Annotated in this window: 51 protein-coding genes (2 of these 51 cut by a window edge); 22 read left to right on the top strand and 29 right to left on the bottom strand. The window is 73.9% G+C overall.

Going from position 1 to position 55,803, the window contains the following annotated elements:
- A protein-coding gene (locus ACRB68_RS40970; protein ID WP_153530887.1) for a RecX family transcriptional regulator crosses the window boundary here: on the bottom strand, positions 1-1,460 show its 5' portion. 613 nt of this gene lie to the left of the window's left edge; 1,460 of the gene's 2,073 nt are visible here — the first part of the coding sequence; the start codon lies at positions 1,458-1,460; its stop codon lies off the left edge, out of view.
- 154 nt (positions 1,461-1,614) lie between these two features.
- The gene (gene recA / locus ACRB68_RS04110) at positions 1,615-2,742 is read right to left on the bottom strand and encodes a recombinase RecA (RefSeq protein WP_153530888.1); all 1,128 of its coding nucleotides are present in this window, start codon (positions 2,740-2,742) and stop codon (positions 1,615-1,617) included.
- Between the two features lie 244 nt (positions 2,743-2,986).
- Between recA and ACRB68_RS04115 the strand changes: the two genes are divergently transcribed.
- The 4 genes from ACRB68_RS04115 (at position 2,987) to ACRB68_RS04130 (ending at position 6,072) form a co-directional block, all read left to right on the top strand.
- Positions 2,987-3,847, top strand: a complete 861-nt coding sequence (locus ACRB68_RS04115; RefSeq protein WP_153530889.1) for an ATP-grasp domain-containing protein — start codon at positions 2,987-2,989, stop codon at positions 3,845-3,847.
- 214 nt (positions 3,848-4,061) lie between these two features.
- Positions 4,062-4,406: a hypothetical protein gene (locus tag ACRB68_RS04120; RefSeq protein WP_328593728.1), complete on the top strand. Its 345-nt coding sequence runs from the start codon at positions 4,062-4,064 to the stop codon at positions 4,404-4,406.
- Between the two features lie 3 nt (positions 4,407-4,409).
- On the top strand, positions 4,410-5,564 hold the full coding sequence (locus ACRB68_RS04125) for a glutathionylspermidine synthase family protein (RefSeq protein WP_153530891.1): 1,155 nt from the start codon (positions 4,410-4,412) through the stop codon (positions 5,562-5,564).
- 43 nt (positions 5,565-5,607) lie between these two features.
- A complete protein-coding gene (locus tag ACRB68_RS04130) occupies positions 5,608-6,072 on the top strand; it encodes a DUF350 domain-containing protein (RefSeq protein ID WP_153530892.1) in 465 nt (154 codons plus the stop codon).
- 34 nt (positions 6,073-6,106) lie between these two features.
- Here ACRB68_RS04130 and ACRB68_RS04135 read toward each other — a convergent pair whose 3' ends face one another.
- Complete coding sequence (locus ACRB68_RS04135; RefSeq protein WP_328593729.1) at positions 6,107-6,301, bottom strand: DUF3046 domain-containing protein; 195 nt, start codon at positions 6,299-6,301, stop codon at positions 6,107-6,109.
- Positions 6,302-6,324: 23 nt separating this feature from the next.
- Entirely contained in the window at positions 6,325-7,578 is a 1,254-nt protein-coding gene (locus tag ACRB68_RS04140; RefSeq protein ID WP_153530893.1) for an alpha/beta hydrolase, read from the bottom strand.
- Positions 7,579-7,668: 90 nt separating this feature from the next.
- Between ACRB68_RS04140 and ACRB68_RS04145 the strand changes: the two genes are divergently transcribed.
- Positions 7,669-12,261, top strand: a complete 4,593-nt coding sequence (locus tag ACRB68_RS04145) for an ATP-dependent helicase (protein WP_153530894.1) — start codon at positions 7,669-7,671, stop codon at positions 12,259-12,261.
- Between the two features lie 4 nt (positions 12,262-12,265).
- Here ACRB68_RS04145 and secA2 read toward each other — a convergent pair whose 3' ends face one another.
- Together secA2 and ACRB68_RS04155 are read right to left on the bottom strand one after the other, a co-directional pair.
- The gene (secA2, locus tag ACRB68_RS04150; RefSeq protein WP_153530895.1) at positions 12,266-14,554 is read right to left on the bottom strand and encodes an accessory Sec system translocase SecA2; all 2,289 of its coding nucleotides are present in this window, start codon (positions 14,552-14,554) and stop codon (positions 12,266-12,268) included.
- Positions 14,555-14,596: 42 nt separating this feature from the next.
- A complete protein-coding gene (locus ACRB68_RS04155; RefSeq protein WP_153530896.1) occupies positions 14,597-15,817 on the bottom strand; it encodes an ROK family transcriptional regulator in 1,221 nt (406 codons plus the stop codon).
- Between the two features lie 256 nt (positions 15,818-16,073).
- On the opposite strand from ACRB68_RS04155, the gene ACRB68_RS04160 reads away from it, so the two are divergent.
- From ACRB68_RS04160 to ACRB68_RS04190, 7 genes are all read left to right on the top strand, one after another.
- On the top strand, positions 16,074-17,345 hold the full coding sequence (locus tag ACRB68_RS04160; RefSeq protein ID WP_153530897.1) for an extracellular solute-binding protein: 1,272 nt from the start codon (positions 16,074-16,076) through the stop codon (positions 17,343-17,345).
- A gap of 106 nt (positions 17,346-17,451) precedes the next feature.
- Positions 17,452-18,423: a carbohydrate ABC transporter permease gene (locus ACRB68_RS04165; RefSeq protein ID WP_153530898.1), complete on the top strand. Its 972-nt coding sequence runs from the start codon at positions 17,452-17,454 to the stop codon at positions 18,421-18,423.
- Positions 18,420-19,262, top strand: a complete 843-nt coding sequence (locus tag ACRB68_RS04170) for a carbohydrate ABC transporter permease (RefSeq protein ID WP_328593730.1) — start codon at positions 18,420-18,422, stop codon at positions 19,260-19,262. The genes ACRB68_RS04165 and ACRB68_RS04170 overlap by 4 nt, the downstream gene beginning before the upstream one ends.
- Positions 19,259-20,704: a glycoside hydrolase family 3 protein gene (locus tag ACRB68_RS04175; protein WP_153530899.1), complete on the top strand. Its 1,446-nt coding sequence runs from the start codon at positions 19,259-19,261 to the stop codon at positions 20,702-20,704. The genes ACRB68_RS04170 and ACRB68_RS04175 overlap by 4 nt, the downstream gene beginning before the upstream one ends.
- A 129-nt stretch (positions 20,705-20,833) precedes the next feature.
- Positions 20,834-21,298, top strand: a complete 465-nt coding sequence (locus ACRB68_RS04180) for an RrF2 family transcriptional regulator (RefSeq protein WP_153530900.1) — start codon at positions 20,834-20,836, stop codon at positions 21,296-21,298.
- A 19-nt stretch (positions 21,299-21,317) separates the two neighbouring features.
- Positions 21,318-22,112 carry a DNA-formamidopyrimidine glycosylase family protein gene (locus tag ACRB68_RS04185; protein ID WP_328593731.1) on the top strand — a complete coding sequence of 265 codons (795 nt, stop codon included), beginning with the start codon at positions 21,318-21,320 and terminating at the stop codon, positions 22,110-22,112.
- Between the two features lie 163 nt (positions 22,113-22,275).
- The gene (locus tag ACRB68_RS04190; RefSeq protein ID WP_153530901.1) at positions 22,276-23,187 is read left to right on the top strand and encodes a LysR family transcriptional regulator; all 912 of its coding nucleotides are present in this window, start codon (positions 22,276-22,278) and stop codon (positions 23,185-23,187) included.
- A 47-nt stretch (positions 23,188-23,234) separates the two neighbouring features.
- On the opposite strand, the gene ACRB68_RS04195 is transcribed toward ACRB68_RS04190, so the two are convergent.
- Positions 23,235-23,861 (bottom strand): hypothetical protein, encoded by a 627-nt coding sequence (locus tag ACRB68_RS04195; protein ID WP_153530902.1) that lies wholly within the window; start codon positions 23,859-23,861, stop codon positions 23,235-23,237.
- An 85-nt stretch (positions 23,862-23,946) separates the two neighbouring features.
- Between ACRB68_RS04195 and ACRB68_RS04200 the strand changes: the two genes are divergently transcribed.
- Positions 23,947-24,309, top strand: a complete 363-nt coding sequence (locus ACRB68_RS04200) for a ClpX C4-type zinc finger protein (RefSeq protein ID WP_194293183.1) — start codon at positions 23,947-23,949, stop codon at positions 24,307-24,309.
- Positions 24,310-24,314: 5 nt separating this feature from the next.
- Here the strand turns inward: ACRB68_RS04200 and ACRB68_RS04205 are convergent, their stop codons facing one another.
- Complete coding sequence (locus ACRB68_RS04205; RefSeq protein WP_328593732.1) at positions 24,315-25,796, bottom strand: amidase; 1,482 nt, start codon at positions 25,794-25,796, stop codon at positions 24,315-24,317.
- Positions 25,797-25,989: 193 nt separating this feature from the next.
- Between ACRB68_RS04205 and ACRB68_RS04210 the strand changes: the two genes are divergently transcribed.
- On the top strand, positions 25,990-26,502 hold the full coding sequence (locus ACRB68_RS04210) for a TetR/AcrR family transcriptional regulator (RefSeq protein WP_153530903.1): 513 nt from the start codon (positions 25,990-25,992) through the stop codon (positions 26,500-26,502).
- Between the two features lie 14 nt (positions 26,503-26,516).
- Here the strand turns inward: ACRB68_RS04210 and ACRB68_RS04215 are convergent, their stop codons facing one another.
- Positions 26,517-27,284 (bottom strand): YqjF family protein, encoded by a 768-nt coding sequence (locus ACRB68_RS04215; protein ID WP_153530904.1) that lies wholly within the window; start codon positions 27,282-27,284, stop codon positions 26,517-26,519.
- 237 nt (positions 27,285-27,521) lie between these two features.
- On the opposite strand from ACRB68_RS04215, the gene ACRB68_RS42360 reads away from it, so the two are divergent.
- Positions 27,522-30,149, top strand: coding sequence for a LuxR C-terminal-related transcriptional regulator (locus tag ACRB68_RS42360; RefSeq protein ID WP_328593733.1), 2,628 nt, complete (start codon positions 27,522-27,524; stop codon positions 30,147-30,149).
- A gap of 2 nt (positions 30,150-30,151) precedes the next feature.
- Here the strand turns inward: ACRB68_RS42360 and ACRB68_RS04225 are convergent, their stop codons facing one another.
- Both ACRB68_RS04225 and ACRB68_RS04230 read right to left on the bottom strand, forming a co-directional pair.
- A complete protein-coding gene (locus ACRB68_RS04225; protein WP_153530905.1) occupies positions 30,152-30,826 on the bottom strand; it encodes an esterase/lipase family protein in 675 nt (224 codons plus the stop codon).
- 86 nt (positions 30,827-30,912) lie between these two features.
- Positions 30,913-31,602, bottom strand: a complete 690-nt coding sequence (locus ACRB68_RS04230; RefSeq protein ID WP_207709567.1) for a maleylpyruvate isomerase N-terminal domain-containing protein — start codon at positions 31,600-31,602, stop codon at positions 30,913-30,915.
- A gap of 39 nt (positions 31,603-31,641) precedes the next feature.
- On the opposite strand from ACRB68_RS04230, the gene ACRB68_RS04235 reads away from it, so the two are divergent.
- Positions 31,642-32,793, top strand: coding sequence for a methyltransferase domain-containing protein (locus ACRB68_RS04235; protein WP_153530907.1), 1,152 nt, complete (start codon positions 31,642-31,644; stop codon positions 32,791-32,793).
- On the opposite strand, the gene ACRB68_RS04240 is transcribed toward ACRB68_RS04235, so the two are convergent.
- The 6 genes from ACRB68_RS04240 to ACRB68_RS04265 all read right to left on the bottom strand — a co-directional run bounded on the left by ACRB68_RS04240 (position 32,780) and on the right by ACRB68_RS04265 (position 37,545).
- On the bottom strand, positions 32,780-33,262 hold the full coding sequence (locus tag ACRB68_RS04240) for a hypothetical protein (RefSeq protein WP_153530908.1): 483 nt from the start codon (positions 33,260-33,262) through the stop codon (positions 32,780-32,782). The genes ACRB68_RS04235 and ACRB68_RS04240 overlap by 14 nt on opposite strands.
- A 79-nt stretch (positions 33,263-33,341) precedes the next feature.
- Positions 33,342-33,809, bottom strand: coding sequence for a Dps family protein (locus tag ACRB68_RS04245; RefSeq protein WP_153530909.1), 468 nt, complete (start codon positions 33,807-33,809; stop codon positions 33,342-33,344).
- Positions 33,810-33,933: 124 nt separating this feature from the next.
- Positions 33,934-34,290 carry a helix-turn-helix domain-containing protein gene (locus ACRB68_RS04250; protein WP_153530910.1) on the bottom strand — a complete coding sequence of 119 codons (357 nt, stop codon included), beginning with the start codon at positions 34,288-34,290 and terminating at the stop codon, positions 33,934-33,936.
- A gap of 117 nt (positions 34,291-34,407) precedes the next feature.
- Positions 34,408-35,676, bottom strand: a complete 1,269-nt coding sequence (locus tag ACRB68_RS04255; protein WP_153532267.1) for a CinA family nicotinamide mononucleotide deamidase-related protein — start codon at positions 35,674-35,676, stop codon at positions 34,408-34,410.
- Positions 35,677-36,238: 562 nt separating this feature from the next.
- Positions 36,239-36,754, bottom strand: coding sequence for a DUF1990 family protein (locus tag ACRB68_RS04260; RefSeq protein ID WP_153530911.1), 516 nt, complete (start codon positions 36,752-36,754; stop codon positions 36,239-36,241).
- Positions 36,751-37,545 carry a YndJ family protein gene (locus ACRB68_RS04265; RefSeq protein WP_153530912.1) on the bottom strand — a complete coding sequence of 265 codons (795 nt, stop codon included), beginning with the start codon at positions 37,543-37,545 and terminating at the stop codon, positions 36,751-36,753. Before ACRB68_RS04265 ends, ACRB68_RS04260 begins: the two co-directional genes overlap by 4 nt.
- Before the next feature lie 151 nt (positions 37,546-37,696).
- On the opposite strand from ACRB68_RS04265, the gene ACRB68_RS04270 reads away from it, so the two are divergent.
- Positions 37,697-38,065, top strand: a complete 369-nt coding sequence (locus ACRB68_RS04270; protein ID WP_153530913.1) for an STAS domain-containing protein — start codon at positions 37,697-37,699, stop codon at positions 38,063-38,065.
- 40 nt (positions 38,066-38,105) lie between these two features.
- Here the strand turns inward: ACRB68_RS04270 and pgsA are convergent, their stop codons facing one another.
- From pgsA to ACRB68_RS04315, 9 genes are all read right to left on the bottom strand, one after another.
- Positions 38,106-38,702 carry a CDP-diacylglycerol--glycerol-3-phosphate 3-phosphatidyltransferase gene (gene pgsA, locus ACRB68_RS04275; protein ID WP_153530914.1) on the bottom strand — a complete coding sequence of 199 codons (597 nt, stop codon included), beginning with the start codon at positions 38,700-38,702 and terminating at the stop codon, positions 38,106-38,108.
- On the bottom strand, positions 38,699-40,111 hold the full coding sequence (gene rimO, locus ACRB68_RS04280; RefSeq protein ID WP_153530915.1) for a 30S ribosomal protein S12 methylthiotransferase RimO: 1,413 nt from the start codon (positions 40,109-40,111) through the stop codon (positions 38,699-38,701). The genes pgsA and rimO overlap by 4 nt, the downstream gene beginning before the upstream one ends.
- Positions 40,112-40,207: 96 nt before the next feature.
- Positions 40,208-40,942 carry a helix-turn-helix domain-containing protein gene (locus ACRB68_RS04285; RefSeq protein WP_328593734.1) on the bottom strand — a complete coding sequence of 245 codons (735 nt, stop codon included), beginning with the start codon at positions 40,940-40,942 and terminating at the stop codon, positions 40,208-40,210.
- Between the two features lie 165 nt (positions 40,943-41,107).
- The gene (locus ACRB68_RS04290) at positions 41,108-43,723 is read right to left on the bottom strand and encodes a DNA translocase FtsK (RefSeq protein WP_153530916.1); all 2,616 of its coding nucleotides are present in this window, start codon (positions 43,721-43,723) and stop codon (positions 41,108-41,110) included.
- A gap of 87 nt (positions 43,724-43,810) precedes the next feature.
- Complete coding sequence (locus ACRB68_RS04295; RefSeq protein WP_328593735.1) at positions 43,811-45,499, bottom strand: ribonuclease J; 1,689 nt, start codon at positions 45,497-45,499, stop codon at positions 43,811-43,813.
- Positions 45,496-46,434, bottom strand: a complete 939-nt coding sequence (gene dapA / locus ACRB68_RS04300) for a 4-hydroxy-tetrahydrodipicolinate synthase (protein WP_153530917.1) — start codon at positions 46,432-46,434, stop codon at positions 45,496-45,498. Before dapA ends, ACRB68_RS04295 begins: the two co-directional genes overlap by 4 nt.
- 249 nt (positions 46,435-46,683) lie before the next feature.
- Positions 46,684-46,893 (bottom strand): hypothetical protein, encoded by a 210-nt coding sequence (locus ACRB68_RS04305; protein WP_153530918.1) that lies wholly within the window; start codon positions 46,891-46,893, stop codon positions 46,684-46,686.
- A 134-nt stretch (positions 46,894-47,027) separates the two neighbouring features.
- Positions 47,028-48,056, bottom strand: a complete 1,029-nt coding sequence (locus tag ACRB68_RS04310) for a glycoside hydrolase family 18 protein (protein WP_235958732.1) — start codon at positions 48,054-48,056, stop codon at positions 47,028-47,030.
- Between the two features lie 67 nt (positions 48,057-48,123).
- A complete protein-coding gene (locus ACRB68_RS04315) occupies positions 48,124-49,083 on the bottom strand; it encodes a DMT family transporter (protein ID WP_153530919.1) in 960 nt (319 codons plus the stop codon).
- On the opposite strand from ACRB68_RS04315, the gene ACRB68_RS04320 reads away from it, so the two are divergent.
- Positions 49,082-50,479, top strand: a complete 1,398-nt coding sequence (locus ACRB68_RS04320; protein WP_153530920.1) for an aminotransferase-like domain-containing protein — start codon at positions 49,082-49,084, stop codon at positions 50,477-50,479. The genes ACRB68_RS04315 and ACRB68_RS04320 overlap by 2 nt on opposite strands.
- A gap of 32 nt (positions 50,480-50,511) precedes the next feature.
- Here the strand turns inward: ACRB68_RS04320 and ACRB68_RS04325 are convergent, their stop codons facing one another.
- On the bottom strand, positions 50,512-50,877 hold the full coding sequence (locus tag ACRB68_RS04325) for a VOC family protein (RefSeq protein ID WP_153530921.1): 366 nt from the start codon (positions 50,875-50,877) through the stop codon (positions 50,512-50,514).
- Positions 50,878-51,001: 124 nt separating this feature from the next.
- Between ACRB68_RS04325 and ACRB68_RS04330 the strand changes: the two genes are divergently transcribed.
- The 4 genes from ACRB68_RS04330 to ACRB68_RS04345 are packed head-to-tail and all read left to right on the top strand — an operon-like array spanning position 51,002 to position 54,732.
- Positions 51,002-51,532, top strand: coding sequence for a CGNR zinc finger domain-containing protein (locus tag ACRB68_RS04330; protein ID WP_153530922.1), 531 nt, complete (start codon positions 51,002-51,004; stop codon positions 51,530-51,532).
- A gap of 37 nt (positions 51,533-51,569) precedes the next feature.
- Positions 51,570-52,136: a GNAT family N-acetyltransferase gene (locus ACRB68_RS04335; RefSeq protein ID WP_153530923.1), complete on the top strand. Its 567-nt coding sequence runs from the start codon at positions 51,570-51,572 to the stop codon at positions 52,134-52,136.
- Between the two features lie 50 nt (positions 52,137-52,186).
- On the top strand, positions 52,187-53,830 hold the full coding sequence (locus ACRB68_RS04340; RefSeq protein WP_328593736.1) for an MFS transporter: 1,644 nt from the start codon (positions 52,187-52,189) through the stop codon (positions 53,828-53,830).
- 35 nt (positions 53,831-53,865) lie between these two features.
- A complete protein-coding gene (locus ACRB68_RS04345) occupies positions 53,866-54,732 on the top strand; it encodes a 1,4-dihydroxy-2-naphthoate polyprenyltransferase (protein ID WP_328593737.1) in 867 nt (288 codons plus the stop codon).
- On the opposite strand, the gene ACRB68_RS04350 is transcribed toward ACRB68_RS04345, so the two are convergent.
- Positions 54,696-55,682: a hypothetical protein gene (locus ACRB68_RS04350; protein ID WP_153530924.1), complete on the bottom strand. Its 987-nt coding sequence runs from the start codon at positions 55,680-55,682 to the stop codon at positions 54,696-54,698. The genes ACRB68_RS04345 and ACRB68_RS04350 overlap by 37 nt on opposite strands.
- 89 nt (positions 55,683-55,771) lie before the next feature.
- On the bottom strand, positions 55,772-55,803 hold the 3' end of the coding sequence (locus tag ACRB68_RS04355) for a uracil-DNA glycosylase (protein WP_153530925.1). The gene runs 655 nt beyond the window's last position; only the last 32 of its 687 coding nucleotides appear in the window; its start codon lies beyond the right edge, outside the window — the gene reads right to left on this strand; its stop codon occupies positions 55,772-55,774.

Raw genomic sequence — 55,803 nt, forward strand, 5'->3', positions numbered from 1 at the left:
CGCTCCGCATCCCCAGACGCGCTTCCGGCCTCGCCGGCATCACGCGCCCCGAACGACTCGTCCTCGGCGGGCGCAGCACGCCGCCGCGCGGGCTTTTCGACACCCTCGGCATCACCGCTCGCCGCCGGCACACTCCAGGCGCCCACCTCGCCCTCATTGCCGCGCGCATCAACGTCCACGACTCCGGACGTCCCCGGCCCGTCGCCCTGCTCGGCCGCCTCGAAGACCGCAGCAGGCCGCTGCAACTCCCCCTCGGCGCCCTCGCTTGCGACAGCGCTGTCGTGCGCCTCCTCGCCGAAGGGTGTGACGGTGCGGCGTTTCTCCTCGTCACCCGCCCCAGCGGTGCGAGCGGCCGCTTCCCTACCCGACTCCGACGCGTCGGCGGCCGTCGCCTCGCGAAGGGACGCATCCGGCTCGCTGCGCTGACCGTCTTCGATGCGCTTCCCAGCGCGGCGGCGCGAGGGCTTTGCGTTGCCCACGGCATCCCCGGCCACTGCGCCCTGCACGTTCTCTACACCTGCTTCGCCTAGGGCAGGGGCGCTGCACGGCGCGGACGGTGCGCCGTCGACGGCCGGGCCGGTGTCGCTGCTTGCGTCGGCTGCGCCAGGGGCGTGCGTCTTCGCAGCGGCCTCTGCGGCTTTGGGGAAGGGTGCGCCCGACTGGGTGGCCTGGCCATCCTTGGTGGGCTTCGCAGTGCGCGTAACGCGGCGGCGCGAGGGCTTTTCGGTGACCTCGGCGTCGTCGGTCGCTGCGGCTTGCGCGGTTTCTGCGCTCGCCTCGCCTGTGGCGGGGGTGCTGTGTGGCTCGGACGGCGTGCCGTCGGCGGTCGGCGCGGTGTTGCTCGCGTCGGCCGCGCCAGTGGCATGCGTCCCCACATCCGCTTCTGCGGCTTTGAGGAGAAGATCCTCCGCTCCGCCGGCCTGACTGTCCTCGGCTGGCTTCGCAGTGCGTGCGGTGCGGCGGCGCGGGGGCTTTTCGGTGACCTCGGCGTCGTCGGTCGCTGCGGTCTGCGTGGTTTCTGTGTCCGACTCGACTGCGGTAGGGGTGCTGCGCGGCTCGGATTGGGCGATGCCGGCGGACGCCTCGGTACCGCTGCTCGCGTCGGCTGCGTCAGGGGCGTATGCCCCTGTATCGGCCGCTGCGGTTTTAGGGGACGGGGCGGTCGGCTGGGTGGTCTGGCCGAGCTTGGGGGGTTTCGCGGTGCGGCGGGGTTTGGGCGGGGGGTGTTCTTCCTGGGGTTCGGCCGGTAGGGCCGGCTGGTCGGTCCAGGGGTTGGTGCCCGCGGTCTCGGGGGTGGGCCAGCGGGGGGTTGGGGACTGCTTGCCCAGGTCGGCGAAGGGGCCGGTGGACGCGGGGGTCCACTCGGCCGGTTCTTCTTCGGCGGGGGCAGGGGGTTTCGGGGCGTCGGTCCACGGGTTGTGGTCCGATGCCCAGGGCGGGGGCTTGGGGTCGTCGCTCATCGGGCCGTCCGCTCCTCCGGGCCCATGCGAGCGGCGGCGCCGACCGGGAAAGAGCCGGCACCGGTCGAACGGTGCCGGGTCGGGCGCCGCCGCCCCACATAAGGGATCATCGCGTACCCGCCGTCAGGATTCACCCGGAACGGCGGAATGCCGGTCAGGAATCGCCGGGCTTGGCCGCCGCCTTGGCGCCGCGGCGGGTGGCCGGGGCCACGGCCGGGACCGGCGGGGTGGCCGGCTTGGCGGCGTCGGGCGCCGCGGCGGCGGGCTCCTCGGCCGGCTTGTCGACCTTGGGGCCGATGCCGAGCTTCTCCTTGATCTTCTTCTCGATGCCGTCGGCCATGTCCGGGTTGGCCTTGAGGAAGTTGCGGGCGTTCTCCTTGCCCTGGCCGAGCTGGTCGCCGTCGTAGGTGTACCAGGCGCCCGACTTGCGGACGAAGCCGTGCTCCACGCCGAGGTCGATCAGGCCGCCCTCGCGGGAGATGCCGTGGCCGTAGAGCAGGTCGAAGTCCGCCACCCGGAAGGGCGGGGCCATCTTGTTCTTGACGACCTTGACGCGGACGCGGTTGCCGACCGCCTCGGTGCCGTCCTTGAGGGTCTCGATGCGCCGCACGTCCAGGCGGACCGAGGCGTAGAACTTCAGCGCGCGGCCACCGGTGGTGGTCTCCGGCGAGCCGAACATGACGCCGACCTTCTCGCGCAGCTGGTTGATGAAGATCGCGGTGGTCTTGGTCTGGTTGATCGCGCCGGTCAGCTTGCGCAGCGCCTGCGACATCAGGCGGGCCTGCAGGCCGACGTGGCTGTCGCCCATCTCGCCCTCGATCTCGGCGCGCGGCACCAGCGCGGCGACGGAGTCGATGACGACGATGTCGATCGCGCCGGAGCGGATCAGCATGTCGGTGATCTCCAGCGCCTGCTCGCCGGTGTCGGGCTGCGACACCAGCAGCGCGTCGATGTCGACGCCGAGCTTGGCGGCGTACTCGGGGTCGAGCGCGTGCTCGGCGTCCACGAACGCCGCGATGCCGCCCTTCTTCTGGACGCTGGCGACCGCGTGCAGCGCGACGGTGGTCTTACCCGAGCCCTCCGGCCCGTAGACCTCCACCACGCGGCCGCGGGGCAGGCCGCCGATGCCGAGCGCGATGTCGAGCGCGATCGCGCCGGTCGGGATCACTTCGACGGGTACGCGGGCCTCTTCGCCCATGCGCATGACCGAGCCCTTGCCGAACTGCCGCTCGATCTGTGCGAGGGCGGTCTCGAGAGCCTTCTCCCGGTCGTTGGCTGCCATTGGGTCCCCTTCAATTCGTTGCCTGGTGGCTCTCGCCCGGCTGTGTGGTGTTGCGAAGGCGACGTTACGAGGAGCCACTGACAGTTTCGAGATCCTGGCGCGTCTGTGGATAACGTCGCGTGCAGGAGCACAGCTTACCGAACATTCGTTCGATCATGGCCGGATGCGCCGATTCGCCGGGCCGTCCCCGTGCGCGCGGCGCCCGCGACACCGTACGCTGGCGCCGTCCACGGAGGGTTCCATCATGACGCTGACCGTCCTCTTCTGCGTCGATCCGCTCCATCCCCGGCGCGTTGACCCCCACTTCTCCCGCGAGGCGGGTGCCGTGCGGGACCACTACGGCGAGATCGCCCTGATCGACCACGACGCGCTGCGCCGCGGTGACGCCGAGTCCGCGGTGCGGGCCGTGCCCCGCGATCTCGGCGCCGCCTGGTACCGCGGCTGGATGGTGACCAGCGGCGAGTACGCGGCGCTCGCCAAGGCCCTGAAACGCCGGGGCACCGTGCTGCTCACCCATCCCGACGACTACCGGCGGGCGCACGAGCTGCCCGGCTGGCACGACACCTTCGCCGGCCTGACGCCCCACAGCGTGTGGCGGCCGCTGGAGCCGGGGCAGGACCCCGGCGACCTCGGTGAGCTGGTCCGGCCGCTGCGCGACGGCCCCGGCGTCGTCAAGGACTACGTCAAGTCGCGCAAGCACGAGTGGGACGAGGCCTGCTTCGTCCCGGACGTGAAGGACCCCGGGCGGCTGCGCGCCGTGGTCGCCGCGATGATCGGCCTGCAGGACTCCTTCCTCGCCGGCGGCGTCGTGGTGCGCGAGTTCGAGCACTACGACGGCGCGGGCGAGGCCCGCGTCTGGTGGGTGGACGGCGAGCCCGCCCTGGTCGGCCCGCACCCCGACACCCCCGGCGCCCGTCCCGAGCCGGCGCTGGAGGAGGTGGCGCCGGCGGTGCGGTCGCTCGGCTGCCGGTTCATCACCACCGACCTGGCCCGCCGGGCGGACGGCGCGTGGCGGGTGGTGGAGGTCGGCGACGGCCAGGTCAGCGAGCTGCCGGCGACGATCGATCCGATGGATCTGTACGCTCATCTGCCGGTACCCGACTGACGGGCGGACGCTCCCGGGATGTCATGGAACCGAGACACCGGTCCCTTCCGTCCCAGGAGCGACCACCCGTAAGCTGGTACGCCGCGGCGCCGGATTCCTTTCCGCAGGTGGGCCCGCCCGCGCCGTCCGGCACCCACAGGACGCCACGCTTTCCGAAGGACGTGTTCCCTTGCCCCCTCAGGAGACCACCCCACGCCGGCTCAGTTCCCGGACCGTGAAGATCGGCATGGTGAGCGCGCTGTCGCTCGCGCTGGTGTCGGCCTGCGGCTCCAAGTCGACCACGGCGTGGTGCGTGGACCGCCAGTCCCCCTGGACGGGCGGCAAGACCGCGGGCGGCTACCGGGTCGTCCCGGACTCCTTCTGCGACACCCGCGAGATCGAGCGCGGCACCGTCGGCTACAACCGCTACTTCTGGTACTACGGCGGCCGGCGCGACTCCAGCCACACCTACGTGTCGGGCGGCAGCTACTACGGTCCGCGCAAGGGCAAGGTCAAGTCCAGCTCCGGGCACACGCTGAGCCGCGGCGGGTTCGGCGGCGGCGGCCGGAGCGGTGGCTGAGCGATGCGCCGCGAACGCGCCACGCCCCGTCCCGACTGGGCCCAGAAGGTGGAGTCGCACGGCCTGGCCTTCCACCGGACCGCGCACCCCGAGCACCTGCCCCGCCCCTACTGGGACGAGTCGGTGCAGTACGTCTTCGACATGGACGAGGTGCTCGCCCTCGAGGAGACCGTCGAGGAGCTGCACCGGATGTGCCTGCAGGTGGTGGAGCACGTCGTCACCACCGGCCGCTACCACGTGCTCGGCATCCCCGAATGGGTGGCGCCGCTGATCGAGGAGTCGTGGCGGCGCCGCGACCCGCACCTGTACGGGCGGTTCGACCTGCGCTACGACGGCACCGGCCCGGCCAAGCTGCTGGAGTACAACGCCGACACCCCGACCGCGCTGGTGGAGAGCTCCATCGCGCAGTGGTACTGGCTGCAGGAGGTGTATCCGGGCGACGACCAGTGGAACTCCATCCACGAGCGCCTGGTCGACCGCTGGAAGCAGATCGCCGGGGGCCTGCCCGGCCCGGCGCACTTCGCCTGGACCAACGGCGACGAGACCGGCGAGGAGGTCATGACGATCGCCTACATGCAGGAGACCGCGCAGGAGGCGGGCCTGCAGGGCACCGCGATCGCCATGGAGGACATCGGCTGGGATTCGCGCCGGGAGCGGTTCGTCGACCTGGACGAGAACGAGATCACCACCCTGTGCAAGCTGTACCCGTGGGAGTGGATCGTCGCCGAGCCGTTCTCCCGCAGCATCCCGCACGCGCCGACCACCTGGATCGAGCCGATCTGGAAGATGGTCCTGTCGAACAAGGCGCTGCTGGTGCTGCTGTGGGAGCTGTTCCCGGGCCACCCGAACCTGTTGCCCACCTTCCTGAACACGCCCGCGAACCTCACCTCGTACGTGCAGAAGCCGCTGCTCGGCCGGGAGGGCGCGAGCATGCGGATCGTCCTGCCGGACGGCGCCGAGCAGCGCACCGAGGGCGACTACGGCCGGGAGGGCTTCGTGTTCCAGGAGTTCTGCCCGCTGCCCGACTTCGACGGCCAGCATCCGGTGCTCGGCGCCTGGGTGGTCCACGACGAGTCGGCGGGCCTCGGCATCCGTGAGACCGCCGGGCTGGTCACCGACGACACCTCGTCCTTCATCCCGCACCGCATCGCCCTGTGACGGGCGACCTCCCCTCCCGCTTTCCGTTTCCGAAGGAGAACCATTGAGCACGCTCGCGACCGCCGACACCGACGGCCTCGGCCGGATCCTGCTGGAGGGGACCGGCGCCCTGTTCGCCTACGCCGGGGTCGGCCTGGTGCTGTTCGTGGTGGGCTTCTACATGATCGACCTGGCCGTGCCGGGCCGGCTGATCAAGGTGATCCGGGAGCACCGCAACCCCAACGCCACGCTGCTGGCCTGCGCGTCCCTGGTCGGGGCCGGCCTGATCGTGGCGGTGTCGATCTTCGCGGCGCACGGCAGCCTGCTGGAGGGGCTGGCCCGCGTCGCGGTGTTCGGCGGCTTCGGCATCGTGGCGCAGACCGTGGCCACGGTGATCTTCGACCGGCTGATCGGGGTCAGCGTCGGGGAGCTGGCCGACGACGAGGACGACAAGCTGGAGCCGGCCGCGGTCCTGCTGGCCGTCGCCAACCTGATGATCGGCTTCGTCACCGCCGTCGCGGTCTACTGACGCACGCCCCGGCGGCCGGCCGGGCCCGCGGACGTCACCGCAGGCCCGGCGGCACGTCGAAGGTCGCCACGACGGCCCGCCAGACGCCCTTGGCGGGCTCGCCGTCGGCCAGGGCCTGCTCGACGGTCCGCCCGCCGAGCTCGGCCAGGACGTAGTCCTTGGCCACGCTCTCGGCGTAGCCCTTGCCGAACTGCTGTTCCATCCGCTGCCAGAACTGAGTGAGCCGCACCCGCCAACGCTATCCGAGCGCCGTCACCCCAGAGACCGGGTCACTTCGCCGGGGACGGAGGGCGGTCCGCCTTCGCGGTATTTGCGATGCAGGCCGGTCAGGTAGCGTTCGACGCCTTCGATGACGCGGGCCGTCCGGTAGGACGGGAAGACGTCGAAGGCGTGCTGGCTGCCCTGCATCTCGGCGTAGAGCACGGGAGCCTTGGAAACGTCCCGCAGCCGCTCGACGAACCGCCGCGCCTCGGCGACGGGGATGAGCGAGTCCTTGCTGCCGTGGATGACGAAGAACGGCGGCGCGTCCTCACTCAGGTAGGTCACCGGGGACGCCTTGGCGAACGCTTCCGGGTTCTCGCGGAACGACTGCTTGAACACCATCTTCTGCATCAGCCCTGTGGCGCCCATCGGAATCGGCCACGGCCCGGGTTCGACCAGGTCGTAGACGCCGTAGAAGGGGACGGCGGCCCGCACCGAGGTGTCCACGTCCTCGAAGCCGGGCTGGAATTCCGCGACGCCCGCCGTCAGCGCGACCAGCGCGGTCAGGTGCCCGCCCGCCGAGCCGCCCGTCACGCACAGGAAATCGGGGTCGGCGCCGTATTCGGTGGCGTGCTCGCGGTACCAGGCGATGAAGTGCTTGAGGTCGATCAGGTGCTCGGGCCAGGTGGCGCGGGGGCTCAGCCGGTAGTTGACGTTGAAGCCGACCCACCCCTGCACGGCCATGTGGTTGAGCAGCGGCAGGCCCTGCTCGCGTTTGTCGCCGATGACCCAGGCGCCGCCGTGGATCTGCATCAGGCCGGGCCGCAGCCGCCCTTCGGCCGCCGGGCGGTAGACGTCCAGCTTGAGGCGGAGCCGGCCCTCCTCGCGGTAGACGATGTTGCGGTCGACCTTGACGCCGCGGCGCGGAATGAAGCAGAGCGGCGGGACGACCAGGTGCGCGCGGGGGTAGCGGGGCGCGCCCTCGGGGTCCAGGTCGAGGGGGGCGCCGCTGTCGCGCAGCGTCACCGTGGTCCGGCGCGCCGCGATGATCGTCTCCACCGTCCCGGCGGCGCCGAGGACGCCGAGGGCGAGCCCGGCCCAGCCGGGCCAGGCGTCCAGGCCGCCGGCCCAGGCCGCCAGACCGAGGCCGGCGAGCTCGGCGGCGAGCAGGTGCGGGGCCAGCTCGATCGTGAGCCAGCCGGCGAAGAAGCTCGGCACCAGCAGCACCAGGCCGCGCCGCGGCAGCCGCGCGTTCAGGGCGAGCAAGAGGGCGGCGGCGCCGAGGGCGAGCAGCACGTAGGGCATGCTCCGAGCATGCCCACCCAAGCGCTTGCTAACAAGGTGACGCGGGACACTGCGCACGGTTCTGTCGGACCCGCCGTGCAGGATGGGGGGATGACCGATGACGTGCTGGAACGCTTCTCGCCGGCCACGCGCGCCTGGTTCGGCGGGGCGTTCGCGGCGCCGACCGCCGCGCAGGACGGCGCATGGCGGTCGATCGCGGGCGGCGACAACACCCTGGTGATCGCGCCGACCGGGTCCGGCAAGACGCTCGCGGCGTTCCTGTGGTCGCTGGACCGGCTGGCCGCCACCCCGCCGCCGGAGGATCCGCGGCACCGCTGCCGGGTGCTGTACGTCTCGCCGCTGAAGGCCCTCGCCGTCGACGTCGAGCGCAACCTGCGGGCGCCGCTCACCGGCATCCGGCAGGCCGCCCGCCGGCTCGGCCTGCCCGAGCCCGACGTCCGGGTCGGCATCCGCTCCGGCGACACCCCGGCCGACGAGCGCCGCCGCCTCGCCACCAAGCCGCCCGACATCCTCATCACCACCCCCGAGTCGCTGTTCCTGCTGCTGACCTCGCAGGCCCGCGAGGCGCTGCGCGGCGTCGAGACGGTCATCGTCGACGAGGTGCACGCGGTCGCCGGCACCAAGCGCGGCGCGCACCTGGCGCTCTCGCTGGAGCGGCTGGACGCCCTGCTGGAGCGGCCCGCGCAGCGCATCGGGCTGTCGGCGACGGTCCGCCCGGCCGAGGAGGTCGCGGCGTTCCTCGGCGGCGCGCGCCCGGCCGTGGTCGTGCAGCCGCCGTCCGAGAAGGTCTTCGAGCTCGACGTCGTCGTCCCGGTGGAGGACATGGGCGAGGTGGGCACCTTCGTCGACGACGAGGGCACCGCCGACCCGCGCCAGCGCAGCATCTGGCCGCACGTGGAGGACCGGGTCCTCGACCTCATCGAGGCGCACCGCTCCACCCTGGTCTTCGCCAACTCGCGGCGCCTGGCCGAGCGGCTCTGCGGCCGGCTGAACGAGCTGGCGTTCGAGCGCGCCACCGCCCCCGAGGAGGGCGACGGCGACGGCATGGCCCGCATCGGCCCCGACGACATCGAGCGCGCCCTCGCCCTTCCGGGTCCGCCGGCGCAGCTGATGGCGCAGGCGGGCGCGGTGAAGGGCGTCCCCGCCGAGATCGCCCGCGCCCACCACGGGTCGGTGTCCAAGGAGGAGCGGGCCGGCATCGAGGACGCCCTGAAGCAGGGCCGGCTGCCCGCCGTCGTCGCCACCTCCAGCCTGGAGCTCGGCATCGACATGGGCGCCGTCGACCTGGTCGTGCAGGTCGAGTCGCCGCCGTCGGTGGCCAGCGGCCTGCAGCGGGTCGGCCGCGCGGGCCACCAGGTCGGCGCGGTGTCCAAGGGCGTGATCTTCCCCAAGTACCGGGGCGACCTGGTGCAGACGGCCGTGGTCGCCGAGCGGATGCGCGGCGGCGAGATCGAGGAGCTGCGCTACCCGCGCAACCCGCTGGACGTGCTCGCCCAGCAGATCGTGGCGATGGTCGCGATGGACGAGTGGGGCGTCGACGAGCTGGAGGCCGTCGTCAAGCGCGCCGCCCCCTACGCGACGCTGCCGCGCTCGGCGCTGGAGGCGACCCTGGACATGCTCGCGGGCCGCTACCCGAGCGACGAGTTCGGCGAGCTGCGCCCCCGCCTGGTCTGGGACCGCGTCGCGGGCGTGCTGCGCGAGCGGCCCGGCGCGCAGCGGCTCGCGGTGACCAGCGGCGGCACCATCCCCGACCGCGGCCTGTTCGGCGTGTTCCTGGTCGGCGAGAAGTCGTCCAGGGTGGGCGAACTGGACGAGGAGATGGTCTACGAGTCGCGCGTCGGCGACGTGTTCGTGCTCGGCGCCAGCTCGTGGCGGATCGAGGACATCACCCCCGACCGGGTGCTGGTGTCGCCCGCGCCCGGCCAGCCGGGCAAGCTGCCGTTCTGGCACGGCGACGCGCTCGGCCGCCCGGTCGAGCTCGGCCGGGCCCTCGGCGCGTTCACCCGCGAGCTGGCCGGGCTGCCCGAGGGCGCGGCGAAGGAGCGGGTCGGCGCGGCCGGGCTGGACGCGTGGGCGGCCGGGAACCTGGTCTCCTACCTGGCCGAGCAGCGCGAGGCGACCGGGCACGTCCCCGACGACCGCACGCTCGTGGTCGAGCGGTTCCGCGACGAGCTCGGCGACTGGCGCCTGGTGGTGCACTCCCCGCTCGGCGCGCGGCTGCACGCCCCCTGGGCCCTGGCCATCACGGGCCGGCTGCGCGAGCGGTACGGCGTCGACGCGCAGGTCATGCACGCCGACGACGGCATCGTCATCCGCGTCCCCGACACCGACGAGCCGCCGAACCTGGACGTGGCGGTCTTCGACCCCGAGGACGTCGAGCGGATCGTGGTCGACGAGCTCGGCGGGTCGGCGCTGTTCGCGGCCCGGTTCCGCGAGTGCGCCGCGCGGTCGCTGCTGCTCCCCCGGCGCCGCCCCGACCGGCGGTCGCCGCTCTGGCAGCAGCGCCAGCGCGCCGCGCAGCTGCTCGGCGTGGCGAGCAAGTACCCCTCGTTCCCGATCGTGCTGGAGACGATGCGCGAGTGCCTGCAGGACGTGTTCGACGTCCCGGGCCTGGTGCAGCTGATGCGCGACCTGGCCGGCCGCAAGGTCCGCCTGGTGGAGGTGGAGACGCCGCAGCCGTCGCCGTTCGCGCGGTCGCTGCTGTTCCGCTACGTCGGCGCGTTCATGTACGAGGGCGACTCGCCGCTCGCCGAGCGCCGGGCGCAGGCCCTCGCGCTCGACTCGGCCCTGCTCGCCGAGCTGCTCGGCCAGGCCGACCTGCGCGAGCTGCTCGACCCCGACGTCATCGCCGACACCGAGCGCGAGCTGCAGCGGCTCGCGGGCGACCGGCGCGCCCGCGATCTGGAGGGCGCCGCCGACCTGCTGCGCGCCCTCGGCCCGCTCAGCACCGCCGAGGTCGCCGCCCGCGCGACGGCCGCGCCGAACGCCTGGCTCGCCGAGCTGGAGGCGTCCCACCGGGCGATCCGGGTGCGGATCGGCGGCGAGGAGCGCTGGGCGGCGATCGAGGACGCGGGCCGGCTGCGCGACGCCCTCGGCACGCCGCTGCCGGTCGGCGTCCCCGAGGCGTTCCTGGAGATCGCGGGCGATCCGCTCGGCGACCTGGTCTCGCGGTACGCCCGCACCCACGGCCCGTTCCGCGCCGCCGACGCGGCGGTCCGGTTCGGCCTCGGCGCGGCCGTCGTCACCGAGACGCTGCGGCGCCTGGCGGGCGCGGGCCGCGTCATCGAGGGCGAGTTCCGGCCCGCGCAGACCGTCGCGGGGCCGCTGACCTCCGAGTGGTGCGACAACGGGGTGCTGCGGACGCTGCGCCGCCGCTCCCTGGCCCGGCTGCGCGCCGAGGTCGAGCCGTCGCCGCCCGAGTCCCTCGGCCGGTTCCTGCCCGCCTGGCACGGCCTCACCGGCGGGTCGCGGCTGCGCGGCGTCGACGCCCTGGTGCAGGCGATCGAGCAGCTGCAGGGCGCGGCGGTGCCGGCGTCCGCGCTGGAGACGCTGATCCTGCCGGCCCGCGTCGCCGGCTACGGCCCGGCGCTGCTGGACGAGCTGACCTCGTCGGGCGAGGTCGTGTGGGCCGGGCAGGGCGGGCTGCCCGGCGGCGACGGCTGGGTGTCGCTCTACCTCGCCGACACCGCGCCGCTGCTCATGCCCGAACCCGCCGAGATCACCGTGACGCCGGTGCACCAGGCCGTCCTGGACGCCCTCGGCGACGGCGGCGCGCTGTTCTTCCGCCAGTTGTCCGACCGGGTGAACGCCGAGGTCACCGCGGGCGACGCCGACCTGGTCACCGCGCTGTGGGACCTGGTGTGGGCGGGCCGGCTCACCAACGACACCATGGCGCCGCTGCGCGCCGCGCTCGGCTCCGGCCGCCCGGCGCACCGGTCCCGCGGCACCCGGCGCGGCCGGCCCGTGCTGCCGTCGCGCACCGGCCCGCCCACCGCCGCCGGCCGCTGGTGGCTGCTGCCCGAACGCGAGAGCCGTGCGACGCTGCGCTCGCACGCCCTCGCCGAGGCGCTGCTGGACCGCTACGGCATCGTCATCCGGGGCGCGGTCGCCGCCGAGCGCACCCCGGGCGGCTTCTCCGCCGTCTATCCGGTGCTGCGGGCGTTCGAGGACAGCGGCCGGTGCCGGCGCGGCTACTTCGTGGAGGGGCTCGGCGCGGCGCAGTTCGCGCTGCCGGGCGCCGTCGACCGGCTGCGGGCGCTGCGCCCGGCCGCCCCCGACGACCTCACCGGGCTGTGGGAGGCCCCGGCGCGGCGCGCGCTCGTCCTCGCGGCGGCCGACCCGGCCAACCCCTACGGCGCGGCGCTGCCCTGGCCGGGCCGCGCGGGCGAGGCGGTGAGCGGCCACAAGCCGGGCCGCAAGGCCGGCGCCCTGGTCGTGCTGGTGGACGGGCGGCTGGCCCTCTATGTCGAACGCGGCGGCAAGACCCTGCTGACCTGGGACGACGACATGGAGACGCTGCGACCCGCGGTGGACGCGCTCGCCCTGGCCGTCCGCGAGGGCGCGCTCGGCAAGCTCACCGTGGAACGCGCGGACGGCGGGTCGATCAACGATTCGCCGCTCGCCGCCGCGCTGGAGTCGGCGGGCTTCCACCCGACGCCGCGGGGCCTGCGCCTGCGCGGCTGAGGCTCTACCGCTTGCCGCGGAACATGGCGACCAGGCCCTTGAAGGCGCGCTCGTCCAGGCTGCCGAACGGGTTGTCGTGCACCAGGTACGTCCAGGTCGCCGAGGGCCGCTGGATGCCGGCGCCGTCCAGGTCGACGCCGTCGGCGGTCGCGGTGAGCTTCTCGAACGCGGCCACCGTGCGCTCGCGGGCCTGCGCGAGCAGCCGCTTGCCCGCCGGGACGGCCTCCCGGTTGAACTCGACCAGCGGGTCCAGGCCGCGGCCGAGCGAGCGCAGGTGGATGCCCTCGCGCAGCTCGGCCAGGAACGCCAGGTGGTCGGCCCAGCAGCGGTCCAGGTGGAACAGCGCGACCTGGCGGGCGGCGGCCGCGACGGCGTCCGCCCCGGCGATCTCCACCAGCTCGGCGTGCTTGGCGGGCGCGTGCTCGGCCATCGCCCGGTCGGCCAGGTCGCCCGCCAGCATTTTGTCCCGCTCGGCGAGCAGCTCGGCGCGCTGCAGCCCGATCAGGTGGTGGTAGCGCCAGGTGTTGCGGTGGATCTCCAGGTCGACGCCCTCGGCGACGCGCTGGGCGTGGCCGACGATCCAGCGGGCGCCCTTGTCGTCGACGGTCCCGTCGGCGGCGGCCGGGCCCTTGTAGGACTCCTCGGGCGCGTACCGGGTGACCAGGTCGTCCTGCAGGCTGACCAGGAAGAGCGACGCGCCCGGGTCGCCCTGGCGCCCGGCGCGGCCGCGCAGCTGGTCGTCCAGCCGGCTGCTGTGGTAGCGGCCGGTGCCGATGACCAGCAGGCCGCCGAGCTCGGCGACGCCGTCGCCGAGCCGGATGTCGGTGCCGCGCCCGGCCATCTGGGTGGACACCGTCAGCGCGCCGCGCTGCCCGGCCCGCGCGATGATCGCGGCCTCCTCGGCGTCGTTCTTGGCGTTCAGCACGACCGGGTCCAGGCCGCGCTTGCGCAGCCGCCGGGCGAGCCGCTCGGAGGCGGCCACGTCCAGCGTGCCGACCAGCACCGGGCGGCCGGTGGCGTGCGCGGCGGCGATCTCCTCGGCGACCGCCACCTCCTTGTCGGTGCCGGTGGCGTAGAGGCGGTCGGGCCGGTCGTCGCGCACGCACGGCCGGTTCGGCGGCACGACGGCGATCTCCAGGCCGTAGAACTCGCGCAGCTGCCCGGCGACGGCGAGGGCGGTGCCGGTCATGCCGCAGCGGACCGGGTAGCGGCCGATCAGCTCCTGCACGGTGACCGAGTCCAGGATCTCGCCGCCCGGCGAGGACTCCAGCGCCTCCTTGGCCTCGACGGCCGCCTGCAGGCCGTCCGGCCAGCGCTGCAGCAGCGCGACCCGGCCGCGCGACTCGCTGATCAGCTTCACCGCGCCGTCGCGGACGATGTAGTCCACGTCGCGGTGCAGCAGCGCCTCGGCGTGCAGCGCGACGTTGACGGCCGTCAGGGTGTCCAGGTGCGCGGGGTCGTACAGGTCGATGCCGCCGAGGTCGCGCTCGACCTCGCGGGCGCCGGCCGCGGTGAGCTGGACGTTGCGGGCGTCGGCGTCGGTGGTGTAGTCGCGGCCGGGCCGCAGCCGGCGGGCCAGGTCGGCGTAGCCGGGGCCGGCGGTGTCCAGGCCGGTCGCGCCGGCCAGCACCAGCGGCACCATGGCCTCGTCGACCAGCACCGAGTCGGCCTCGTCGACCAGCGCGACCTCGGGCGCGGGCAGCACCCGCTCGGCCGGGTCGGTGACGAGCCGGTCGCGCAGCAGGTCGAAGCCGACCTCGCTGACGGGGGCGTAGGTGACGTCGGCGGCGTAGGCGGCGCGGCGCTCGGACGGGGTGGACTCCTGGCCGACCCAGCCGACCGAGACGCCGAGCAGCGCGTAGAGCGGCGCCATCCATTCGGCGTCGCGGCGGGCGAGGTAGTCGTTGACCGACATGACGTGCACCCTGCGGCCGCGCAGCGCGTACCCGGCGGCGGCGAGCGCGCCGGTCAGCGTCTTGCCCTCGCCGGTGGCCATCTCGGCGACGTGCCCCGACAGCAGCGCGAGGGCGCCGACGAGCTGCACGTCGAAGGGGCGCTCGCCGAGGGCGCGGTCGGCGGCCTCCCGGCCGAGCGCGCACAGCTCGGCGAGTTCCTCCTTGCCCTGGTCCTTCGTGCCGCGCAGCGCGGCCGCGGCGGCCGTCAGGTCGGCGTCGGACAGCTCGCGGGCGCGCCCGGCGCGGGTGCCCGCGTCCGCGACGACCGCCTCGAACGGGGCGAGGTCGGCGCTTCCGGGCCGCTGCACCAGGCGCCGCAGCCGATCACGCAACGCCATGGGGGGCACCTCCGGGACTCGGTCACACTGTCATCATCATTATCAGCCCTCCCCGGCCGAGAACACCTCGTCGCGCGCCTGTTCCAGCGCGGCGTGCAGGGCGCCGCGCAGCACCGGGTCGCCCCCGACCTCGCTGACGGCCACGGTGGGGCGGGTCGGGCTGATCCGGCCGACGACCTGCTCGATCCGGGTCGCCAGGGGGCGGCCGCCGGCGCGGCCGAGACGGCCCGACAGCACGACCAGGCCGGGGTCCAGGACGATGTTGACCGAGGTGACGCCGTAGGAGATGCGGTCGGCCAGCTCGTCCAGGAAGGCGCCGCCGCGGGCCTCGTCGGCGGCGGCCGCCGCCACGCACTCGGCCGCGGTCGGCCCGGTGATGCCGTGGTCGTGGGCCAGGCGGCGCACCGCGTCGGCGCCGACCAGGGAGCCGTAGCCGCCGGCGAGGGCGGGGATGCCCCAGGAGGTCGACTCGGTGACGCCCTCGGCGACCGGGCCGCGCCGGGCGGTGCCGACCGGCAGCGGCGCGCCGGGGACGGGCAGGTAGCCGATCTCGCCGGCGCCGCCCGAGCGGCCGCGGTGCAGCCGGCCGCCGAGCATGACCGACAGGCCGATGCCGCGGTCGAGCCAGACCAGCGCGAAGTCCTCGGCGCCGCGGGCCGCCCCGTAGGCGCGCTCGGCGAGGGCGGCGAGGTTGACGTCGTTCTCGATCGTCACCGGGCGGCGCAGGTCGGTGCGCAGCGCGGCGAGCACGCCCTCGTGCCAGGCCGGCAGGTCGAAGGCGAACTGCACGTCGCCCGAGCGGGGGTCCACCACGCCGGGGGTGCCGATCACGAAGGCGCTGAGCCGGCCGACCGCGACCTTGGCCGAGCGGCACGCCTTGACCACCGCGCTGTGCACGAGCTTCACCGGATCGTCGGCGCCGTTCGGGTCGACAGTAACCTGGGCGGATATACCGCCGGTGATGTCGGCGACGCCGGCGGTGACGCCGTTCGGCCCGACCTCCAGGCCCGCCACGTAGGCGCTCGAGGGGACCACCGCGTAGAGCGCGGCGTTCGGGCCGCGGCCGCCCGCCTGCTCGCCGGCGACCTCGACCAGCCCGCGCTCCTCGAGCCGGGACAGCAGCTGGGAGGCGGTGACCTTCGACAGCCCCGTGTGCTCGCCGATCTGGGCGCGGGTCAGCGGACCCTGCGCGAGCAGCAGGTCCAGCGCGGCACGGTCGTTCAGCTCGCGCAGCAGCCGCGGCGTGCCCGGCCGGTTGGCCATCTGCAACCCCCGATGTCTCAATCCGCTAACGAGCGGTTTTGTTTAGGAAAGTTTCTTGTTAGTTTACGCCCAAGCGGCCCGCCCGCCCCACACCCCGGGGAAACGGGACGCAAGCGCAGTACGCCAAGTGGCGAGCAGGGCGCCCGCGAGCGGTGCGCAGGAAAGCCGGGCATGGCTGGACCCTAAAGGGTCCGGGCCCGGTCCAGACGCACCGCGGGCCGGACGGCACGCGAGGCGATGCCGGAAAGGAACCCCGATGAAATTCATGAAGATTGCGGCCGCGACGGCCGCGATCGCCCTGGCCGCCACGGCCTGCGGCGGCTCCGACGACAAGAAGGACAAGGCCGGCGAGGCCGACCCGGCGCAGCTGAAGGTCTGGATGATGGGCGAGGGCACGCCCGAGCAGACCAAGTTCCTCGACACCGTCGAGGCCGACTTCAAGGCCAAGCACCCGAACACCGACGTCGTCATCAAGTACGTGCCGTGGCCGCAGGTCGCCGCCACGTTCCAGAAGGCCGCGGCCGGCGGCGAGGGCCCGGACGTCACCGAGATCGGCAACACCGACGTCCAGTCGCACATCGCGCAGGGCAGCCTGGCCGACATCTCCGGCAAGGTGGACGGCTGGGCCGACGGCAAGACGCTGAACAAGACCGCCCTGGAGAACGACAAGGCGGACGGCAAGACCTACGGCGTGCCGTGGTACGGCGGCGTGCGCGGCGTCTGGTTCCGCAAGGACTGGTTCGACGAGCTGCAGATCGCCCAGCCGAAGACCTGGGACGAGCTGCGCGCGGCGGCCAAGAAGATCCAGGACGCCAAGAAGGTCCCCGGCATCGGCGTGCCGTCCGACCAGACCAACGCCCTGGTCAGCTTCATCTGGGGCAACGGCGGCGAGGTCGCGACCAAGGAGGGCGGCAAGTGGGTCGGCAAGCTCGACCAGCCGCAGGCCAAGGAGGCCGTCGAGTTCTACGCCGGCCTGGTCGGCAAGGACAAGGTCGCGCCGGAGAAGTACATCGGCAAGGACGAGCTGCACGGCCCGCAGCAGGACTTCGCGCTCGGCAAGCTCGGCATGTACATCGACGGCAGCTGGGCGCTGAAGGAGATGAAGAAGACCAGCGCCAAGGACGCCGACAAGTGGGCGGTCTTCCCGATCCCGAGCAAGGCCGGCGGCAACGCCCCGGTCATGGCGGGCGGCTCCGACCTGGCCGTGTGGAAGGACTCCAAGGCGCAGGGCGCGGCCTTCGACTACATCACCGTCCTCAACAACGCCAAGAACGCCAAGGGCTGGGCCGACTACAGCGGCTTCTCCTCGATGCGCTCGGACGTGAAGTTCACCGACCCCAAGCTGGAGATCTTCACCGACATCGCGGGCAACACCAAGTTCACCCCGATCAGCGCCGGCTGGGGCGAGTTCGAGCAGGCCAAGAAGGTGCTGCCGAACGCCGTCAAGGCCGTCATGCAGGGCAAGCCGGCCGACGCCGAGCTGAAGAAGGCCAACGAGCAGGCCGGCACCCTGCTGAACGCCTCCTGATCCGCCGTCCCCGCCGGGGATGATCCCCGGATACCGCCGTGCGGGGCGGGCGGCAGGCCCGCCAGGGCCGCCCGCCCCGCACGGCCCGCCTGATCGGACTGAGTGCATGCTCGACACCGCCCCCACGGCGGGGAAGGTGCCGCGCCGGAGGACCTCCGGCCCGGCGCGCTCCCGCCGCCGGCCCCGCCTCGGGCCCTACCTGCTGATCGCGCCGACGATGCTGGTCATCGCGGTCCTCACGCTGTGGCCGATGGTGCAGATCTGCATCATGGCCTTCCAGAAGGTCGGGAACCGCCAGCTGCGCGGCGAACCCGCCGAATCGGTCGGCACCGAGAACTTCCACAAGATCTTCGACGACCCGTTCTTCTGGCAGACGCTGCGGCAGACCGTGCTGTTCGCCGTGGTCGCGGTGTCGCTCACCCTGCTGGTGGGCACCTTGATCGGGCTGCTGCTGCACAAGCTCGGCAAGCGCATGTCCAACGTGGTCGCGGCCGGCGTGATGATCGCCTGGGCGACCCCGCCGGTCACCGCCGCCATCATCTTCACCTGGCTGTTCGGCACCACCGGCGGCGTGGTGAACTGGGCGCTGGACCTGCTGCCCGACGCCCTGGCCGGCGGCGGCTGGGCCGACTTCAACTGGTTCTCCAGCCCGCTGCCGACCTACACCGTCCTCACGGTGTGCGTGGTCTGGCAGGCGTGCCCGTTCGTGGCCGTGTCGGTGCTGGCCGGCCTGAAGAGCGTGCCGAGCGAGCTGTACGAGGCCGCGCGGGTGGACGGCTCGGGCGCGTGGCGCTCGTTCTGGAGCATCACCTTCCCGCTGCTGAAGCCGATCTTCATGGTGCTGCTGGTCATGAGCATCATCTGGGACTTCAAGGTGTTCACCCAGCTGTTCATCATGGCCGGCATGGCCAACCGGGACGCCTTCAACCTGTCGCTGTACGCCTACTCCGAGGCGTTCGGGTCGCTGAACCCCAAGCTCGGCATGGGGTCGGCGATCGCGATGGTGCTGACGGTGATCCTGCTCATCGTCACGGCCCTGTACGTGCGGGTCATGGTGCGTCAGGGGGAGACCAGGTGAAACGGCGCACGATAGGAAAGGCCGGCCTGAACACCACCGGGGTGCTGGTGTTCGTGTTCTCGGTGTTCCCCGTCTTCTGGATGGTGTCCACCGCCTTCAAGCCCAACGACGAGATCTTCAGCAGCACGCCGAAGCCGCTGCCGACGCACCCGACGCTGCACCACTTCACCTCGGTGCTGACGGGGCGGATCGCCGAGGTGTCGTTCTGGGAGTACTTCCGCAACAGCGCGCTGCTCGCGATCGCCACCGTCCTCGTGTCCGGCCTGCTGGCGCTGATGGCGGCCACCGCGATCGCGCGCCACCGGTTCCGGTTCCGCACTACGTTCATGGTGCTGCTGCTGGTGGTGCAGATGGTGCCGCTGGAGGCGCTGGTCATCCCGCTGTTCCTGGACGTCAAGCGGCTGGACATGCTGAACAGCCTGGCCGGCCTCGTCGTCGTCTACATCGCGTTCTCGGCGCCGTTCGCGGTGCTGATGCTGCGCGGCTTCGTCGCGGCGGTGCCGAAGGAGCTGGAGGAGGCGGCGGCGATCGACGGCGCGGGCCCGGTCCGCACGTTCTTCACCGTGCTGCTGCCGCTGGTCGCCCCGGGCCTGGTGGCGACGAGCATCTTCTCGTTCATCACCGCCTGGAACGAGTTCATCTTCGCCTACACCTTCCTCGAGGACCAGGACAAGTTCACCTTGCCGATCATGCTGCAGTACTACTTCGGCCACAACGGCACCGCGTGGGGGCCGATCATGGCGGCGTCCACCGTCCTCACCGTCCCGGTCATCGTCTTCTTCCTGGCGGTGCAGCGGCGGATGGTGTCGGGCCTCACCGCCGGGGCGGTGAAGGGATGAGCGCCGCCGAGATCTCCCGGCTCGCCCGCGGCACGCTGCTGCCCGGTTTCGCGGGGGCGACCGCGCCGCGCTGGCTGCTGGACGAGCTGGAGGCCGGCCTCGGCGGGGTGACGCTGTTCGCGATCAACGGCAACGTGCCGGGCACCGAGGCGCTGGCCGCCCTGAACGCCCGGCTCGGCAAGGACGCCACCCCGCTGATCACCATCGACGAGGAGGGCGGCGACGTCACCCGCCTCAGCGGGCACCTGGCCGCCAGCCCCTATCCGGGCAACGCCGCGCTCGGCGCGGCCGACGATCCCGAGCTGACCCGGCGGGTGTACCGGTCGCTCGGCGCCGAGCTCGCCGAGGTCGGGGTGAACCTCAACTTCGCCCCGTCGGTCGACGTCAACACCGCCGCCGACAACCCGGTGATCGGCACCCGCGCGTTCGGGTCCGACCCGCAGCTGGTGGCCCGGCACGCCGCGGCGGCCGTCACCGGCACGCAGGAGGCCGGGGTCGCGGCCTGCGCCAAGCACTTCCCCGGGCACGGCGCGACGGTCGAGGACTCCCACCTCGGGGTGCCGGTCGTGGACGCCGACCTGGCGCTGCTGGAGCGGCGCGAGCTGGTGCCGTTCCGGGCCGCGATCGAGGCGGGCGCGCGGGCGGTGATGACGGCGCACCTGAACCTGCCCGAGATCACCGGCGGGGTGCCGGCCACCCTGTCCCCCGCGGTGATCACCGGGCTGCTGCGCGAGCGCCTCGGCTACCAGGGCGTCATCGTCACCGACGCGCTGGACATGGACGGCGCCAGCGGCGCGATCGGCATCCCCGAGGCGGCGGTGCGCGCGCTCTGCGCGGGCGCCGACCTGCTCTGCCTCGGCCCGCGCGAGCACGAGGCCAGCGTCCGCGCGGTGCTGGCCGCGATCGAGCAGGCGGTGCGCTCGGGGCGGCTGCCGGCCGAGCGGCTCGCCGACGCCGCCGCGCGCACCGGCGACCTCAAGCGCTGGCTGGCCGGGCACAGCCCCGCCGCGGTGGACCGCACCGCGGGCCTGGACGCGGCCCGCCGCGCCCTGCGCCTCACCGGCGGGCTGCCGTCCTGGACGGGCGCGCCGCTGGTGGTGGAGCTCGCGGCGTCCGGCAACATCGCGGTCGGCCCGACGCCGTGGGGGCTCGCGCCGTTCGCGGCCGAGACCGTGCGGGTACAGGGGGCCGCCACGGAGGCCGGCCCCCTGCTGGAACGTGCCACCGGCCGCGGTCTGGTGGTCGTGCTGCGCGACGCGCACCGCCACGAGGGGCAGCGGGCGCTCGCGTCGGCGCTGCTGGCGGCCCGCCCGGACGCGGTCCTGGTGGAGATGGGCCTGCCGGTGTGGCGGCCCGAAGGGGCCGTCCACCTGGCCACCTACGGCGCGGCGGAGGCCAACGCGCGCGCCGCCGCCGAGCGGCTGGGGCTGGTCGCGGCCTGAGCGGCCGGCCGGAGACGACCGCGGCCCGGCATGCCCTGGAGGCGTGCCGGGCCGCGGTTCATCCGGTGTTCGGCCCCGTCCTTGCGACGGAAAGCCCAACCAGTCCGATCGGCAAGGGATAATACGACCATGCGATTGTCTGCTCGGGTCGACTACGCGCTGCGTGCCTCCGCGGAGCTGGCGGTGGCCGGGAGTCACCCGGTGACCGCGGTTCAGCTGGCCGAGGCACAGCAGATCCCGCCCAAATTCCTGGAGAACATCCTCGGCCAGCTGCGCCGCTCGGGCCTGGTCCGCAGCCAGCGCGGCCCCGAGGGCGGCTACTGGCTGGCCAAGCCGGCCGACCAGATCTCCATGGCCGACATCATCCGCGCCATCGACGGGCCACTGCTCGGCGTGCGCGGCGAGCGCCCCGAGCACGTGGGCTACGAGGGCCCCGCCCGGTCGCTGCAGGAGGTGTGGATCGCGCTGCGCGCCAGCGAGCGCGGCATCCTGGAGCGGGTCTCGCTGCAGCACATCGCCTCGGGCGAGCTGCCCGAGCCGGTCCGCAAGCTCACCGAGGACCCGGCGGCGTGGGAGAGTCCCTCGTTCATCTGAGGGGCCGGAGGGAGCGCGGGTGCCTGAGGGCGACACCGTCTGGCTGGCCGCGCGGCGCCTGCACGAGGCGCTCGCCGGGCGGGCGCTGACGTACAGCGACTTCCGCGTCCCGCGCTACGCGACCGCCGATCTGCGCGGCCGCGAGGTGCTGGAGGTCGTCCCCCGCGGCAAGCATCTGCTGGCCCGCGTGGCGGGCGACGTCTCGGTGCACACGCACCTGAAGATGGAGGGCGAGTGGCGGATCCGCCCGGCCGGGCCGCCGCCGCCGCGCGATCCCCGCATCCGGCTGGTGCTCGCCAACGCCGAGTCGCAGGCGCTCGGCTACTCGCTCGGCGTCGTGGAGCTGCTGCGCACCGCCGAGGAGGGCGGGGTCGTCGGGCACCTCGGCCCCGACCTGCTCGACCCGGCCTGGGGCGGCGCGCTCGCCGCCGAGGCCGTGCGGCGGCTCGCCGAGCGGCCCGCCGTGATGATCGGCGCGGCGCTGCTCGACCAGACCCGGCTGGCCGGGATCGGCAACGTCTACAAGTCCGAGATCTGCTTCCTGCGCGGCGTGGACCCGTGGACGCCGGTGCGGGACGTGCCCGACCTGCCCGGCATGGTGGACCTGTCGCACCGGCTGCTGGACGCCAACAAGGCCAGGCACGGCCACATCACCACCGGCGACCTGCGCCCGGGCCGGACGCACTGGGTCTACGGCCGCGCCGGGCGGCCCTGCCTGCGCTGCGGCACCCGGGTGAAGCGCGCCGGCCAGGCGGCGCAGGGCGGCGAGCGGGTCACGTTCTGGTGCCCGCGGTGCCAGCCCGCCTCTTCCTGACACTTCGGTACCGGTAGGCGCCCGCCCGGATTCCGGGGTCCGGGCGGGTCGCCGCCGTGCCGGGTCGCTGGATCCCGCGCCCGTGCACTGATCGTCGCCTCCGGATCGGTCCAAGTCAATTCTCGGGTTTACTTAGTGATCCCCAAGCCCTAACTTGGCCTGCATGACCTTGGACGACCTGCGCGTGTTCGTCGCGGTGTGCGAGGCCGGCAGCCTGAGCGCGGTGGCCCGCGACCACGCCTGCAGCCAGTCGGCCGTCAGCCAGCACGTCAAGCGGCTGGAGCGCGAGACCGGCCTCACGCTGGTGGAGCGGCGGCCCCGCGGCGTCGCGCCGACCGGCGCCGGGCGGATCCTGTACCGCGCGGCGTCGGCGGGCCTCGCCGGGCTCGGCGACGCGCTGCGGCAGCTGGACGACCTGCGGCGCGGCGCCGGCGGCACGGTCCGGATCGCGACCGGCGCGACCACCGTCCGGCACTTCATGGCGACGGGGGTCGCGGTCTTCCGCGACCGGCACCCCGACGCGGTGCTGCAGTTCGTGACGGCCGGGTCCAGCCGCCGCTGCCTGGAGACCGTCCGCTCGCACGGCGCCGACCTGGCCTGGGTGACGGTCGGGGACCAGGTGGAGGACGTGGAGCAGCGCGCGTCGTGCGAGCTGCCCTGGGTGCTGGCCGTCCGCGCGGACGACCCGCTCGCGCACCGCGCCTCCATCGCCCCGGCCGACCTCGCCGCGATCCGGCACATCGAGCTGCCGCCGCACTCCACCTCGCGCCGCCACCTGGAAGACCAGCTGGACCGGCACGGGGTGCGGCTCGCCTCGACCACGAGCGTGGCCGACTGGGACACCGCCCTGCTGCTCGCCGAACTGGGGCTCGGGCACGCGGTGCTGCCCGCGCTGCCGGGTTGGGGCGGCGCGGAGGGCGCGGTGCGGCTGCTGCCGATCACCGGGCTGCCGCCGCTGCGGGCGGGATGGGCGGCCCGGCAGTGGGACGCGCTCAGCCCGCTCGCGGTCGAGTTCGCCGAGACGGTCGTCGCGCACCTGCCGGCCGCTCCAGCAACTACGGGCGGCGCTCCATGAACGCGCGCTCGGCCGTGGTGAGCGCGGCCCGGTAGGCCGCCGCGGTCTCAGCCGGCTCCCAGAAGCTCGGCCAGCCGGGTGCCGGCGAGCGCGTCGGGCTTCAGCATCAGCCACGACCCGTCGCGGAACACCACGGCGACGCGCGGCTCCTCCCGTCCCACCCGGTGCGGTGGGAGGGGCTCGCGCCGGACGCCGGCGAAGTCGTGGCGGGGGTACTCGGTCAGCGGGTAGAGCGGCGCCCGCCCGAACGGCCGCCCGAAGATCATGACGCGGTGGTCGGTGACGGCCGCGACGAACTCGGTCGAGTAGTCCTCCAGCCAGGACACCGCCGTGGTCAGCAGGACCAGGCGGCCCGCCGCGGACCGCCAGTCGAGCGGCGGCTCCCGGCCGGGGACGAGCCGCGCCATCACGCCGAACACGCCGTCCCAGAACACGTCGGAGACGACCTGGAGGGGTTCGGTGAAGTACAGCGCCTCACCGAACAGGTCGGGGCGGTTCGTCCCCGGCGCCGGGTACAGGACCGGGACGAGCCCGTGCGGCGGCGTCGGCGCCCCGCTGACATGCGCGCGGGCGGTGCCGAAGAGCCGCTCCCCCGGCCGGAGGAAGGCGGCGGCGCGCTGCGCGTCCTCGGTCTGCTGCTTCGTGCGGTGCCGTGCGATGTCCTCGGCCGTCACGCCCAGCAGTTTGCGAATGATTCCCACAAGCGAGGAATCCTGCCATCTGGCAGGCTTGTCAGGGCAACCCTGACGAACGGAGATCATGATGACCTACCCCGAGGACCCGTACTGCTCCTTCTGCGGCCGGCCCGGCAGCGAGGCCGGCAAGCTCGTCGACGGTCCGGGCGTGCGGATCTGCACCGACTGCGTCAAGCTCGCCTGGTCGATCGTCGACGAGTACACCGAGCGGCCCGCGGACGCCCCGCCGCCGCCCTGGACCGCGCTGGACGGCGAGCAGATGCTGGCGCGCCTCCCGCAGCTCGCGGCGGCCGTCGACCAGGCCGAGGCCGGCCTGCGCGCCTGGGTGCGCGAGCTGCGGCGGCGCGGAGCCACCTGGGAACAGATCGCGCAGGCGCTCGGGGTCACCCGCCGGTCGGCCTGGGAGCGGTTCTCCGAGGAGGAGTGAGCCCGTCAGAGCGGGGGCTCGTCGTCCGCCCAGGGCTGCTCGGCCTCGAGCTGGGCGGCCAGCGCGAGGAGGGTGGGCTCACCGCCGAGGCCGCCGACGAACTGGACGCCGAGCGGCAGCCCCTGCGGGGTGCGGTGCAGCGGCACCGACATCGCGGGGCGGCCGGTGATGTTGGCGAGCTGGGTGAACGGCACCGGCGCCAGGTTCGCGATCAGCGTGTCGTTCCAGAGCCGGGTCTTCGACAGCGGGCCGGTCAGCTTCAGCCGGAGCGTCACCGAGCCGAGCAGCCGCAGCAGAGCCGGGGTGTCCAGCGCGCCGATCCGCACCGGCGGGCCGGCGAGGGACGGGGTGAGGAGCAGGTCGTAGCGGTCGTGGAAGTCGGCCAGTGCGCGCGAGTACAGGTTCCAGCGGCTGTGCGCGGCGATGTAGCCGGGCGCCCTCAGGGCGCGGCCGGCGGCGGCGAGCAGGCGGGTGTCCAGCTCGAACCCCTCGTCCCCCGCGCCGGTCATGCGCTGGACCTCGGCGATGGTCGCGGCGGCCTCCGCGCCCCACATGGCGAGGAAGTCGCCGGCGAGCAGGCGGCCGTCGATGTCCGGCTCGGCGGCCTCCACGTCGTGGCCGAGCTTGCCGAGCAGCCCGGCCGCGTGCTCGACGGCCGCGACCGCCTCCGGGTGGACCTTGGTGTCGATGGGCGAGCGGGTCGTGAAGCCGATGCGCAGCCTGCCCGGGGCCCGGCCGGCCAGGTCCAGGTAGGACTCCGCGGGGCGTGCGGGCAGGTAGGGGCCGCCCTTGTCGGGGACGGCGGTCAGCACGTCGAGCATCGCCGCGGTGTCGCGCACGGTGCGGGAGACGACGCCGTCGGTCGCCGCGCCGTGGAAGTACTCGGCGAAGTTCGGCCCGCAGGGCACCAGGCCCCGCCCCGGCTTGAGCCCGAACAACCCGCAGCAGGCCGCGGGGATCCGGATCGAGCCGCCGCCGTCGTTGGCGCCCGCGACGGGCACGATCCCGGCGGCCACCGCCGCCGCGGACCCGCCGGAGGACCCGCCGGGGGTGTGGCGCGGGTCCCACGGGTTGCGGGTCGGCCCTGAGACCGCCGGCTCGGTGACGGCCTTGGTGCCGAACTCGGGGGTGTTGGTCTTGCCGAAGACGACCAGGCCGGCGTCGAGCCAGCGCCGCACGACCGCGCTGTGCGCGGGGGCGGCGTGCTCGCGCAGGGAGCGGGAACCGCTGCCGGTCGGCAGGCCCGCGTAGTCCTGCATCAGGTCCTTGATCAGGAACGGCACCCCGGCGAGCGGACCGGGCAGGGGGCCGGCGGCGCGCTCGCGGGCGATGTCGTACATGGGACGGACGATCGCGTTCAGGCGGCCGTTCACCCGCTCGGCGCGGGCGATCGCGGCCTCCAGGAGTTCCGCGGGCGACACCTCGCCGCGCGCGACCAGCCCGGCCAGGCCGACCGCGTCGAACCGCCGGTACTCGTGGTACTCCACTGCTCCTCCAACTAAACTAGAACCTCTAGTTTTAGGACGGTAGGCGGTCGCCGACCCGCGGCACAAGCCCCGGGTCCCGATCCGGGTGCCGGGCCCGCGGGCCTGGCACTCTGGTGGCCGACGCCCACGACCCAGGACTGGACCCGCCTTCGTGCCACGCCCCAAGCGACCCCTGATCACGCGCGACGCCATCATGCGCACCGCACTGCGCCTCGTGGACGAGCACGGCCCCGCCGCCCTGTCCACCAACCGGATCGCCGCCGAGCTGGGCGTGAAGGGGCCGTCCCTGTACAACCACGTCTCCGGCCGCGGCGAGATCATCGACGGGCTGCGCGAGCTCCTGACCGCCGACATGGACCTCGACGCGGCCGGCCTGCGCCCCTGGACCGCGGCCTGCGACCGGATGGCCCGCTCCTACCGCGCGTCCTTCGCGGCCCACCCGCGCGTCGTGCCGCTGCTGATCTCCCAGCCGATCCAGTCCCCGCTGGTGCTCGCGGCCTACGAGCGGGTGTTCGCGGTGCTACGCGAAGCGGGCTGGCCCGAGGACGACCTCATGCCGATGGTGCGGGCCATGGAGTACCTCGCCATCGGGTCGGTCCTCGATCTCGCCACGGGGACGCCCGAGGAGACCGAGCGGGCCTTCGACATCGGCTTGAGCGCCTTCATCGCCGGCCTGGAGCGGCAGCTGGCCGAGCGTCCGGGCTAGGTCGACGGAGCGGCTCACGGGGTGGGGATGCCCGCGGACGTGCGGGGTGGGCGCCCGAACCGGACCGGGACTCCCGGGGAGTACAGCACGCTCACGGGCTCGGCGGCCGGTGCGGGTAGCCCGGCCGCCGCCACGAGGCTCTCGTCGCACTCGAGGAGTTCGGCGTGGTGCAGGGGCCAGCGCGGGTGGCTGTTCGGCAGGTACATCGAACGTCCGAAGAACGCGTTGTGCAGGCCCCAGCGGGCGGTCAGGAAGTGCTCGAGTTCCGAAGGCTCCTCGACCGGCCCCGCGACCCGTACGGCGATCCGGCTGTGCGCGCCCGAAGGGCCGGGCCAGCGCCGGCGGCTGGTGTAGGTGACCGTGTCCCGTTCCCTGCGCACCTGCATCTTCGACCAGAGGTAGGGCAGGCGGAACGCCGTGCGGGCGATGGCGACGGGGATCAGGCGGGAGGCGTCCAGCGAACGGAACACCACGCCGCGCCGCCCCTGGTCGTCCACCGAGTAGAGGCGGACGTTGGTCTCGGGGAAGGACCCGAGATAGGGGACGCCGGGAAGGCCGAACCATCCCACCCGGTGCATCCGGAAGGCGACGAGCCCGACGTAGGTGGTCCCGTGCAGGGCGTCCGGACGTGTGCCGGGAGGCAGCAACGGCAGGACGTCGTCGGGATCGGCGGCCCAGTGGATGAAGGTCAGGTCCAGCCAGGACTGGGTGAGCAGTGCGCGGTATGCGGCGTGCGGCGGATCGGCCGAGATCGGTTCCGGGAGGGTGTTCAGGGGCGGCATCGCACCAGTATGGGCTGGAAAGGGCGGGGGCCGGACAGGCCGTGTTCCGGGTCGATCCTGTTCAGGAGCGGATGCGGGTCGGGGCCCGGGGACGGATAGGTCGGGTATTCCGTCACCGCCCCGAAGGGGATGAGGGGGCCGTCGATGTCGAGGAAGAGCAGCGGGGACTCGGGCACGGCCGCACGATAGGCGGTTTGGGGCCTATCGCGTTGTTTGGCGGGGGTGTATTCATGACGCGTGTCCACCCCGCTTCGCGGTCGCGCCGCCGAACTCGCGGCCGTCCGGCACCTGATCGAGGCCGGCCGCGGCGCCCTGACGTTCGCCGGGCCGTGCGGGATCGGCAAGTCCGCGCTGCTGGAGGCGGCCGCCGGGCTGGCCGCGGAGGCCGGGGCGCGGGTGCTGTGGCTGCGCGGCCATTCCGCCGAGGCGGCGGTCCCGTACGCGGGGCTGCACGCCCTTCTTCAGCCGCCGGCTTCGGCCCGGCCTGTCCTGGAGAGGCTGGAGAGCGGCGACGTCGGGCCCGCGCTGGCGTTGCCGGGGGCGGTTCTTGCCGCGCTGTCCGCCGATGCGCCGGTGGTGTGCTGTGTCGACGATGCCCACCTGGTCGACCCGGCCTCTTTGGACGTGCTGGGGTTCGTGGTCCGGCGGTCGGGCGCGGTCCTGGTCGCGGCTTCCGCCGAGGCGGGTGACACGCCGCTCGGCCCGCTGGACGGGGCGGCCGTCGCCGAGATCGTCGGCGATCTGCTGCCCGGGCCGGTGCCCTCGATGCTCCGGGACGGGATCGTCCGGGCGGCGCGGGGCAATCCGCTGGCCGTCGTCGAGCTCGTGGGGGCGCTGACGCCCGCGCAGCTGGCGGGGACCGACCCGCCGCCGGAGCATCCGCCGCGTCAGGGGCGGCTGTGGCGGGGCCTCGCCGCGGCGCTGGACGGCCTGAGCGAGCCGGTCCTGGACGCGCTTCTCCTGGCCGCCGCGGAGCCGGGGCTCATGGCGGGCGCGTTGCCGCCGGAGGGGCTGGAGGCCGCCGAGGCCGCCGGGTTCCTGGTCGTCGAGGACGGCCGGGCCGGGTTCCGGCAGCCGCTGCTCGGGCCGGTGGTCTACGAGCGCGCTCCCCTGGCCCGGCGGCGAAGGGCGCACCGGCTGCTCGCCGGGGTCTTCGACGACGCGGGCGACGTGCTGCGGCGGGCGTGGCACCGGGCCGCGGCACAGGACGCGCCGGGACCCGAGCTGGCCGAGGAGCTGGCCCAGGCGGCCGAGGCGGCCCGCCCGTACGTGCATCCGGCCGAACTGGTCCGGGTGCTGGCGCGGGCGGCCGAGCTGACCGGCGACCACCGGGTCCGGGCGGCCCGGCTGGTGGCCGCCGCGCGGGCCGCCTGGTCTGCCGGGCAGCCGCACCGCGCGCGTGTGCTGCTGGCGGGGTTCTGTCCGCCGGCCGCCGACGCGGGCGTCCAGGCGGGCGTCGGGCTGGTCCGCGGCAACCTGGCCCTGCGGGCCGGGCCGGCCGCGCTGGCCCGCGACGAGCTGCTGGCGGCCGCGCGGCTGATGGAACGCGACCGCGCGCAGGCCGTGCGCACGCTCATGCGGGCAGGCGAGGCGGGCTACCTGGCCGGCGACCACCGCCGCTATCTCGCCGCCGCCCGGGACGCCGCCGCGCTGCGCCGCGCCGACGACCCGGCGTCCCTGCAGCTGATGTTCGAGTACCTCGACGGCATGGCCGCCACCTTCCGCGGGCGGCACCGGGAGGCGGCCGGGCCGCTGCGCCGGGTGCTGGAGCTGGCCCCGGCCGCGGGCGGCCCCTCGGTGCTGGTGTGGGCGAGCGTGGCGGGGCAGTTCCTCGGCGAGGACGCGCGGGCGCTGCGGCTCGCCCGGCGCGCCCTCGGCATGGCCCGCGACCGCGGTGCGGCCGCGGCGGTCCCGCAGATCATCGAGTTCCTGGTGCACGCCCACTACTGGCTGGGCCGCTACGACGAGGCGGCCGAGAGCGCCGCCGAGGGGCTGCGGCTGGCCGAGGAGGCCGGCCAGCCGAACACCGCCGCCCTGCACCTGTCCTCGCTGGCGATGGTGTCGGCGATCCGCGGTGACGCCGAGTCCGCGCGGGCCCGCTCGCGGGCGGCGCTGCGGCTCGCCGCCGCCCACGGCGTCGGCATGGTCCAGGCGCGCGGCGCGTGGGCGCTCGCCTGCCTGGACCTGGCGGCGGGGCGGCACGCCCAGGCCGTCGCCGGGCTGCGCGCGACGGCGTGGACGGGACGCGGCCAGGGGCATCTGGTCGTCCAGGTGCTGGCCACCCCGCAGCTCGTCGAGGCCGCCGCCCGGGCCGGGACGGCCGAGGCGGCCGGGGCGCGCGAGGCGCTGGCGGTCTACGAGCGGTGGGCGGACAGCACGGGCAGTCCCGGCCGGCGGGCCCTGGCCGCCCGCTGCCGCGCCCTGCTGGCGTCGCCGGCCGAGTCCGCCGAGTTGTATCTGCACGCGCTCGACCTGCACCAGCAGGCCGAGTGCGACTTCGAGCGGGCCCGCACCCAGCTGCTTTTCGGCGGCACGCTGCGGCGCCTGCGCCGCCGCCGGGACTCGCGCGAGCACCTGCAGCAGGCGCTGGAGACCTTCGACCGGCTCGGCGCGCGGACCTGGGCGCAGCAGGCGCGGGCCGAGCTGCGCGCGGCGGGCGGGTCCGTCGGGACGGGCCCGGCGGACGCCGCCCGCGAGCTGACCCCGCAGCAGCTCCAGATCGCCCGGCTGGTCGCGGCGGGCGCGACCAACCGGGAGATCGCGGCGCGGCTCTATCTGAGCCACCGCACGGTCGAGCACCACCTCAGCAAGATCTTCGCCAGGCTGGAGGTCCGCTCCCGCGTCGAGCTGGCCCGGTTGTTCTGAGGTCAGGAGGCCAGGAAGTTCCGCACCGCCGTGAGGACCACCGGGTCGGTCAGGAAGGTCAGGTGGTTCTCACAGGCCAGGTAGTTGTTGGTGGCGCCGGACAGCCTGGTGCTGGTGTAGGGGTTGATGACGCCGTCGCAGGGCGAGTACCAGGTCGCGTACCCGGCCGTGCCGGGCGTCTCGTCGCCGGCCGCGGTGAGCTGGCCGATGAACGCCGACCCCGGCAGCATCTCCACGCACGAGGCGTAGATGAGGCAGGCTCCCGCCGCGGTCGTGCCGTGGTTGGCGCCGGCCAGCGACGCCACGTGCCGGACGCGGGCGTCGCCGCCGAGCTCGCTGACGTACCAGCGGGTGACCAGGCCGCCCATCGAGTGGTTGACGATGTCGACCTTGTCGCTGCCGGTGCGCGCCCGGACCTGGTCGACGTAGGTGGCGAGCTGGGCGGCGCTGGTCTTGTTGGAGGCCGCCCAGTTGTACTGGAAGGCGTACAGCTCGTCGCTGCTGTATCCGGCGCTGCGGAACGACGCGATCGCCGTCGTCCAGTTGGACGCGCTGCCGCTGAAGCCGTGGACGAACACCACCGGCGTGTGGGTCGTCGCGGCGGACGCCTGCGGCACCGGTGCCGCCAGGAACAGCGCCGCGATGAGCGCGGCGGCGAACCCGAGGATCTTGCGCATGTGAGCCTCCTGGGGGGTGGGAGTCCCCAGGAGTGTCACAACGGGAGGGCCGGTTTTATATCCGTGCTTTCACCCTCTTGTCCCGCTCAGCCGAGCGGGAGCCAGGTGATCCCCAGGCGGGCCGCGGCGGCGGACTCCGCCGGGGTCGGCGGAGTGCGGCCGGACGCCTTGGCGATGAGCTCGGCCTGGTCCCAGCCCAGTTCGGCGACGCGGTCCGCGCCGGAGGCGACGAGCAGGTCCGCGACGACGCCCGCGGCCGACGGCGCGGTCCACGGGGCCCGGTCCAGGGCGATCGCCAGGTCCAGGCCGTGCAGGGCGAGCTCGACGACGCGGGTCGCCATGAACTCGGTGAGCAGCATGCCGTCACCGTGCCGGGTGACGACGATCCGGTCCGGCGGCTGCGCCCGGACGGCCTCGCGGGTGCGGCGGCGGCAGTCGTCGAACGCCGCGGCCAGCTCGGCGGCCGTCCGATAGGCGGCCGCGTCCCGCCGCGTCGCCTCCACCCGCTCGGCGTTGCTCGCGGCGTCGAAGATCCCCGGGTTGAAGTACCCGGTCGCGTCCAGGGCCGGGGCGGGCGGCGGCGGGACGGCCAGGCCGCTGACGGGGCGCGCGGCCCCGTTGCGAACGTGCACCACCAGCTCGCGGACGGTCCACGGCGGGCAGGGGGTCGCCCGGTCCAGGTCGGCGTCGGCCAGGGTGTGCAGCACCCCGGCCAGCCGCTCCGCTTCGTCGTCGAAAGCGTCGAGGGGGCCGCTCGGCGGCGTTGATCTCTCCACGAAGGGAGCGTATCCCCCGGATCCGGGCATGGTTGAACCATGGACCTCGACGAGAGGATCGGCCGGCTCGCGGACGCGCTCGCCGCCGCCGGGCGGCTCGCCGACCCGCGCTGGCGGGACGCCCTGTTCGCCGTGCCGCGGCACCTGTTCGCGCCGGAGCGGGCCTGGGCCGTGCCGGACCGGCCGCGGGCCGAGGGCGTCGCCATCGACCGGGCCGCCGACCCGGCCACCTGGTGGGAGCTCGTCTACGCCGACGCGGCGATCGCCGTCCAGGTGGACGACGGGGCGGGCGACCCGGCGGCCGGGACCGGCGCGTGGACGAACTCGCTGTCGGCGCCGGGGATCGTGCTGCCGTTCCTGGAGGAGCTGCACGTGCTGCCCCACCAGCGGGTGCTGGAGATCGGCACCGGGACCGGGTGGACCGCCGGGCTGCTGGCCTGGCTGCTCGGGGACGGCGCCGTGACCTCGGTGGAGATCGACGAGGCGCTGGCCGGGCGCGCGGTGGCGAACCTGCGGGCGGCCGGCCTGGCGCCGCGGGTCGTCGCCGGGGACGGCGCCGCGGGGTTCGCCGAGGACGCCCCCTACGACCGGGTGCACGTGACCTGCGGCGTCGACCGGGTGCCGTTCTCGTGGGTGGAGCAGACCCGGCCCGGCGGCGTCATCGTGCTGCCCTGGTCGCCGGGGTGGGGGCTCGGGCACCTGGCGCGGCTGGTGGTGGGCGACGGGGTCGCGGTGGGGCGGCTGCTGGAACCCGCCGGGTTCATGATGCTGCGCTCCCAGCGGCGGCCGTTCGGAACGCCGGACGATCCCGGGGCGGCCGCCGGGTCGGCCACCCAGATCGATCCGAGGGTGCTGGCGGGTGACGCGCCAGGCGCGGAGGTGGCGATCAACGCGCTCGTCCCGGGCGTCCGGATGCAACTGGAGAGCGCGCCGGACGGATCGGTGCGGTTCTGGGCCGTGCTGGACGGTCCCGTGGTGGGTGGTACAGCCTGGGCCGCCGCGGACTTCTCCCCCGGGCTGCCGGAGTTCCGAGTGCGGCAAAGCGGGGAGCGCCGGCTGTGGGACGAGGTGGAGAACGCCTACCTGCGGTGGGTCGGCTGGGGCCAGCCGGCCCGGGACCGGTTCGGGTTGACGGTCGGGCCCGACGGGCAGCAGGTCTGGCTCGACCGGCCCGACTTCATTGTGCGGTGACCTTGCCGTCCCTGACGGTCACGCCCGCGTACGGTGCGCCGCCACCGCAGCCGGGGCCGTTGGGCTCCGACATCTTGGCGGTGGTCGCGACCTTCTGCCGCAGCAGCCGCTTACCGGCCTTGTCCTTGAGGGTGAGCGTGATGGCGATCGGCGCCTGGGGCAGGTCGCCGATCTGCGCCAGACCCGTCTTGCCACCGGTGGGGGTCATCTGCGCGCTGCAGACCTCGCCCTTGCAGGGCTGGGGGACGGAATCCGTCGACGGGAGCAGCTCGACCTCGGAGGCGCGGCAGGTCGTACCCCAGCAGACCTGCATGGCGGCCGTGGCGACCCTGGCCGCGTAGGGCGGCTCGATCCCCACGTTGACACCGCGCACGCCGGCCATCATGGTGCACTGCCGCCCCGCCTCGAAGGCCGTGCTCCCGCAGGCCGTGAGGGCGGCGAGACAGGCCGCCACCGCGAAGACTCGCATATTCGGACCATAGCGAGAAAACAGCTCCACCGACGCGAAAAGCCCCGGCCTTGGGGGGCCGGGGCGTTCGGTTCGCGGATCAGGTCTGGGCCTGGAACATCCAGTGCTGCTTCTCCAGCTCGGCCGTGATGCCGATGAGCAGGTCCTGGGAGACCGGGTCCGGCTCGTCGGTGGCGGCGATGCGCTCCCGGAACCGGCCGATGATCTGCGCGAGCAGATCGGTCACCGCGGCCACGACCTTGTCGTCGGCCAGATAGCCGGCCTCCAGCTGCGGCAGCTCGGACCGGTCGGCGACCGTGCGGGCGCGGCCGTCGGGGTTCACGCCGATGGCGATGGCGCGCTCGGCCACCTCGTCCATCGACTGGCGGGCCAGGTCCACGACCTCGTCCAGATGCTCGTGCACGACCTTGAAGTTGCGGCCGGTGAGGTTCCAGTGCGCCTGCTTGGCCAGCAGCGAGAGGTCGACCAGGTCGACCAGCGCCCCCTGCAGCGCCGTGCCGGCGGCCTTCTGGGCGGCCTCGTCGAGCGGGCTCTTGATCGTCGCCATGTCGGGGCTCCTTCCGCGCTGTGTCCGTTCGTTCCGTTACAACACGCAAGCGTCCCCGTTACTGCCCCGGATACGCGTGAGGCCGCCCACACCTCCCGTGGGGCGGCCACCGCATCGGACCCGGTCAGGCGGCCACCATGTCGGCGCGGAACTCGCCGGTGATCTCCTCGGGTGTGGCCGGAATGCTCTCGGACGTGATGCGCTCGTGCTCGGGCGGCGCGCCCGCCATGACGGGCTCGTGCTGCAGCTCGGCGAGCGCCAGGGCGTCCGACACCTCACGAAGGACGTGGGACAGCGGCACCCCGAGCGCCTTGCAGATCGAAGCGAGCAGCTCCGACGACGCTTCCTTCTGCCCTCGTTCGACCTCGGAGAGGTAGCCGAGGGAAACCCGTGCCGCCGCGGAGACCTCGCGGAGGGTGCGTCCCTGGCGCAGCCGCAGCTGCCGCAGTACGTCACCGAGCAGCTGGCGAAGCAGGACCATCGTCTCGCTCCCTCCCTCAGTTCGGACCATCTGCCGCTTCCACCGTACCCGCCCGGGCGGTGGCCGTGGCAGACCGTCGATTTCGTGTTCGCTCGGAACGTAACGCTGTAATCAGCCCTACTCTTCCCGATCTTCTTGAGCGTGCTGCGTTCCCGGCTGTCCGTCAAGTCCGAGCAGAGCACGTCGTAGCTGCTCAAGTGCGTGCACCACGGTCATCTGGCGGATCACCCCGCGCATCTCCGGACCGGTCCCGTTCACCGCGAGTTGCGGATCGGTCACGATCGGCTCACCATCGGGTCCGGCCAGCCCGATATAAACGGTGCCGACCGGTTCGCCGTCCTGCGGCTCGGGGCCCGCGACACCGGTCACCGCGATGCCGTAGGTGGTGCCGAGCAGGCCGCGGACGCCGGCCGCCATCGCCGCCGCCACGTCGGGGTGGACGGCGCCGTGCTCCTCCAGCAGCTCGGCGGGCACGCCGAGGAGCCGGTGCTTCTGCTCGGTCGCGTAGGTCACCACGCCGCCGGCGTAGGTGACCGAGGAGCCCGGCGCCCGGGTCAGCTCCGCGCCGATGAGGCCGCCCGTCAGCGACTCGGCGGTCGCGACGGTGGCGTCCCGGTCGATCAGCAGCCGGTGCACCACGGTGGCCAGGTCGTCGTCGCCGGCGCCGTAGACGGCGTCGCCGAGCAGCTCGCGGGCCTTGGCCTCGGCCTCGTCGACGCGCCCCTCGGGCGCGGTGATGCGGACGCTCACGGTGCCGGGGTCGGGCAGGTAGGCCAGCCGCACGCCGTCCATGGCCTCCACGGGCGCCAGCGCGGTCGCGATGACCGACTCCCACACGCACGCCGTGCGCAGCGTCCGGCGGACGAGGCGGAGCGGCCCGGCGAGCTCGGGCAGCACCACCTCCTCCATGATGGCGCGCATCTCGTAGGGGACGCCGGGCAGCGCGTAGGCCACGCCGCCGGGCAGCTCGACCCGCAGTCCCGGCGCGCTGCCCGCGGAGTTGTCCAGCACCCGCGCGCCCTCGGGGACCTCGGCCATCCGCAGGGCCATCGGCTTCAGCTCCCGCCCGGACCTGTCGGCGCGCTCGCGCAGCCGCTTCTCCAGGGCCGGGTCGCGGACGAGGGCGGCGCCCGCCGCCTTGGCGAGCGCGTCGCGGGTGAGGTCGTCGTAGGTGGGGCCGAGGCCGCCGGTGGTGATGACGGCGTCGGCGCGGCCGAGGGCCGCCTCGACCGCCTCCACGATGACGTCCAGTTCGTCGCCGACGACGACACTGCGGGTGACGTCCACGCCGTGGTCGGCCAGCCGCCGGCCGAGCCAGGCGGCGTTGCCGTTGACCGTGTCGCCGATGAGCAGTTCGTCCCCGATGGTGAGCAGTTCGACCCGCATCACGTCCGCCTCCCGTTCGTCGTGCCTGCCAGACGGAATGCCTGCCTGACGAATTTACCGGGGACGGACGCGATGCTCCTGCTGGTGGGCCGGTGCGGCGGGCTCACTGCGGTCGATCGTCGCCTACAGCAGCGTCCGGCCTCCGCGCAGTGTGTCCGAGGTCGGGTGCAGTCTCGGCCTGCGCGCGGGCCGGCAGCGCCCCGCCGACCCGATGAGGCCGGACTCGGGCCACTGAGAAGCGCGAAGCGACCGGTCCGCAGAGCGCATAAAGCCTTTCAGCCTGCTCTCTGGAAAAGAGTTGTCCTATAGCAACCGATGAGGGGATCACTCGACGATGGACAGGGACGCTCGGGAACACAGCGAAAGCGCACATCACCGAGAATCCACAGGTACTCGCCCTAGGGCCGTGACCGCAGACCGGGTTGGTAGTGCTGCCGCATGACCAGCGGCACCACTTCGCTATAGCGTTCGGCCAACCTCGGAAAACGCTTTTCGCCTTCCACCGCGGCACTTTCGGAAAGGGCGGTCATGAGACTCCGCACCATGCCGGGATCGCCGGCGCCTACTTCTGACGCGCCAGTCTCCGCAGGACGGCTCCGCAACGACGCGCGTAGGCCCGCTGCAGGAAGGGGACCAGCGGGCCCGCGAGCCGGGCCAGGCGTGACGCGGGGACGCTGAAGGCGGTGACGGTCAGCCACACCTCCCCCTCGTCGTCCATGTGGACGACGAACGACTCCTCGCCGCGCTCGGGGTGACCCGGAAGGGTCCCGTACGCCCACCCGGCCCGCTTCTCCTCCTCCTGCGTCCAGATGATGCGGCAGGGCGCCCAGAGGCGGAGCGGGCCGATCCCGAGGCCGATCACGACGCCGACGCCCGGCGCCGCCCGCCGGGCGGTCGCCTTCACCACGACGGGGATGGCCCGGTGCATCCAGAACTCCATCAGGGCGTCGGCGGCGTCGGCCATGACGTCCGGCCCCTCGCCGATCAGCGTGCGCACCCGCATGTGGCCGTATCCGGCGGGCAGGTCGAGCGTCCTGGTCGCCCCGACCTGCTCGTAGGTGAAGTCCTGCGTGGTCATCCCTGTCCCCTTTGTAGACGGCGCCATGCCAGCATGCCGCAGAGCCCGAACCCGAACGCGTTGCCGGCCCCGTGCGTCGCCGCCATCCAGGCCAGCGACGGATGGGGCAGGCCGGAGGCCTCGCCGAGCGCCCAGCTGAGCGCCAGCGTCATCGTGGCGGCCAGCACCGCGGCCGACACGAGCAGCAGCGCCCGGGTGACCCGGTCGTCCGGCCGCACGTCGCGCCAGGTGATCCAGCCGACCAGCCACATCCCGGCCGACAGCACGACCGCTCCCGCGAACTCGACCCACTCACCGGTGAAGTACCCCGCGAGCACCAGCAGGGTCCCGGCCGGGACGGTCGCCGCCGCCGCGCCCCGGCCCCGGCGCGCCGTCCGCGCCACCAGGCCGGCCGTCAGCGCGGCGGCGAAGCCCGCGAAGTGGAAGTGCGCCACGGTGAGCGTGAGGATCTTCAGTGAGAAGCCGAACAGCGGGTGCCCGCCGCGCTCGGCCACCAGCGCGGTCGCCGCGATCACCGGCATGACCAGCGCGGTGGCGACCGCCGCCTCGGTCACGCCGGCCCGCCGGTGGCGGCGCACCGCCTGCGCGGCCAGCACCAGGGCGGCGGCCGCGTAGCAGGCGGCGAGGGCGGTGGCCAGCGGGCCGCGCGGCAGCCAGAGCGAGACCGCGCCGGCGGCCGCACCCGGCCACCAGGCGTGCCGGACGGCCGGCGGGACGCCGGCCAGCCCGGTTCCGAGCGGGACGACCAGCAGCATGCCGGTCATGACGATGACGTTCACCAGCACGCCCATCGGGCCTCCTAGATTTGAACCCGTTCAAGAGTGAGCCTAGCGTAACCTGAACGCGTTCAAAAACACGGAGAGTACTTCCAGCGGCCGGAACGGGACTATTGTCGTCCTGCAAGCGCCGCCGCCACTGCGGGACGCCCTCCGGAGGAGCCGCATGACCCAGCTGCACATCACCGTCCGCGCCGTGGGCGGTGTCACCGTCATCGCGCTGGCCGGCGAGCTGGACCTGACCGTGAGCGGCCAGGTCGATGACGCGGTGCGCGCCGCGCAGCAGGACGCCGACCACCCGCACCTGGTCCTGGACCTGTCCCACCTGCGGTTCATGGACTCGGCGGGCCTGACCGTCACGATGCAGGCCTACCGGCGCGCGGCGGCGAACCGCACCTACTTCGCGCTCACCGGGCTGAGCCCGGGGACGCGGCGCGTGCTGGAGATCTCCGGGCTGGACGGGTACTTCACGATCCACCCGACCCTGGCCGAGGCCCTCACCGCCGCCCCGGACGGCGCCGCCTCGTTGCCCTAGGGAAGCCGTCCCGGGGAAAGGGGGGCCTGGCCGGCGGCGCTCATGCCGCCCGGGCCTCGCTGCGCATCCGCCACGCCTGCACGAGGTAGTCCACGCCCGTGACGACGGTGACGACGACCGCCGCCGCCATCAGCGGCCAGCGGATCAGGTCCAGCGGCCCGGGCAGGATGTAGAACCCGATCGCCAGGATCTGCAGCATCGTCTTCAGCTTGCCGCCCTTGCTCGCCGGGATCACCCCGTAGCGGATGACGACGAAGCGCAGCAGGGTGATGCCGATCTCGCGGACCAGGATCACCGCGGGCACCCACCACCACAGCTCGCCGAGGACGGCCAGGCTGATCAGCGCCGCGCCGGTGAGGGCCTTGTCGGCGATCGGGTCGGCGATCTTGCCGAAGTCGGTGACCCAGCCGTACTTGCGCGCCAGATCACCGTCGATCTTGTCGGTCACCGAGGCGGCCGCGAAGACCGCGAACGCCGCCAGGCGCCAGCCGGTGCCGTCCAGGAACAGCAGCCACACGAACAGCGGGACGAGCGCGATGCGCAGCATCGTCAGCAGGTTGGCGATGTTGTAGACGCTCGGCGGCGTGCCGAGCGGCTCGGGCGTGCCCGCCACCGGGTCCGGGGCGCCGGCGATCATGCGGGATCCGCCACGAGGTCCACGCCGTCGCTGTCCACGACCACCACCGGGACGAACGAGCCGATGGCCAGGCCCTCGCCGCGCACCAGGACGGTGCCGTCGACCTCGGGGGCCTGGTGCTCCGCGCGGCCCTCGTACTGGCCGTTCTCGGTCTTCTCCTCGACCAGGACCGTCAGCCCGGTGCCGATGCGGTCCTCGGCGCGCTGGGCCGTCAGCTCCTCGGCGAGCGCCGACAGCTCCTCGACGCGGCGGGCGATCTCGCCCGGGTCGACCTTGCCGGGCAGGTTCGCGGCCTCGGTGCCGTCCTCGTCGGAGTAGCCGAACACCCCGATCGCGTCCATCCGGGCGCCGGTGAGGAACTCGGCCAGCTCCTCGAAGTCATCCTCGGACTCCCCCGGGAAGCCGACGATGAAGTTGGACCGCACGCCCGCCTCCGGCGCCTGCGCGCGGATCTGCTCCAGCAGCTCCAGGAACCGCTCGCGGTCGCCGAAGCGGCGCATGGAGCGCAGCACCGGGCCGCTGGCGTGCTGGAACGACAGGTCGAAGTAGGGCACGACGCCGGGCGTCGAGCAGATCGCCTCGATCAGCCCCGGGCGCAGCTCGGCCGGCTGCAGGTAGCTGACCCGGACCCGCTCGATGCCCTCGACGGCGGCCAACCGCGGCAGCAGCTTCTCCAGGGCGCGCAGGTCGCCCAGGTCCTTGCCGTAGGAGGTGGAGTTCTCGCTGACCAGCACCAGCTCGCGCACGTCGTGCCCGGCGAGCCAGCGGGCCTCCTCCAGCACCTCCGCCGGCGGCCGCGACACGTACGCGCCGCGGAAGGCGGGGATGGCGCAGAACGTGCAGCGCCGGTCGCAGCCCGAGGCGAGCTTCAGCGGCGCGACCGGGCCGCCGCCGAGGCGGCGCCGCAGCACCCGGGGGCCGCTCGCGGGCGCCAGTCCCTCGGGCAGCTCGTCGCCGTGGCCGGGGACCGCCACCGCGGCGGCGGAGGCGTGCCGCTCCACCGGGCTGATCGGCAGCAGCGTGCGGCGGTCGCGCGGGGTGTGCGCCGCGTGCCGGCGGCCCGCCATCACGTCGTCCAGGCGCGCGCCGATGTCGGTGTAGTCGTCGAAGCCGAGCACCGCGTCGGCCTCGGGCAGCGACTCGGCCAGCTCGGCGCCGTAGCGCTCGGCCATGCACCCGGCGGCGACCACCTTGGCGCCGGAGTCGTGCGCGGCCAGCAGCGTGTCGATGGAGTCCTTCTTGGCCGCGTCGATGAAGCCGCAGGTGTTCACCACGACCACGTCGGCGCCCTCGGCGGATTCGGCCAGATCCCATCCGGCGCCCTCCATGCGGGCGGCGAGCTCTTCGGAGTCGACCTCGTTGCGGGCGCATCCGAGCGTGACGAGGTTGACCTTGCGGCGAGTGGACATGTCCCTAAGGTAGTGGGCGCGGGCCGCTGGACGGACCACCGGGCGAGGTTGCGCGCGAAGTCGCCGGGGCCGCCGCAGGCGCCCGGGGCGGGGCCATCAGGCCTCCTCGGGCCCGCGCGGGGTGAAGGCCAGGCGCAGCGACTCGCCGCGGTGCCCCGGCGTGCCGAGGTCCTTGCCGTTGACGGTGAGCCGCAGGCCGCCGCCGCTGCCGATCACGATCGTGATCTTCTTCTTGGCCGTCCAGTCCTTGCTGCCGCCCTTGTCGATCACGCCGGTGAACAGCTGCTTGCCCTTGTCCCCGCGCACGTTCACCCACGTGCCGCGGCGCGCCTTGACCTGCAGCGTGACCTCCTTGCGGGGCGCCGGCGAGGTCGGGGCGGCGGACGGCCGCGCGGACGGAGAGGCCGGCGGGGCGACCGCGACCTGCTGGGCGGTGTGGTGCTCGCCCCGGTCGCCGGCGACCAGCTGGACCACCCCGATCGCCACCAGCATCACCAGCGCGAGCCCCATCGCGGCGCTCCAGTTCGCGGTCCGGCGCTCGTGGAAGACCACCGGCCGCTCGGGCTCGAACGCCCGCGCGGCCGACAGCGGCTGCGGGGCGCCGCCGTGCGCGTCGTCGTAGGCGCGCACCAGCGGCTCGGGGTCGACGCCGACGACCCGGGCGATGCTGCGGATGTGGCCGCGGGCGTAGAAGTCGCCCCCGCAGGCGGTGAAGTCGTCGTGCTCGATGCCGCGGATCACGGTCTCCCGGATCCGGGTCCGCAAGCTCACCTGGGTGATCGTGAGACCCGCCCGATGACGCTCGTCCGCCAAGGTCTCACCGATGCTCACGCGAGCCTCCCTCCAACGCTGCGGCCACCTCAGTCTAGAAACGGGAATGCCCGCCCAGCGAGCGGCAACACGCTCGAAACAGGGCAAGATTTCGCATCATTCCGGCCATGCCAGACCGGACACCCGCCGGGTCGCCGGCCCGCTGCGCCATGATCGGGATATCGCTCAGCCGCCGCGCAGCTCCGCCAGGACGCCCGGCAGGTCGTCGGGCTTGGCCAGCACGTCGCGCGCCTTGGAGCCCTCGCTCGGCCCGACGATGTTCCGGCTCTCCATCAGGTCCATCAGCCGGCCCGCCTTGGCGAACCCGACCCGCAGCTTGCGCTGGAGCATCGAGGTGGACCCGAACTGGGTGCTGACGACCAGCTCGATCGCCTGCACCAGCAGGTCCATGTCGTCGCCGATGTCCTCGTCGATCTCCTTCTTCGGCGCGGCGGACTCGGTGACCTCCGGGCGGTAGCTCGCCTCCATCTGCGTCTTGCAGTGGTCGACGATCGCGTGGATCTCCTTCTCGGAGACGTAGGCGTTCTGCAGCCGCATCGGCTTGCTGGCGCCCATCGGCAGGAACAGCGCGTCGCCCTGCCCGACCAGCTTCTCGGCGCCGGGCTGGTCCAGGATGACGCGGCTGTCGGCCAGCGAGGAGGTCGCGAACGCCAGCCGGGACGGCACGTTGGCCTTGATCAGGCCGGTCACCACGTCGACCGAGGGGCGCTGGGTGGCCAGCACCAGGTGGATGCCGGCGGCGCGGGCGAGCTGGGTGATGCGCACGACCGAGTCCTCGACGTCGCGCGGGGCGACCATCATCAGGTCGGCCAGCTCGTCCACGATGACCAGCAGGTAGGGGTAGGGCTGGTAGACGCGCTCGCTGCCGGGCGGCGGGGTGAGCCGGCCCGCCGCGACCGCCTTGTTGAAGTCGTCGATGTGCCGGAAGCCGGACGCGGCCAGGTCGTCGTAGCGGCGGTCCATCTCGCCGACCACCCACTCCAGGGCCTCGGCGGCCTTCTTGGGGTTGGTGATGATCGGCGAGATCAGGTGCGGGATGCCCTGGTACATGGTGAGCTCGACCCGCTTGGGGTCGACCAGGATCATCCGGACCTCGTCGGGGGTGGCCCGCATCAGCACCGAGGTGATCAGCCCGTTGATGCAGGTGGACTTGCCCGCGCCGGTGGCGCCCGCGATGAGGATGTGCGGCATCTTGGCCAGGTTGGCCACCACCGTGCGGCCCTCGACGTCCTTGCCGAGGCCGACGATCATCGGGTGGTGCTCGGTGGTCGCGGCGGGCGAGCGCAGCACGTCGCCGAGGCTGACGATGTCCTTGTCGACGTTGGGGATCTCCACCCCGATCGCGGACTTGCCGGGGATCGGGGAGATGATCCGCACCTCGGGGCTCTTCACCGCGTAGGCGATGTTGCGGGCCAGCGCGGTGATCTTCTCGACCTTGACGGCCGGGCCGAGCTCGATCTCGTAGCGGGTGATCGTCGGGCCCCGGGTGAACCCGGTGACCTGGGCGTCGATGTTGAACTGCTCCAGCACGCCGGTCAGGGCGTTGACGACGATGTCGTTGGCCTTGGTGCGCGGCTTGGCGACGCTGCCGGGCCGCAGGTTCGCCGGGTCGGGCAGCTCGTAGACCTCGCCCGACGACGACAGCGGCAGCTGCTCGCTGCGGCGCGGCGCGGGCGTCGGGTCGGGGACCTCGGCGGGCGCGGGGGCCGGCGGTTCGGGTTCGGGGTCGGGCTCGGCGGGCGGCGGCGGGGTGTCGGCCTCGAACGGGTCCAGGTCGAAGATGTCGTCGGCCAGGTCGCGCTGCGGCCTGCCGTCCTTCTTCGGCTCGGGCTCCAGCAGCGGGGTGTCGTAGGGCTTGGAGTGCTCGCCGATCCCGCCCTCGTCCTCGGCGGCGGGCTCCTCGTCGTCGTCGCCCTTCTTGCGGCGGCGGCGCTTCGGCCTGTCCTCCTCGCCGGGGTCGGCCTCGTCCTGGTGGGGGCGGCCCTGCAGCGTCGCCAGGTTCCACAGCTCCACGGCCCGGTCGGGCACCCGCGCGATCGGCGTCGCGGTGATCACCAGCAGCCCGAAGAAGGCCAGCAGGATCAGCAGCGGCACCGCGACCCAGCCGCTCAGCGCGGCGTTCAGCGGCGCGCCGACCAGCCAGCCGATCACGCCGCCGCCGCCGCGCACGCCCGCCATGTCCTTGGCCGGCGTGGGGCCGCCCGAGCCGATGTGGATGATGCCGAGCACGCCGACGGCCAGCGCCGAGATGCCGATGGCGACCCGGCCGGTCTCCTCGTTGTGCTCGGGGTGGCGCAGCGTGCGCCAGGCGAGGGCGGCCAGCAGCACCGGCAGGCCCATCGCCAGCACCCCGATGCCGCCGCGCACCACCTGCTCCAGCGCCTTGGTGAGCACGCCCTCGGGCTTCCACCAGGTGACCGAGGCCAGCACGATCGCGCCGCCGAGCAGCGCGAGGCCGAGGCCGTCGCGCTGGTGCTCGGCGTCCAGGTTGCGGGCGCCGCGGCCGTAGGCGCGGAACACCGACCCGACCGTGACCGCGGACAGGTGGTAGAGCTTGAAGATCAGTTTGAAGAACCCGACGACGAGCTGGCCGAACGGGTCGGGCCGCTGGGGCTGGCGGGAGGCGGGCGCGCGCTTGGCGCCGCCCCTGCCCCCGCCCGCGGCGGTGCCGCCGCTGCGGGGCTTGCGGGGCGCCGGGGGTTTGCCGGCGGCCGGCTTGCGGGCCGGGCTGGCCCCGGTACGCGAGGAGGACTTCGCTCCCCCGGACGCACGTGTGGCCATGGTCATGAGAGTAACCAAGGACCCCGGCGGTTCCCGGGAGGTTCGTCCCGGGCGTGTCGGCGCACGCCCGGGACGGACCGGGGCCGGCTAGACCTCCACGACCACCGGGATGATCATCGGGCGGCGACGGTAGTTGTCGGCCACCCACTTGCCGGTGGTGCGGCGGATGATCTGGTTGAGCTGGTGCTCGTCGTTGATGCCGTTGCCGGCCGCCTCCTGCAGCGCCGCCTCGATCTTGCCGATGACCTCGTTGAAGTCCTGGTTGAGGATGCCGGCGCCGCGGGCGTGGATCTCCGGGCCCGCCACGACCTTGCCGGAGCTGGAGTCGATGCCGACCACGACCGAGACGAAGCCCTCCTCGCCGAGGATGCGGCGGTCCTTCAGGGAGTGCTCGGTGACCTCGCCGACCGAGGCGCCGTCCACGTAGACGTAGCCGGCCGGCACCGCGCCGACGATCTTGGCCTGGCCGTCGATCAGGTCGACGACCACGCCGTCCTCGGCGATGACGATGTTCTCCTCGGGCACGCCGGTCAGCGCGGCGAGCTTGGCGTGCGCCCGCAGGTGCCGCCATTCGCCGTGGATCGGCATGAAGTTGCCCGGCTTGGTCATGTTGAGCACGTACAGCAGCTCGCCGGCCGAGGCGTGCCCCGACACGTGCACCAGGGCGTTGCCCTTGTGCACGATGCGCGCGCCCCAGCGGGTCAGGCCGTTGATGACGCGGTTGACCGCGTTCTCGTTGCCCGGGATCAGCGAGGACGCCAGCATGACCGTGTCGCGGTCGGTGATGCGGATCTGCTGGTGGTCGCGGTTGGCCATCCGCGACAGCGCCGACATCGGCTCGCCCTGCGAGCCGGTGCAGACCAGGACGAGCCTGTCGGGCGGGACGTCGTCCAGCTCCTTCGGCTCGACCATGATGCCCTCGGGCACGCTCAGGTAGCCGAGCTCGCGCGCCACGCCCATGTTGCGCACCATCGAGCGGCCGACGAAGCACACCTTGCGGCCGTTGGCCACGGCCGCGTCGAGCACCTGCTGGACGCGGTGGATGTGCGAGGCGAAGCAGGCCACGATGAGCCGCTCCTTCGCCGTGCGGAACACCTCGTCGATGACCGGGCCGATGTTGCGCTCGCTGGTGACGAACCCGGGGACCTCGGCGTTGGTCGAGTCCGACATCAGCAGGTCGATGCCCTCGGCGCCGAGGCGCGCGAAGCCGGGCAGGTCGGTCAGCCGGCCGTCCAGCGGCAGCTGGTCCATCTTGAAGTCGCCGGTCGCCAGCACCAGCCCGGCGGGCGTGCGGATGGCGACCGCGAGCGCGTCGGGGATGGAGTGGTTGACCGACAGGAACTCGATGTCGAACGGCCCGAACGAGCGGTGCTCGCCCTCGACGACCACGTCGGTGACCGGCCTGATGCGGTGCTCGGTGAGCTTGGCCTCCAGGAGCGCCAGCGTCAGCTTCGACCCGACCAGCGGGATGTCGCGGCGCTCGCGCAGCAGGTAGGGCACGGCCCCGATGTGGTCCTCGTGGCCGTGCGTGAGGATGACGGCCTCGATGTCGTCCAGCCGGTCCCTGATGTACTCGAAGTCGGGCAGGATCAGGTCGATGCCCGGCTGCTCGGTTTCAGGGAACAGGACGCCGCAGTCGACGACGAGCAGGCGGCCGCCGTACTCGAACACCGTCATGTTGCGCCCGATCTCGCCGAGGCCGCCGAGCGCGACGATGCGCAGGCCGCCTTCGGGCAGGGCGGGCGGACGGGAAAGCTCCGGGTGAGGGTGGCTCACCTATCGACCTCCGGGATACTTGCCTCCGGCACTTTGACTCCCCCTATCGTGAGGTCTTCTCGCAGGCGCGCCGCGAACTCCGGCGAGGCCTCCACCAGCGGGGAGCGCAGAGCGCCCCCGCCCGGCAGGCCCAGCAGGTTCAGCGCGGCCTTGACGGCGATGGCGCCCTGCGTACGGGTCATGATGGCGGTGACCACCGGCAGCAGGCGCCGGTGGATCCGCAGCGCCCGCGCCTGGTCACCGGCACGGTGTGCGTCGATCATCTCATGGAGGTCGGCGCCGACGACATGGCCGACCACGCTGACGAACCCGGCGGCGCCGACCGACAGCCACGGCAGGTTCAGGTTGTCGTCCCCGGAGTAGAACACCAGGCCCGTCTCGGCCATCACCTTGGACGAGCCGAACAGGTCGCCCTTGGCGTCCTTGACCGCGAGGATGCGCGGGTGCTCCGCCAGGCGCGCCAGGGTGCCCGACTCGATCGGCACCCCGGCGCGGCCGGGGATGTCGTAGAGCATGGTGGGCAGCCCGGTCGCGTCGGCGACGGCGGTGAAGTGCCGTACCAGCCCCTCCTGCGGGGGCTTGTTGTAGTACGGGGTGACCACGAGCAGGCCGTGCGCGCCGGCCGCCTCGGCCTCGCGCGCGAGTTTCAGGCTGTGCTCGGTGTCGTTGGTCCCGGCACCGGCGACGACGACGGCGCGGTCGCCGACGGCCTCGGTCACCGCGCGCACCAGGCGCTGTTTCTCGGCGTCGCTCGTCGTCGGCGACTCACCGGTGGTGCCGTTGACGACGAGGCCGTCGTGGCGCTGCTCTTCGACCAGGTAGGTCGCCAGGCGCGCCGCCGCCTCGTAGTCGACGCCGCCGTCCGGCCCGAACGGGGTGACCATCGCGGTCAGCATCCGTCCGAACGGGGCGTCCTCAGTAGTGCTGGGTGCCATGCATCGAACGGTACCGTTCCGGCCGGTCGGGTTGGACCCGCAGGTCCCTTCCAGTGTGTCCGGGACCCGGGCGGCGGCGCCGCGGGCGCCGTGGGGAAGCGGGGGGACGGGCGGGGGAAAGGGGAAGCCGCGTCCACGCTCGGGGGTACGCGGACGCGGCTTCCACCTCCACATCGTGGCAGGCAAATGCCGCGTTACGGGGTCACTCCGGCCTTGTGCTGGATTCAGTCCGATAACGCGGCATGACGGTCAGCCGTTCCGTTCGGCGCGGGTGAGCTCTTCGAGGCGAACGCGCAGCTCGTCGATGTACAGGGTGCGCACCAGTTCGTTGCCCCGCACCGCCCACCAGTGCCCCGAGCCGCCCCGGCCGATCCGCCATCCGCTGAACTCGGTCGTGAGCTCGCGCAGGGGGTCGGCGGGACGGTCGGTCCGGCGCCACGCGGTCTGCTGAATGCCCATCGGCTGGTCCCCACTTCCCTTACCATCCGCCAGTGGAGTGCTACGGACCGCTCCCTACCCCGTCGGACCGCCGCTATCCCAGCCCCCCTGACCAGGGCATACGCGGGAAAAAGGAACGTTACACGGGGGGTTTCCTAACGGCCAAAGTAATCTGACCCCGGCGGTAGCCAATTTGCCCGGTATCGCTGCCAATCAGCCGAATCGGTGGTCCAGTCGGCATAGATCCCGACGCCGTAGGGACGGACCGGCGGGCGGTCCAGCGCGTCCACCCCGCGCCGCACCCCGCGCAGCGCGCCGGGCAGGTCCTCGGCCCAGTCCATCAGCGGCCGGTAGGTGGGCACCCCCATGAACACCGTGGTGCGGTCGCCGATGAGCCGCAGCGTCCGCTCGGTGTGCGCGGCGAAGTGCAGGCCGACCAGCGACCTGGTGGGCAGCGACACGTCGTAGGTCATGATCGCGACCTGGTCGGCGCGGTCGGCGAGCGCGCGCAGGAAGTCCTCGGTCGGGCGGGGCGGGTAGTGCACCGTGCCGGTGCGCGGGATCAGCGCCTTGTAGACGGGCTGGGCGGCGTCCACCAGGGTCGGCTGCTCCACCGCCACCGACAGCAGCCGCCCGCGCGCCCTGGTGAGCTCGCGGGTGCGGTCCAGCAGCGTCAGGTACGCCCGGTCGTCGGGGTAGACCGGCTCGAAGTCGTAGTGGATGCCGGCGAAGCCGAGGTCAAGGAAGATCTTGTCGGTGGCCAGCACCCGCTCGCGCACCGCCGGATCGTCCAGGTCGGTGACGCCGACGCCGTCCACGGTCCTGATCTGCCCGAGGTAGGCCTGGGCGCGCACGCCCGGCGCGTGCCGGCGCACCGCCTCGATCAGCTTGGCGGCGTTGCGGTACTTGGCGGGCGGCACGGTGCCGTCCGCCTCGAACGGACCGGCGTGGAAGAACACGTCGGTGATGCGGTTGCGCTTCAGCAGCGCGCCGAGGTCGCGGTACTCGGCCTCGGTGTGCGGCTCCCCGACCCACTGGTGCCGCGCCCACAGCGCGTTCGTGCCGGTCCCCCGCGCGGACGGCGGCTGCTGCCACCACACCCAGGACCCGGCGAAGACCAGCGCCACCAGGCCGGCCAGGTACGCCGCCGCCCAGCCCGTCCATCGCAAAGCTCTCCGCATCATCCGGCAATGATCGTGCATGGCCGGGCGGCCCGGCGTCCGCCGGCGGAGGGATGTCCGGCCTCGCGGATCACGGCGCCGGGACGCGCTCCTTCGTCTCTTTCGCGACGGGGACCAGGGGCGCGACCGGGCCGCGGACCCGCGTGCGCTGGGTGAGCGCGACGCAGACCAGCACGCCGACGGCGGCGAGCGCGGTGCCGGCGTCGACGTGCTCGCCGAGCAGCATCGCCGACCAGGCGAGGGTGAGCAGCGGCTGGGCGAGCTGCACCTGGCTGGCGCGGGCGATGCCGGCCCGGGCCAGGCCCTCGTACCAGGCGAAGAAGCCGAGGAACGCCGAGAACAGCGCGACGTAGGCGAAGCCCGCGGTGCTGCGGGCCGTCCACTGCGGCCCGGTGGTGGCCAGCAGCCAGAGCGTGACCGGGACGGTGACCGGCGCGGAGAGCAGCAGCGTCCAGGAGATCACCTGCCAGCCGGGCATCGCGCGGGCGAGCCGGCCGCCCTCGGTGTAGCCGGCGGCGGCGGCGAGCAGCGCGCCGACCAGCAGCCCGTCGGCGGTGGAGAAGCGGCCGCCGCCGCGGACCAGCACGTAGCCGGTGACGCAGACGGCGCCCGCGGCGGCGGCGAGCCAGAACATGCGCGAGGGGCGCTCGCCGGCGCGCAGCACCGCGCAGACGGCGGTGGCGGCGGGCAGCAGGCCGATGACGACGGCCGAGTGCGCCGCCGAGGCGCCCCGGTCCAGGGCGAGCGTGGTCAGCAGCGGGAATCCGAAGATCACCCCGGCGGACGCGACCAGCAGGCCGGGCCACTGGTCCCGGCGCGGCAGCGGGGCGCGGACGGCCGCGAGCGCGAGCGCGGCGAACGGCACCACGGCGGCGGCGCGGCCGATGCCGATCAGGTAGGGGTTCAGCCCCTCCAGCGCGTAGACGGTGCCGATGAAGGTGAAGGAGTAGATCAGCACACCGAGCGCGGCGAGCCCGAGGCCGCCGCGCGCTACCGTCCGGACTGCAGTAGCGCTACTGTTATCTCTCATGCATCAGGATAGCAGTGCGGGGTCTCTCGCCGACAGGCTGCGGGCCGAGGTGCACCGGATGCGGCCCGGCGAGCGGCTGCCGTCCAGCCGGGCGCTGATGGAGCGGCACAAGGTCAGCCCGGTCACGGTGACCCGGGCGCTCGGGCTGCTGGCCGCCGAGGGCCTGGTGGTGACCCGGCCCGGCGCCGGCGCGTTCGCCGCCGAGCGGCCCGCGCCCGCGCCCGAGCCCGCCGACCTCGGCTGGCAGGCGGTCGCGCTCGGCCACCGCGCGGTGGACGCGAGCGGGGTGTCCTGGCTGCTCACCCCGCCGCCCGAGGGCACGATCGCGCTGAGCGGCGGCTACCTGCACCCCTCGCTGCAGCCCCGGCAGGCGCTCGCCGGGGCGGCGGCGCGCGCCGCGCGGCGCCCGGACGCCTGGGACCTGCCGCCGCTCAGCGGGCTCGCCGAGCTGCGCACCTGGTTCGCCCGCACGGCCGGGGGCGCGGCCGGCCCCGCCGACGTGGTGCTCACCGGCGGCGGCCAGCAGTCGCTGACCACGGTGCTCACCGCACTGCTACCGCCGGGATCACCGCTGCTGGTGGAGTCGCCGACCTACCTCGGCGTGCTGGCGATCGCGCGGGCCTGCGGGCTGCAGCCGGTGCCGGTCCCGATCGACCAGGAGGGGCTGCGGCCCGACCTGCTCGCCGAGGCGTTCGCGATGACCGGCGCCCGCGTGGTGTGCTGCCAGCCGACCTTCCACAACCCCACCGGCGCGCTGATGGGCGCCGAGCGGCGGGCCCGGGTGCTGGCGGTCGCGCGCGCCGCCGGGGCGTTCGTGATCGAGGACGACTTCGCCCGCCACCTGGCCATCGAGCCCGTCCCGCCGCCGCTCGCCGCGCTGGACGGCGACGGCCGGGTGGTGCACATCGCCTCGCTCACCAAGGTCACCGCGCCGAGCCTGCGGCTGGCCGCGGTGATCGCGCGCGGCCCGGTGGGCGAGCGGATCCGCGCCACCCAGCTGGTGACCGACTTCTTCCCGGCCCGGCCGCTCCAGGAGACCGTGCTGGAGCTGGTCAGCTCCCCGGCCTGGCCGCGGCACCTGCGGACGGTGCGCACCGCGCTGAAGTCGCGGCGCGACGCCCTGCGGGACGCGCTCGCGCGGGAGCTGCCGGAGCTGGGCGTGTCCCGCCCGGCGGGCGGCATGCACCTGTGGGCCCGGCTGCCGGACGGCACCGACGACGTGGCGCTCGCCGAGGCGGCCCTGCGCGCCGGGGTGCTGGTCAGCGCGGGCCGCATGTTCTTCCCCGCCGAGCCCCCGGCGCCGCACCTGCGGATCAGCTACGGCAACGCGGCGTCCGAGGCCGAGCTCGCCGAGGGCGTGCGGCGGCTCGCGCCCCTGATCCGGCGAGCCGCCTGAACCACCGGCCGTCTGAACCACCGGCCGCCTGGTCAGGAGGCGGTGCAGAGGCAGAACTCGTTGCCCTCGGGGTCGCGCCAGACCTGGAAGGGCTTGTCCGGGTTGTTGCCCATCGGCTCGCCCAGCGGCGTGGCGCCGAGCTCGCGCGCCCGCTCCCCCGCCGCGCGGACGTCGAGGACGTCGAAGTCCAGGTGGAGCCGGTTCTTGCTCTTCTTGCCCTCGGGGACCCGCTGGAAGGACAGCGTCGCCCCGCCCGGGTGCAGGGGCTCCAGGTCGAGCCAGTCCTCCTCGCGGGAGGTGACCTTCATCCCGAGCAGCCCGCCCCAGAAGGCGGCCATCACCTCCAGGTCCGCGCAGTCGAACACGACGCCGTTGAGCTTGGGCGGTGCGGTCGTCATCGGGTTCCCTTCCCTCGGTTTCGACACCGGCTAAACCGTAACGCCGGTGTTCTCCGGCGCGCAACCGGCCAACACGGAATACCGGTGTCAGCTTGGTAAGGTGCAGGTGAGGGCGGGAGAGTCGATGATCGAGACCGAGGCGGCACTGCTGCTGCGCGACTTCGTGAACACGCTCGACGTCGAGGTCGCCGCCGACGAGATCGCCACACCCGGCCGACTGGCCGACTGGCTGGCCGGGCGCGGGCTCGTCCCCGCCGGGACCACGGCGGCGGCCGGCGACCTGGCCCGCGCGGTGACGCTGCGCGAAGGACTGCGCGCCGCGATGCTCGGGCACCACGGGCCCGCGCCCGCCGAGCTGCCCGCCGGCCTGGCCGAGGCCCTCGCCGCCCTGCCGCTGCGCGTCGTGCTGACCGGCGAGCGCCCCGCGCTGGCGCCGCTCGCCACCGGGGCGGGCGCCGGGCTGGCCCGGATCGCCGCCGCCATCGTGGACTCCGCCGCCGACGGGAGCTGGCCGCGCCTGAAGGTCTGCCAGGAGGGCACCTGCGCCTGGGCGTTCCTGGACACCTCCAAGAACCGCTCCCGCACCTGGTGCTCCATGCGGGTCTGCGGCAACCGCACCAAGACCCGCGCCTACCGCGCCCGCCAGAAGACCTAGGGTGGGTGCCCACCCCTAGGAGAGGACGTGGGAGGCCATGGCCGATGCAGGCGTACGGCCCGCCCGGCGCGCGGACGCCGCCGCCGTCGCCGACATCCAGGTGCGGGCCTGGCGGCAGGGCTACCGCGACCTGCTGCCCGCCGCCGCGCTGGAGCAGGTGACCAGCGACGACGCCCGCGCCGCGTGGCGGGAGCGCTGGACCGAGGCGGTCGCCGCCCCGCCGAGCCCCCGGCACCGGCTGCTGGTCGCGGTCGCCAACGACCTGGTGGTCGGGTTCGCCGCGCACGGCCCGGCCGAGGACCCCGGCGACGACCCGGCCGTCACCGCCGAGCTGCTGACCCTGCTGGTCGACCCGCTGCACACCCGCGCCGGGCACGGCAGCCGGCTGCTCGCGGCCACCGTCGACCTGCTGCGCGAGGACGGCACCGAGACGTTGGTCACCTGGGCGTTCGAGGGCGACCGGGTGCTGCGCGGGTTCCTCGGGACGGCGGGGTGGGCGCCGGACGGCACCGCGCGCGACCTGGACATGGGCGAGCCGGTTCGGCAGATCCGGCTGCACACCGATATCACCACGGGCATCACCACGGGGGACGCCGGGAGCTGAAGGGCGGGGCCGGTGAGGGGCATCGGCCACCCGGGCCTACTGTTGAGGACGTGCCCGAGACCACCTCTCTGACGCCGCCGCACGCCCGCGCGGCGGCCGCCGCGTCCGGCCGGCGCCGCTGGCTCGCCGTGGTCGTCATCAGCCTCGGCGTCTCGCTGATCATCGTGGACGCCACCATCGTCGGCGTGCTGCTCCCGCGGATCGTCACGGGGCTGGACCTCACCACCACCGACGCCGAGTGGGCCACCTCGGTCTACTCGCTGGTGTTCGCCGCGCTGCTCATCCCGTTCGGCCGGGCCGGCGACCTGTTCGGCCGCCGCCGCATGTTCGTCCTCGGCGCGGCGGTGTTCACCCTCGCCAGCCTCGGCGTCGCGGCCGCGCAGGGCAGCACGTCCCTGATCGGCGCGCGCGCCCTGCAGGGCGTCGGCGCCTCGATGGTGCTGCCGGCCGCGCTGTCCACCCTGAACGGCATGTTCACCGGGCGGGAGCGGGCGGCGGCGTTCGGCGTCTGGGGCGCGATGATCAGCGGCATGGCCGCGCTCGGCCCGCTGCTCGGCGGCGCGGTCGCGACCGGCGGCGGCTGGCGCTGGGCGTTCGGGATCAACCTGCCGCTCGGCGCGCTGCTCATCGCCGCGGCGCTGGCGCTGCTGCCCGAGACCCGGCAGGCCGGGGCGGGCGGGCCGCGCGGGATCGACTGGGCCGGCGCGGTGCTGTCGGCCCTCGGCCTCGGCATGCTCGTGTGCGGGCTGATCGAGGGCCAGACCTACGGGTGGTGGGCGCCGACCCGCGCGCAGTCGATCGCCGGGCTGTCCCCGGTGCCGGTCATCCTGGCCATCGGGGTGCTGCTCGTCGCCGCGCTGGTGGTGGTGGAGCGGGCGCGCGCGGCGGCGGGCAAGGCGGTCATGCTCGACCTGGCGCTGTTCCGCATCCCTAACTTCCGGCACGGCAACCTGGCCTCCGCGCTGATCAACGTCGGCGAGCTCGGCCTGGTGTTCGTGCTGCCGCTGTTCCTGCTCGGCGTGCACGGCACGTCCCCGATCCAGATCAGCGTCGCGATCCTGCCGCTGGCGGTCGGCGCGTTCCTGTCCGGCGGGTACGCCGGCAGGCTCGCCGCCAAGCGCGGCGCGCACCGGGTCGTGCAGATCGGCATGGTGCTGGAGGTGCTGGCCGTCCTCGGCCTCGCCTTCGCGGTGTCGGCGACCACCACCGGCTTCGGCGTCGCGCCCTGGATGCTCGTTTACGGCGTCGGCCTCGGCCTCACCTCGGCGCAGCTCACCAACGTGTCGCTGGCCGACGTGCCGCCCGCGCAGGCCGGGCAGGCGTCCGGCACCCAGTCCACCGCCCGGCAGGTCGGCGCGGCGCTCGGCATCGCGCTGATCGGGACGGTGTTCGCCACCAGCCTCGGGCACACCATGGCGGGCCGGCTGGCGGACGCCGGGCTGCCGCCCGAGCGGAGCGCCGCCGTCGCGCACGAGCTGCGCGAGAGCGCCGGGACCTACGCCCGCGAGCTGCACACCGCGCCGGGCCGGGCCGCCGAGGCCCACGCCGCCGACGAGAGCCTCGCGGTCGCCACCCGGCGCGGCGCGCTCGTCATCGCGGCGATCCTCGCCGGCGGGCTGGTGCTGTCGCTGCGGCTCCGCCCGGCCGCCCCGCGCCCGAGCAGTGATCGCCGTCCGGAAGAATCGAAGCGCTAGAGCTCCCTGTCGCCCCAGAGAACGAACGGTAACCAGTGGCCACGCTTTCCCAATGGGTCGCCGGATCCCGGCCCCGCACCCTGCCCACCTCGCTCGTGCCGGTCGTCGTCGGCACCGGCGTCGCGATCGGCGCGGACCACGCGGTCTGGTGGCGCGCCCTGCTCGCCGCGTTCGTCGCGCTCGTCCTGCAGATCGGCGTGAACTTCTCCAACGACTACAGCGACGGCGTGCGCGGCACCGACGAGGAGCGCGTCGGGCCGCTCCGGCTGGTCGGGTCCAAGGTGGCCCGGCCCAAGCAGGTGCTCGCCGCCGCGCTCGGCTCGTTCGCGCTCGCCGCGGTGGCGGGCCTGGTGCTGGCCGCGGTCACCTCGTGGTGGCTGCTGCTGGTCGGCGCGCTCGCGATCGTCGCCGCCTGGTTCTACACCGGCGGCAAGACCCCCTACGGCTACCGGGCGCTCGGCGAGATCTCGGTGTTCGTGTTCTTCGGCCTGGTCGCGGTCGTCGGCACCGTGTACGTGCAGGTCGAGCGCGTCCCGGGGGTGGCGTGGGCGGCGGCGGTGCCGATCGGCCTGCTCGCCTGCGGGCTGCTGGTGGTCAACAACCTGCGCGACATCCCGACCGACCGGGTCGCGGGCAAGCGCACCCTCGCGGTGGTGCTCGGCGACCGGTGGACGCGCATCCTGTACGCGGCCTGCACCGCGCTGCCGTTCATGTTCGTGCTCGCGCTCGCCGCCGTGCACCCGTGGGCGCTGCTCGCGCTGCTGGCGGCGCCGCTGTCGGTGCCGCCCACGCAGAAGGTGCTGCAGGGCGCGAACGGCCCGTTCCTCATCCCGGTGCTGGGCGAGACGGCCCGGCTGCAGATCGCCTACGGGGTGCTGCTGGCCGTCGGCCTCGCGCTCTGACGCTCGGCCAGGAAGAACGCCCCGGCCAGGCCGGTGACCAGGCCGCCGAGCACGCCGCACAGCAGCGCCAGGCCGGTGAGCGGGGTGGACCGGGCGTCCAGGAAGTCCGGCGTCCCGACCGTGATGATCAGCATGTACAGCGACCAGGCGAACGTGGCGCCCGCCCCGGTCCAGGCGGCCAGGACCGGGACGTACAGCCGGCCGCCCCGGCGGTGCACGATCGCCAGCAGCCCGGCGGCGCCGGCGAGGGCCAGCAGGCCGTAGGCGCCCGCCACGGTCCGCTGGGTGATGTTCATGCCCTCGCCCGCCGGCTGCCCCGCTGTGCCGCCACAGGCCCACACGAGCTGCAGCGCGGCGTAGGCCAGGGTGGGCACGGCGGCCGCGTGCGCGAGGAAGGCCTGCACGGCGTGGGTCGCGCCCCGGGGGACGTCGGCGGTGCGCAGGGCGAAGACGTCCGCCCAGCGGAGGCGGGCGTACGGCACGAACGCCGTCAGCAGGCCGAGGCCCTGGCAGGTGAAGCCGCCGTAGACCATGGCGTACACCCAGCCCTGCAGGCCGCCGGCCGAGCCGCGCACCGGGGCCGTCCCGTCGATCAGCGCCTGCAGCACCGTGCCGAGCGGCACGCCGAGGACGATCGGGGCGAGCAGGCCGGTGCCGAACCAGATCGGCACGACCACCAGCCAGGCCGGCAGGCGCCGCCCCCAGGCGAAGGTGAAGGCGAGCGCGGCGCCGACGGCGACGGCGTCCATGCCCATCGTGACCGCGTTGCCGACCGCGAGCGCGGAGCCGCGCGCGGCCGCGGCGTCGTTCCAGCCGACCGTGGAACCCGACAGCCAGGCGATCTTCAGGACGAGGTAGGGCACGCAGGCGGCGATCGTCGCCGCGCAGACGGCGACGCGGAACCGGCCGGGCCCGGCGCTCCCGAGCGGGGTGAAGACGGTCGTGGTCATGCCGCCAAGGCTCGCGCGGGCGCCCGCCAAGGCACCTCCCGCCGGCCGGTGAACCGCCTCCCCCGCGCGGGGGAGGCGGTCCGTAGGGGTCACTCCGCCGCGGTCGACCAGTCGATCTCGG

This window comes from Actinomadura macrotermitis (genome assembly GCF_009604375.1).
Lineage (GTDB): Bacteria > Actinomycetota > Actinomycetes > Streptosporangiales > Streptosporangiaceae > Spirillospora > Spirillospora macrotermitis.

Excerpts from the sequence above, each read along its gene's own strand:
- pgsA (WP_153530914.1), bottom strand. The coding sequence starts at position 38,702 with ATGATCGCCGGCGCCCCGGACCCGGTGGCGGGCACGCCCGAGCCGCTC.
- dapA (WP_153530917.1), bottom strand. The coding sequence starts at position 46,434 with ATGGCACCCAGCACTACTGAGGACGCCCCGTTCGGACGGATGCTGACC.
- ACRB68_RS04125 (WP_153530891.1), top strand. The coding sequence starts at position 4,410 with ATGCGCCGCGAACGCGCCACGCCCCGTCCCGACTGGGCCCAGAAGGTG.
- ACRB68_RS04335 (WP_153530923.1), top strand. The coding sequence starts at position 51,570 with ATGGCCGATGCAGGCGTACGGCCCGCCCGGCGCGCGGACGCCGCCGCC.
- rimO (WP_153530915.1), bottom strand. The coding sequence starts at position 40,111 with ATGTCCACTCGCCGCAAGGTCAACCTCGTCACGCTCGGATGCGCCCGC.
- ACRB68_RS04155 (WP_153530896.1), bottom strand. The coding sequence starts at position 15,817 with ATGGCCAACCGGCCGGGCACGCCGCGGCTGCTGCGCGAGCTGAACGAC.
- ACRB68_RS04290 (WP_153530916.1), bottom strand. The coding sequence starts at position 43,723 with ATGGCCACACGTGCGTCCGGGGGAGCGAAGTCCTCCTCGCGTACCGGG.
- ACRB68_RS04175 (WP_153530899.1), top strand. The coding sequence starts at position 19,259 with ATGAGCGCCGCCGAGATCTCCCGGCTCGCCCGCGGCACGCTGCTGCCC.
- ACRB68_RS04115 (WP_153530889.1), top strand. The coding sequence starts at position 2,987 with ATGACGCTGACCGTCCTCTTCTGCGTCGATCCGCTCCATCCCCGGCGC.
- ACRB68_RS04180 (WP_153530900.1), top strand. The coding sequence starts at position 20,834 with ATGCGATTGTCTGCTCGGGTCGACTACGCGCTGCGTGCCTCCGCGGAG.
- ACRB68_RS04315 (WP_153530919.1), bottom strand. The coding sequence starts at position 49,083 with ATGAGAGATAACAGTAGCGCTACTGCAGTCCGGACGGTAGCGCGCGGC.
- ACRB68_RS04255 (WP_153532267.1), bottom strand. The coding sequence starts at position 35,676 with ATGCGGGTCGAACTGCTCACCATCGGGGACGAACTGCTCATCGGCGAC.
- ACRB68_RS04225 (WP_153530905.1), bottom strand. The coding sequence starts at position 30,826 with ATGCGCAAGATCCTCGGGTTCGCCGCCGCGCTCATCGCGGCGCTGTTC.
- ACRB68_RS04350 (WP_153530924.1), bottom strand. The coding sequence starts at position 55,682 with ATGACCACGACCGTCTTCACCCCGCTCGGGAGCGCCGGGCCCGGCCGG.
- ACRB68_RS04250 (WP_153530910.1), bottom strand. The coding sequence starts at position 34,290 with ATGGTCCTGCTTCGCCAGCTGCTCGGTGACGTACTGCGGCAGCTGCGG.
- ACRB68_RS04160 (WP_153530897.1), top strand. The coding sequence starts at position 16,074 with ATGAAATTCATGAAGATTGCGGCCGCGACGGCCGCGATCGCCCTGGCC.
- ACRB68_RS04325 (WP_153530921.1), bottom strand. The coding sequence starts at position 50,877 with ATGACGACCGCACCGCCCAAGCTCAACGGCGTCGTGTTCGACTGCGCG.
- ACRB68_RS04200 (WP_194293183.1), top strand. The coding sequence starts at position 23,947 with ATGATGACCTACCCCGAGGACCCGTACTGCTCCTTCTGCGGCCGGCCC.
- ACRB68_RS04165 (WP_153530898.1), top strand. The coding sequence starts at position 17,452 with ATGCTCGACACCGCCCCCACGGCGGGGAAGGTGCCGCGCCGGAGGACC.
- ACRB68_RS04190 (WP_153530901.1), top strand. The coding sequence starts at position 22,276 with ATGACCTTGGACGACCTGCGCGTGTTCGTCGCGGTGTGCGAGGCCGGC.
- recA (WP_153530888.1), bottom strand. The coding sequence starts at position 2,742 with ATGGCAGCCAACGACCGGGAGAAGGCTCTCGAGACCGCCCTCGCACAG.
- ACRB68_RS04240 (WP_153530908.1), bottom strand. The coding sequence starts at position 33,262 with ATGCGAGTCTTCGCGGTGGCGGCCTGTCTCGCCGCCCTCACGGCCTGC.
- ACRB68_RS04320 (WP_153530920.1), top strand. The coding sequence starts at position 49,082 with ATGCATCAGGATAGCAGTGCGGGGTCTCTCGCCGACAGGCTGCGGGCC.
- ACRB68_RS04265 (WP_153530912.1), bottom strand. The coding sequence starts at position 37,545 with ATGGGCGTGCTGGTGAACGTCATCGTCATGACCGGCATGCTGCTGGTC.
- secA2 (WP_153530895.1), bottom strand. The coding sequence starts at position 14,554 with ATGGCGTTGCGTGATCGGCTGCGGCGCCTGGTGCAGCGGCCCGGAAGC.
- ACRB68_RS04215 (WP_153530904.1), bottom strand. The coding sequence starts at position 27,284 with ATGCCGCCCCTGAACACCCTCCCGGAACCGATCTCGGCCGATCCGCCG.
- ACRB68_RS04330 (WP_153530922.1), top strand. The coding sequence starts at position 51,002 with ATGATCGAGACCGAGGCGGCACTGCTGCTGCGCGACTTCGTGAACACG.
- ACRB68_RS04210 (WP_153530903.1), top strand. The coding sequence starts at position 25,990 with ATGCGCACCGCACTGCGCCTCGTGGACGAGCACGGCCCCGCCGCCCTG.
- ACRB68_RS04310 (WP_235958732.1), bottom strand. The coding sequence starts at position 48,056 with ATGATGCGGAGAGCTTTGCGATGGACGGGCTGGGCGGCGGCGTACCTG.
- ACRB68_RS04140 (WP_153530893.1), bottom strand. The coding sequence starts at position 7,578 with ATGCCCTACGTGCTGCTCGCCCTCGGCGCCGCCGCCCTCTTGCTCGCC.
- ACRB68_RS04145 (WP_153530894.1), top strand. The coding sequence starts at position 7,669 with ATGACCGATGACGTGCTGGAACGCTTCTCGCCGGCCACGCGCGCCTGG.
- ACRB68_RS04305 (WP_153530918.1), bottom strand. The coding sequence starts at position 46,893 with ATGGGCATTCAGCAGACCGCGTGGCGCCGGACCGACCGTCCCGCCGAC.
- ACRB68_RS04270 (WP_153530913.1), top strand. The coding sequence starts at position 37,697 with ATGACCCAGCTGCACATCACCGTCCGCGCCGTGGGCGGTGTCACCGTC.
- ACRB68_RS04260 (WP_153530911.1), bottom strand. The coding sequence starts at position 36,754 with ATGACCACGCAGGACTTCACCTACGAGCAGGTCGGGGCGACCAGGACG.
- ACRB68_RS04235 (WP_153530907.1), top strand. The coding sequence starts at position 31,642 with ATGGACCTCGACGAGAGGATCGGCCGGCTCGCGGACGCGCTCGCCGCC.
- ACRB68_RS04245 (WP_153530909.1), bottom strand. The coding sequence starts at position 33,809 with ATGGCGACGATCAAGAGCCCGCTCGACGAGGCCGCCCAGAAGGCCGCC.